This is a genomic window from Hahella sp. KA22 (genome assembly GCF_004135205.1).
Lineage (GTDB): Bacteria > Pseudomonadota > Gammaproteobacteria > Pseudomonadales > Oleiphilaceae > Hahella.
In genome coordinates this window covers 2835849-2893519 of sequence record NZ_CP035490.1, presented here as the reverse complement: position 1 = coordinate 2893519, position 57671 = coordinate 2835849, and the positions used below count along the sequence as shown (strand labels likewise).

Annotated in this window: 50 protein-coding genes and 5 tRNA genes (2 of these 55 cut by a window edge); 19 read left to right on the top strand and 36 right to left on the bottom strand. The window is 52.5% G+C overall.

Annotated elements, in window-relative coordinates; all coding sequences use genetic code 11:
- Nucleotides 1-392, bottom strand: the 5' portion of a protein-coding gene (locus EUZ85_RS12965; protein WP_127969683.1) for an elongation factor P hydroxylase. It extends 151 nt beyond the left edge of the window; the window shows 392 of its 543 coding nt (coding positions 1-392); it begins with the start codon at nt 390-392; its stop codon lies off the left edge, out of view.
- Between the two features lie 410 nt (nt 393-802).
- On the opposite strand from EUZ85_RS12965, the gene dsbD reads away from it, so the two are divergent.
- Entirely contained in the window at nt 803-2722 is a 1920-nt protein-coding gene (gene dsbD / locus EUZ85_RS12960; protein WP_127969682.1) for a protein-disulfide reductase DsbD, read from the top strand.
- 44 nt (nt 2723-2766) lie between these two features.
- Entirely contained in the window at nt 2767-3654 is an 888-nt protein-coding gene (locus EUZ85_RS12955) for a DMT family transporter (RefSeq protein WP_127969681.1), read from the top strand.
- Between the two features lie 4 nt (nt 3655-3658).
- On the opposite strand, the gene tusA is transcribed toward EUZ85_RS12955, so the two are convergent.
- Nucleotides 3659-3922, bottom strand: a complete 264-nt coding sequence (gene tusA, locus EUZ85_RS12950) for a sulfurtransferase TusA (protein WP_127969680.1) — start codon at nt 3920-3922, stop codon at nt 3659-3661.
- Nucleotides 3923-4041: 119 nt separating this feature from the next.
- Between tusA and EUZ85_RS12945 the strand changes: the two genes are divergently transcribed.
- Complete coding sequence (locus EUZ85_RS12945; RefSeq protein WP_127969679.1) at nt 4042-4326, top strand: antibiotic biosynthesis monooxygenase; 285 nt, start codon at nt 4042-4044, stop codon at nt 4324-4326.
- A gap of 82 nt (nt 4327-4408) precedes the next feature.
- Here EUZ85_RS12945 and rlmM read toward each other — a convergent pair whose 3' ends face one another.
- Nucleotides 4409-5560 (bottom strand): 23S rRNA (cytidine(2498)-2'-O)-methyltransferase RlmM, encoded by a 1152-nt coding sequence (gene rlmM, locus EUZ85_RS12940; protein WP_241567023.1) that lies wholly within the window; start codon nt 5558-5560, stop codon nt 4409-4411.
- Nucleotides 5561-5650: 90 nt separating this feature from the next.
- Nucleotides 5651-6277, bottom strand: coding sequence for an alpha/beta family hydrolase (locus EUZ85_RS12935; protein WP_127969677.1), 627 nt, complete (start codon nt 6275-6277; stop codon nt 5651-5653).
- Between the two features lie 556 nt (nt 6278-6833).
- Here EUZ85_RS12935 and ccoN point away from each other — a divergent pair.
- The 10 genes from ccoN to hemN all read left to right on the top strand — a co-directional run bounded on the left by ccoN (nt 6834) and on the right by hemN (nt 16905).
- Complete coding sequence (ccoN, locus tag EUZ85_RS12930) at nt 6834-8279, top strand: cytochrome-c oxidase, cbb3-type subunit I (protein ID WP_127969676.1); 1446 nt, start codon at nt 6834-6836, stop codon at nt 8277-8279.
- 19 nt (nt 8280-8298) lie between these two features.
- Entirely contained in the window at nt 8299-8901 is a 603-nt protein-coding gene (gene ccoO, locus EUZ85_RS12925) for a cytochrome-c oxidase, cbb3-type subunit II (RefSeq protein WP_127969675.1), read from the top strand.
- Between the two features lie 5 nt (nt 8902-8906).
- The gene (locus EUZ85_RS12920; protein ID WP_127969674.1) at nt 8907-9092 is read left to right on the top strand and encodes a cbb3-type cytochrome c oxidase subunit 3; all 186 of its coding nucleotides are present in this window, start codon (nt 8907-8909) and stop codon (nt 9090-9092) included.
- Nucleotides 9085-9978: a cytochrome-c oxidase, cbb3-type subunit III gene (gene ccoP / locus EUZ85_RS12915; protein WP_127969673.1), complete on the top strand. Its 894-nt coding sequence runs from the start codon at nt 9085-9087 to the stop codon at nt 9976-9978. Before EUZ85_RS12920 ends, ccoP begins: the two co-directional genes overlap by 8 nt.
- A 109-nt stretch (nt 9979-10087) precedes the next feature.
- Entirely contained in the window at nt 10088-11521 is a 1434-nt protein-coding gene (gene ccoG, locus EUZ85_RS12910) for a cytochrome c oxidase accessory protein CcoG (RefSeq protein WP_127969672.1), read from the top strand.
- A gap of 14 nt (nt 11522-11535) precedes the next feature.
- A complete protein-coding gene (locus EUZ85_RS12905) occupies nt 11536-12051 on the top strand; it encodes a FixH family protein (protein ID WP_241567022.1) in 516 nt (171 codons plus the stop codon).
- Nucleotides 12044-14485: a heavy metal translocating P-type ATPase gene (locus tag EUZ85_RS12900; protein ID WP_127969670.1), complete on the top strand. Its 2442-nt coding sequence runs from the start codon at nt 12044-12046 to the stop codon at nt 14483-14485. Before EUZ85_RS12905 ends, EUZ85_RS12900 begins: the two co-directional genes overlap by 8 nt.
- 9 nt (nt 14486-14494) lie before the next feature.
- Nucleotides 14495-14728, top strand: a complete 234-nt coding sequence (gene ccoS, locus EUZ85_RS12895; protein WP_127969669.1) for a cbb3-type cytochrome oxidase assembly protein CcoS — start codon at nt 14495-14497, stop codon at nt 14726-14728.
- Nucleotides 14721-15452 carry a sulfite exporter TauE/SafE family protein gene (locus EUZ85_RS12890; protein WP_127969668.1) on the top strand — a complete coding sequence of 244 codons (732 nt, stop codon included), beginning with the start codon at nt 14721-14723 and terminating at the stop codon, nt 15450-15452. Before ccoS ends, EUZ85_RS12890 begins: the two co-directional genes overlap by 8 nt.
- 76 nt (nt 15453-15528) lie before the next feature.
- Nucleotides 15529-16905, top strand: a complete 1377-nt coding sequence (gene hemN, locus EUZ85_RS12885) for an oxygen-independent coproporphyrinogen III oxidase (protein ID WP_127969667.1) — start codon at nt 15529-15531, stop codon at nt 16903-16905.
- Between the two features lie 26 nt (nt 16906-16931).
- Here hemN and EUZ85_RS12880 read toward each other — a convergent pair whose 3' ends face one another.
- From EUZ85_RS12880 to EUZ85_RS12850, 7 genes are all read right to left on the bottom strand, one after another.
- On the bottom strand, nt 16932-18311 hold the full coding sequence (locus EUZ85_RS12880) for a hypothetical protein (protein WP_127969666.1): 1380 nt from the start codon (nt 18309-18311) through the stop codon (nt 16932-16934).
- Nucleotides 18312-18495: 184 nt separating this feature from the next.
- Nucleotides 18496-21210 (bottom strand): CHASE domain-containing protein, encoded by a 2715-nt coding sequence (locus EUZ85_RS12875; RefSeq protein WP_127969665.1) that lies wholly within the window; start codon nt 21208-21210, stop codon nt 18496-18498.
- 137 nt (nt 21211-21347) lie between these two features.
- Entirely contained in the window at nt 21348-23015 is a 1668-nt protein-coding gene (locus tag EUZ85_RS12870) for an acetolactate synthase large subunit (RefSeq protein WP_127969664.1), read from the bottom strand.
- Between the two features lie 75 nt (nt 23016-23090).
- Nucleotides 23091-24524: an aldehyde dehydrogenase family protein gene (locus EUZ85_RS12865; RefSeq protein WP_127969663.1), complete on the bottom strand. Its 1434-nt coding sequence runs from the start codon at nt 24522-24524 to the stop codon at nt 23091-23093.
- Between the two features lie 452 nt (nt 24525-24976).
- Nucleotides 24977-25234 carry a hypothetical protein gene (locus tag EUZ85_RS12860; RefSeq protein WP_127969662.1) on the bottom strand — a complete coding sequence of 86 codons (258 nt, stop codon included), beginning with the start codon at nt 25232-25234 and terminating at the stop codon, nt 24977-24979.
- A gap of 80 nt (nt 25235-25314) precedes the next feature.
- The gene (gene ttcA, locus EUZ85_RS12855) at nt 25315-26172 is read right to left on the bottom strand and encodes a tRNA 2-thiocytidine(32) synthetase TtcA (RefSeq protein ID WP_127969661.1); all 858 of its coding nucleotides are present in this window, start codon (nt 26170-26172) and stop codon (nt 25315-25317) included.
- A 122-nt stretch (nt 26173-26294) separates the two neighbouring features.
- Nucleotides 26295-27107, bottom strand: a complete 813-nt coding sequence (locus tag EUZ85_RS12850; protein WP_127969660.1) for a DUF547 domain-containing protein — start codon at nt 27105-27107, stop codon at nt 26295-26297.
- Between EUZ85_RS12850 and EUZ85_RS12845 the strand changes: the two genes are divergently transcribed.
- Together EUZ85_RS12845 and EUZ85_RS12840 are read left to right on the top strand one after the other, a co-directional pair.
- Nucleotides 27106-27774: a DNA-J related domain-containing protein gene (locus EUZ85_RS12845; RefSeq protein WP_127969659.1), complete on the top strand. Its 669-nt coding sequence runs from the start codon at nt 27106-27108 to the stop codon at nt 27772-27774. The genes EUZ85_RS12850 and EUZ85_RS12845 overlap by 2 nt on opposite strands.
- The gene (locus EUZ85_RS12840; RefSeq protein ID WP_127969658.1) at nt 27771-28847 is read left to right on the top strand and encodes a polysaccharide deacetylase family protein; all 1077 of its coding nucleotides are present in this window, start codon (nt 27771-27773) and stop codon (nt 28845-28847) included. Before EUZ85_RS12845 ends, EUZ85_RS12840 begins: the two co-directional genes overlap by 4 nt.
- 16 nt (nt 28848-28863) lie before the next feature.
- Here EUZ85_RS12840 and EUZ85_RS12835 read toward each other — a convergent pair whose 3' ends face one another.
- The 15 genes from EUZ85_RS12835 to EUZ85_RS12765 form a co-directional block, all read right to left on the bottom strand.
- Nucleotides 28864-30003, bottom strand: a complete 1140-nt coding sequence (locus EUZ85_RS12835; protein WP_127969657.1) for a MalM family protein — start codon at nt 30001-30003, stop codon at nt 28864-28866.
- Nucleotides 30004-30005: 2 nt separating this feature from the next.
- Entirely contained in the window at nt 30006-31628 is a 1623-nt protein-coding gene (locus tag EUZ85_RS12830) for an OmpP1/FadL family transporter (protein ID WP_127969656.1), read from the bottom strand.
- 30 nt (nt 31629-31658) lie between these two features.
- On the bottom strand, nt 31659-32675 hold the full coding sequence (locus EUZ85_RS12825) for a transporter (protein WP_127969655.1): 1017 nt from the start codon (nt 32673-32675) through the stop codon (nt 31659-31661).
- Nucleotides 32676-32739: 64 nt separating this feature from the next.
- The gene (locus EUZ85_RS12820; RefSeq protein ID WP_011396064.1) at nt 32740-33549 is read right to left on the bottom strand and encodes a C39 family peptidase; all 810 of its coding nucleotides are present in this window, start codon (nt 33547-33549) and stop codon (nt 32740-32742) included.
- A gap of 326 nt (nt 33550-33875) precedes the next feature.
- Nucleotides 33876-35762 (bottom strand): SurA N-terminal domain-containing protein, encoded by a 1887-nt coding sequence (locus tag EUZ85_RS12815; RefSeq protein ID WP_127969654.1) that lies wholly within the window; start codon nt 35760-35762, stop codon nt 33876-33878.
- Nucleotides 35763-35842: 80 nt separating this feature from the next.
- Nucleotides 35843-35919 (bottom strand) — tRNA-Asp (locus EUZ85_RS12810).
- A gap of 42 nt (nt 35920-35961) precedes the next feature.
- On the bottom strand, nt 35962-36234 hold the full coding sequence (gene hupB, locus EUZ85_RS12805; RefSeq protein ID WP_011396062.1) for a nucleoid-associated protein HU-beta: 273 nt from the start codon (nt 36232-36234) through the stop codon (nt 35962-35964).
- 198 nt (nt 36235-36432) lie between these two features.
- Nucleotides 36433-38865: an endopeptidase La gene (lon, locus tag EUZ85_RS12800; RefSeq protein WP_127969653.1), complete on the bottom strand. Its 2433-nt coding sequence runs from the start codon at nt 38863-38865 to the stop codon at nt 36433-36435.
- A gap of 211 nt (nt 38866-39076) precedes the next feature.
- Complete coding sequence (clpX, locus tag EUZ85_RS12795; protein ID WP_127969652.1) at nt 39077-40360, bottom strand: ATP-dependent Clp protease ATP-binding subunit ClpX; 1284 nt, start codon at nt 40358-40360, stop codon at nt 39077-39079.
- A 77-nt stretch (nt 40361-40437) separates the two neighbouring features.
- Nucleotides 40438-41079, bottom strand: coding sequence for an ATP-dependent Clp endopeptidase proteolytic subunit ClpP (clpP, locus tag EUZ85_RS12790; protein ID WP_011396058.1), 642 nt, complete (start codon nt 41077-41079; stop codon nt 40438-40440).
- Nucleotides 41080-41187: 108 nt separating this feature from the next.
- Entirely contained in the window at nt 41188-42537 is a 1350-nt protein-coding gene (tig, locus tag EUZ85_RS12785; RefSeq protein ID WP_127969651.1) for a trigger factor, read from the bottom strand.
- Nucleotides 42538-42655: 118 nt separating this feature from the next.
- A tRNA-Leu gene (locus tag EUZ85_RS12780) sits at nt 42656-42740 on the bottom strand.
- A gap of 68 nt (nt 42741-42808) precedes the next feature.
- A tRNA-His gene (locus tag EUZ85_RS12775) sits at nt 42809-42884 on the bottom strand.
- Nucleotides 42885-42923: 39 nt separating this feature from the next.
- Nucleotides 42924-43000, bottom strand: a tRNA-Arg gene (locus EUZ85_RS12770).
- Between the two features lie 60 nt (nt 43001-43060).
- Nucleotides 43061-43137 (bottom strand) — tRNA-Pro (locus tag EUZ85_RS12765).
- Between the two features lie 364 nt (nt 43138-43501).
- Here EUZ85_RS12765 and folD point away from each other — a divergent pair.
- The gene (gene folD, locus EUZ85_RS12760; protein WP_127969650.1) at nt 43502-44386 is read left to right on the top strand and encodes a bifunctional methylenetetrahydrofolate dehydrogenase/methenyltetrahydrofolate cyclohydrolase FolD; all 885 of its coding nucleotides are present in this window, start codon (nt 43502-43504) and stop codon (nt 44384-44386) included.
- Nucleotides 44387-44485: 99 nt separating this feature from the next.
- On the opposite strand, the gene cysS is transcribed toward folD, so the two are convergent.
- Complete coding sequence (cysS, locus tag EUZ85_RS12755) at nt 44486-45889, bottom strand: cysteine--tRNA ligase (RefSeq protein ID WP_127969649.1); 1404 nt, start codon at nt 45887-45889, stop codon at nt 44486-44488.
- Between the two features lie 53 nt (nt 45890-45942).
- On the bottom strand, nt 45943-47631 hold the full coding sequence (locus tag EUZ85_RS12750) for a glutamine--tRNA ligase/YqeY domain fusion protein (RefSeq protein ID WP_127969648.1): 1689 nt from the start codon (nt 47629-47631) through the stop codon (nt 45943-45945).
- A gap of 219 nt (nt 47632-47850) precedes the next feature.
- Here EUZ85_RS12750 and EUZ85_RS12745 point away from each other — a divergent pair, with 219 nt between their 5' ends.
- Both EUZ85_RS12745 and EUZ85_RS12740 read left to right on the top strand, forming a co-directional pair.
- Nucleotides 47851-48345, top strand: coding sequence for a peptidylprolyl isomerase (locus EUZ85_RS12745; RefSeq protein ID WP_127969647.1), 495 nt, complete (start codon nt 47851-47853; stop codon nt 48343-48345).
- Nucleotides 48346-48348: 3 nt separating this feature from the next.
- Entirely contained in the window at nt 48349-49083 is a 735-nt protein-coding gene (locus EUZ85_RS12740; protein WP_127969646.1) for a UDP-2,3-diacylglucosamine diphosphatase, read from the top strand.
- Nucleotides 49084-49110: 27 nt separating this feature from the next.
- Here EUZ85_RS12740 and EUZ85_RS12735 read toward each other — a convergent pair whose 3' ends face one another.
- The gene (locus EUZ85_RS12735; protein ID WP_127974463.1) at nt 49111-49719 is read right to left on the bottom strand and encodes a tRNA-(ms[2]io[6]A)-hydroxylase; all 609 of its coding nucleotides are present in this window, start codon (nt 49717-49719) and stop codon (nt 49111-49113) included.
- Nucleotides 49720-50058: 339 nt separating this feature from the next.
- Between EUZ85_RS12735 and acnB the strand changes: the two genes are divergently transcribed.
- Entirely contained in the window at nt 50059-52629 is a 2571-nt protein-coding gene (gene acnB, locus EUZ85_RS12730) for a bifunctional aconitate hydratase 2/2-methylisocitrate dehydratase (protein ID WP_127969645.1), read from the top strand.
- Nucleotides 52630-52693: 64 nt separating this feature from the next.
- Here the strand turns inward: acnB and tmk are convergent, their stop codons facing one another.
- The 7 genes from tmk to plsX all read right to left on the bottom strand — a co-directional run.
- Nucleotides 52694-53320 (bottom strand): dTMP kinase, encoded by a 627-nt coding sequence (gene tmk / locus EUZ85_RS12725; RefSeq protein ID WP_127969644.1) that lies wholly within the window; start codon nt 53318-53320, stop codon nt 52694-52696.
- 62 nt (nt 53321-53382) lie between these two features.
- Nucleotides 53383-54462, bottom strand: a complete 1080-nt coding sequence (gene mltG, locus EUZ85_RS12720; protein ID WP_241567021.1) for an endolytic transglycosylase MltG — start codon at nt 54460-54462, stop codon at nt 53383-53385.
- Nucleotides 54413-55237, bottom strand: coding sequence for an aminodeoxychorismate lyase (pabC, locus tag EUZ85_RS12715; protein ID WP_127969643.1), 825 nt, complete (start codon nt 55235-55237; stop codon nt 54413-54415). Before pabC ends, mltG begins: the two co-directional genes overlap by 50 nt.
- Before the next feature lie 97 nt (nt 55238-55334).
- Nucleotides 55335-55568, bottom strand: coding sequence for an acyl carrier protein (gene acpP / locus EUZ85_RS12710; RefSeq protein ID WP_011396045.1), 234 nt, complete (start codon nt 55566-55568; stop codon nt 55335-55337).
- 113 nt (nt 55569-55681) lie between these two features.
- The gene (fabG, locus tag EUZ85_RS12705; RefSeq protein WP_127969642.1) at nt 55682-56413 is read right to left on the bottom strand and encodes a 3-oxoacyl-ACP reductase FabG; all 732 of its coding nucleotides are present in this window, start codon (nt 56411-56413) and stop codon (nt 55682-55684) included.
- A 13-nt stretch (nt 56414-56426) separates the two neighbouring features.
- Complete coding sequence (gene fabD, locus EUZ85_RS12700; RefSeq protein ID WP_127969641.1) at nt 56427-57344, bottom strand: ACP S-malonyltransferase; 918 nt, start codon at nt 57342-57344, stop codon at nt 56427-56429.
- Between the two features lie 72 nt (nt 57345-57416).
- A protein-coding gene (plsX, locus tag EUZ85_RS12695; protein WP_127969640.1) for a phosphate acyltransferase PlsX crosses the window boundary here: on the bottom strand, nt 57417-57671 show its 3' end. Its footprint extends 753 nt past the window's final position; the window shows 255 of its 1008 coding nt (coding positions 754-1008); its start codon lies off the right edge, out of view — the gene reads right to left on this strand; the stop codon is at nt 57417-57419.

Sequence of the window (57671 nt, the reverse complement as noted above, 5' to 3'; positions counted from 1 at the left end):
TCTTCCCCGGCGGCGCCTTGACCGTCGAGATTGTCGAAACTAATAAAAAACTTTACGCCGCAGGCTTCCGCCAGAATCCACTCCAACGCCTGCGGCTTCACTTCAACCCGCTCAAACTCCGCCTGACGTTGGGCGCTGCGGCCATCCGGCTCGTACCAGTACCCGTAGTCGGTCAGTTGGCGGCGCGCTTCGCCCGCGATGCACCAGTGAGAAATCTCATGCAACGCGCTGTTCACAAAGCCATGAGCAAAATGGATTTCATTGCAACCGCCTGTGGCGGAAGCGGGTAAGTAAATAGGCTCGCCTTCTCCCCGCACCAGCACTGTATTCAATGTTTCCCGGAACAAACCGTCGAATAAATGCTGTAAGTCATGCGCCGTAGCGGCCGGCATGGAGAAGTCTAATCTGGAATAACTCGACAACGCGTAAAAAACCCCGATGCGTGACAGCTCCGTGTCGCTACAATCAAGCCGGGCGGCATGCCCGTCTTATGGACGCCCCATCGCCCGTGCGAAGCACTTAGAGTATAGGCGTTGCGACACATTCAGGCGGATCTTAAAAATAGTTTAACTTAACCGCAGAAAGTCGCGCAGACAGGGACCTTGGATTATGATGGCCGATTATCGATTTTATGGATAAGGTAATCAATTGTAATTTCAACGAGAAGTTCAAGTTTTTTGAACCTTCAACCCAGTAAATTGTCATATTGAACCAGTCCATACCCGCGCAACCGAAGGGACGCCCGGGGAACAGGCGCGCTGGATAGCGCCAATTTAAATTTTAAGCACCTGTAGCGAGAAACATGCCCCAACTACTCAGAGTCCTATTCATACTGACGCTGTTTTGCTGCGCCACGGTCAGAGCAGAAAATAACCTGTTCGGCGACAACAGCGGTTTTCTGGCCGAACCGGAATTCCTCCCCGTAGAGGAAGCCTACCGGTTCACGTCATCGGTGGAAGGGGACGAACTAGTCCTGCATTGGGCGATTGCTGACGGCTATTATCTGTACAAAGACCGCACCTCGGTGACGACAGACGCAGAGGGTGTAACGCAAGGGCGCTGGACCTATTCCTCCCCTGGCGAGGAGAAAGAAGACCCCTACTTCGGCATGGTCTATGTCTACCACGATGAGCTTACAATCCGCGTGCCAGTGGCGGCGGAGGAAGGCGCTGAAGTTGAGTTCAAAGTGCGCTATCAGGGATGCGCGGAAGCCGGTTTGTGTTATCCGCCGCAGACAGAAACAGCGCTGTTTATCGGAACGGAGTCGGTTAGTCCTGCGCCAGCTGCAACGACAAACGACACCTCCTCATCCACTCCTCCCTCTACAGGTCAAAACAGCTCAGGCGCCGCGATCACTTCCAGCACGCCATCCCCAAGCAAGGCTGCTGACGTTGATTTCACTTCATCCAACTCGATTACGGACTACCTCATCGCCCAGGGTCTGTTATTCAGCTTTTTCATCCTGATGGCCGTGGGTATTGGTTTGGCGTTTACACCTTGCGTATTCCCCATGGTGCCCATTTTATCCAGCATCATCGTCGGGCAAAAAGAAGTCACCATGCTGCGTTCCTTTATCCTGTCCTTTAGCTACATCATGGGCATGGCCGCGGTCTATACAGCGCTGGGCGCCGCCGCAGGCCACTTCGGTGAACTGGGTCAGGAGGCCAACATTCAGGCGCAGGTGCAAAAACCCTGGATATTGATCATTTTCAGCGGATTATTCGTACTTCTCGCCCTATCCATGTTCGGCTTCTATGAGCTTCAGATGCCTTCGTTTTTGCGTGACAAGCTCAGCGGTATGAACAGCAAGCAGCAGGGTGGCGAAATCATCAGCGTGTTTATTATGGGCTTGCTTTCCGCACTGGTGGTGTCTCCCTGCGTATCAGCGCCCCTAATCGCGGCACTGGGCTATGCCGCCTACCTGGGTTCAGCGTTCAAAGGCGGCGTCGCATTGTTCGGACTCAGCCTGGGCATCGGTTTGCCATTACTCATTCTTGGTACAGGCGGCACCAAACTATTGCCCCGCGCCGGCGCCTGGATGGAGCATGTGAAACATGTGTTCGGCGTCGCCCTGCTAGGTGTCGCCATATGGATGCTGGAGCGTATCCTGCCGCCGGAAGCCACTCTGACTTTATGGGCAGTATTGATCGGCGTTTCTGCGGTTTACATGGGAGCATTCACCAATGTCGAATCCGGCTGGAGCGGCTGGCAGAAGCTCAGCAAAGGTCTGGGACTGGTGTTCTTCGTCTACGCAGTCACTCTGATGCTGGGCGCAGCGGCGGGCGCTAACGACCCGCTGCAACCTCTAGCGCCCTATGCGATCAAATCCGCAGCGGCGGCTACAGGCGGCTCCTCCATGCAACCGCTATCTTTCGTTAAAGTCACTTCACCAGAGCAGTTAGACCAGGAAGTCGCCAAAGCTTCCGCCAGCGGAAAACCCGTTATGGTGGACTTCTACGCCGACTGGTGCATCAGCTGCAAGATCATGGAGCGGGAAACCTTCGTTCTACCCGAAGTGCAAGCCGGACTCAGCCGCTTTCACCTTATCAAGGCGGACGTCACTGACAACGACCAAGGCAATCAGGCGCTGCTCAAGCGCTACGGCATATTCGGACCTCCCGCGTTCATCTTTTTTGACGCCAAGGGCGCGGAATTGGCGTCCAAACGCTTCCTGGGCGAAATCTCCAAAAACGCGCTTCTTAATCACGTTAAAGATATATAAACTGCCCGGCGTCGCAATCATCCATCGTTAAGGGTTGTCAGCGCATGCCGCAAGATCGTTTTCTGCGGGGAGTGACGTTCATCATTCTCGGCGAATGCTTTTTCGTGCTTACCGGCATGGTGGTGAAACATATCAGCCTGGAAGCCCATGTCTGGCAGATGGTGTTTTTCCGCAATCTCTTCGGCTTGGCGTTTCTTACCCCCCTGCTGCTCCGCTCTGGCCGTAGCGCTTTCAAAACCCAGCGATTGTCGCTTCATTTTCTCCGCGCCGCCCTCGGCGTCGCCGCTTTTTCCTGCCTGATCTACACTTTCGCGTCCATTCGTCTGGCGGAAGCCACCATGCTGAAACTGATGCTGCCGCTATTTATTCCAGTCATCGCCTGGGTCTGGCTACGCGAGCGTCCGACGCCGATTTTGGCGTTTTCCCTGGGTTTGGGGTTTCTCGGCGTCCTGATAATCCTGCAACCAGACAGCCTTGCCGCCGCAGGGAGACTCGCCATTCTCACAGGATTGTGCGGCGCCCTGTTCGCCGCCGGCGCCAAAGTGGTCATTGGTCGCTTAGGCGCTACCGAACCCAGCGTCCGCATTGTTTTCTATTTCAATCTGTTCAGCACGCTACTGTCCTGCATTCCCATGTTCTGGTACTGGCGGGCGCTGGAGCCGGTCACCCTGCTATGGCTGTTTCTATTCGCCATACTGGCGACAATCGGTCAGTTATCAACCACCCACGCCTATACACTGGCGTCGCCGGGCAAAATAGGCCTGTACAGCTACGCGTCGTTACCGATTGCCGGCCTGTTGGGATGGTTAATCTGGAGTGAGGAGATCTATTTGGAACTCTGGATCGGAAGCGGTCTGATTATCCTGGCTGGCGCACTAACCTTCTTCTATAGTCGACCCAGAAAACCGGAGATCGCGACCGCCAAGGGCTGAAGTCTTAGCCGCCGACTTTACGGATATGATAAAAAAACTGCTTGTCCCGCTCGCCTGACGCCAGCAATTCATGGCCCAGGAATTGACAGAACTTGGGGATATCTCTCTGAGTCGAAGGGTCAGTCGCCAAAACCTCGATAACGCTCCCCACTTCCACATCATTAATGCGGTTATGTAGCATCATGACCGGCTCGGGACAAAACAGACCGCACACATCCATGACGCTGTCGATCGAGTATTCTACGTTTTCGTTCTTGCTGTCGTTCATTGCAACCTCTCCATTTCGTGGCGGCGATTATACACCTTCAACGCCGCATCGGCCTCAACTGCATGGGATTGCTTGTTATACTCATAACAACAAGCGTTGCTAAACCGGAGGTGAGCCACATGATCCGCGTGCTGATCGAACGCCATATCGCCAAGACCCTGGAAACCAATTACGAATACACCGCGAAAAAGATCCTGCAAGCGGCTGTGCAGGCGCCTGGATTTTTATCCGGCGAATCCCTGCGTAACGCCAACGAACCCAACTACCGGGTAATCTGGTCGACTTGGCGCTCCGTGCAGGACTGGCAGTCCTGGCAGACATCGGATGAGCGTAAGGCGCTGATGGCGGAGCTGATTCCGATGATGGACCGGGAAGAGAAAGTCACCATCCTGGAACACTCCTAAAGAGAGACCAGCTGAGCAACAACCAGAGACTCAGGGCCTTATGCCCCGAATGCCTCTGATTTAGGTCTTCGCGGGTAACGCGTTAATGCTTCTGGAAAGCGGTCAGAAAATGCCCTGTGAGCGCCAATACAGTGACTTCTTCGCGATCATGGTATAACTGCTTCACACGCACTTCCGACTCAATGTCGGCGCCGAGAAGGCGTTCCTGCAGCCGTTGCAAGCAGGCTTCCACTTCATCCATGCGCGTTTTCATTGGCAGCTTGAGATTGAACAGCGCATAGGTGGTCCAGTCATAACACAACCAGTCCGCCATACGCTCCATGGTCCGCTTCGGCTTATCCACGATATCGCATACGACCCAATCGACTTTCTTCTGCGGCTTATAAACATATCCATCGTCGCTGACGTAGGTCACCGCCGGGTCTTCCAGAAGCTCCTGCTGCAAGGCGCCATGATCGACCGCCGTCATCTTCACGCCCTGGGTCACCATGTACCAGGTCCAACCGCCCGGCGCCGCGCCCAGGTCCACGCCCCGCTGTCCGCGTTTCAATACGAACTCGCGCTCCGCGGGGGTCAACATGGTCAGAAACGCTTCCTCTATTTTTAAAGCGGAGCGGCTCGGCGCTTCATTACGAAACCGCAGGCGGGGAATGCCCAGCGGTAAGGCGCTGCTGTTGGGGTAGATCGCCAAGCCGGCGATGATGTGTTGACCAGACAGACATACCAGATGCAACTGAGGCAGTTCCTCCGACTTGGCCTTGCTCAATATGCCCGCGTTGCGCAAGGCAGCGCTCATAGGCGCCGTCAGCTTCTTGGCCAGCTTCTGCAGAGAGCCAGCTTCATCTTCCAGCGGCGTTTCAATATGCAGGAACCCAAATGCGCCGCCGGCGCGCAGCGCTTCGACTACCGGCGAGACGCGATCAGTAGGGTCTTCAATTTCGAGGTCATGCAGCGCGCAAAACACCTGCCGCGCAAAAATACAGCGACTCACCTCTATCTCTTTATAAACATCCAGCGCATTGCCTTGGGAGCAGCGCCAAAATACAACGCCCGATCCCTTTTCTATTTTTGAGTATCCGTACACAAACTGCAGCGAGGCGATATTTTGCAGCTCCTGTGCGCACTCCGCTTCAAATCCAGGCCGGCAGTAGGCGAGTAGTCCGATGGCGGAGTATTTGCCGGAGCTTAAAGGGGAACGTTTACGGGAAGAACTGGTAGGGTATTTTTGCGACATCCGGGCATTTCCAATCATCAATTCATCGACGCGCCAATGCGCGGCTGGGTAAAGGCCGCTATTGTCGTCGATCCTATCGCCCCGGGCAAATCAGCGTAGTATAAAGGCCAGCGCCGCCTGAGCCGCCGTGCGCCAGTTTTGCTCTTTGGTCAGGCCGGAAGCCTTGCGCGGGGCCAGATCATGATTACCGTCGGGGAGCCATACCATAGCGCTTTGCTGGTTCAGATACTGCTCCATATTCTCAGAACGGCCGCCAAAAGGGTCCCGCTCGCCCTGCAGCACCAGTCCGGGAAGAGGAATATTCGCCAGGTGCTCAGTCCTGAGTTTTTCCGGTTTGCCAGGGGGATGAAAGGGATAGCCGAACGCCAGCCATCCTCGCACCCGGGAGTCGCCCTCCGGCAAATCCGCCGCCAGCATACTGGCCATGCGTCCGCCCATAGATTTGCCAGCCAGAAATACCTTCGCATCAGAAGGACAGTTTTCCAACGCCTCCGCAAAGCAAGTCAGCAACTTCTCCTGACGGTCCGGCGGACGCTTCTTTCCGTTATCGCGACGCTCTTGCATATAAGGGAATTCAAAGCGCACAACTTTAACGCCGCCGGCGCTGACCTCCTGTGCGATAAAAGACATGAAATCGGAGTCCATCGGCGCACCGGCGCCATGAGCGAATAAGAGAACCTTCCCGGCCTGCTCCGGGCCGTCGAACATAAAGCGCATACGCCCTCCATCAACCAAAAACCAATGCGAAAACTACGATCTGAAAAAATATTCATCTTTACACGAAGGCCGTCATTATCAGGATCTCGCCTCCTTTATTAAAGGAAGGAGTCATCTCATATAAAATCGACCAGAAATCATCCAAAAATCATCTATTATTTCTAGTAGTTATTTAGGCATTGGGTGAGAGGGATTTCCTGTCCTTTGGTCATTGCTTCACATGCCCTGAGACTTCCCTTGCAGTAAAGTCTAAGACAGACGCTCCCCTTCTGAACTAACGCATCCGCCCTCCGGTTTATAACGCGTTTGATGCATATCAAGCAGGGGAAAAAATATGTGGAGATAATGACTTGGCCAAGCATATTAAGTTGACAGCCCTATTGCGCAACTCTTATGCTTCGGCCCGCTGTCGAGGGGGAGGAAAAAGAGGCCCCTGGTTTCTGGATCCTGAAAGCCTGACATTCGAACTGGGCGACAACTCAAAATTGCAAAAGCATAAAGAACTCGCCAGCAGGTTTGCGCCGTATTAATCAACTCAGGGTAGGAATAGTCACTAATGAATACAGTAAGTGCTAACGAAACCTACAACTACAAGGTGGTGCGTCAGTTCGCCATCATGACAGTTGTTTGGGGTATAGTGGGCATGGCTGTCGGCGTGCTTATCGCAGCACAGCTGGTATGGCCGGAACTAAATACTCACTATCCATGGTTCCACTTCGGTCGCTTGAGACCACTGCACACTAACGCCGTTATCTTCGCTTTCGGCGGATGCGCACTTTTCGCAACTTCCTACTATGTCGTCCAACGCACCAGTCAGGCTTCTCTGTTTTCCAACGGTCTGGCCAGCTTCACCTTCTGGGGCTGGCAGGCAGTTATCGTCCTGGCCGCTATTACGCTTCCTCTTGGTTACACCACTTCCAAAGAATACGCCGAGCTGGAATGGCCGATCGACATCCTGATCGCGGTTGTTTGGGTCGCGTACGCCATCGTATTTTTCGGCACGGTCGCCAAGCGTAAAAGCAAGCATATATATGTCGCCAACTGGTTTTTCGGCGCGTTCATTATTACTGTCGCCGTTTTGCACATCGGCAACAGCATGGCGATCCCTGTCTCCGCCATGAAGTCTTACTCTGTTTACGCAGGCGCGATTGACGCAATGGTGCAGTGGTGGTGGGGGCACAACGCGGTAGGCTTCTTCCTGACCGCCGGCTTCCTGGGCATCATGTACTACTTCGTACCCAAGCAGGCGGAACGTCCGGTTTACTCCTACCGTCTGTCCATCGTTCACTTCTGGGCGCTGATCAGCATTTACGTATGGGCCGGCGCGCACCACTTGCATTACAGCGCACTGCCTGACTGGGCGCAAAGCGCGGGTATGGTCATGTCTCTGATTCTGCTGGCTCCTTCCTGGGGCGGTATGATCAACGGCATGATGACCCTGTCCGGCGCATGGCATAAGCTGCGCACCGATCCGGTTCTGCGCTTCTTGGTTGTATCTCTGTCTTTCTATGGTATGTCCACTTTCGAAGGCCCGATGATGTCTATCAAGACCGTCAACGCGCTGTCTCACAATACTGACTGGACTATCGGCCACGTTCACTCCGGCGCTCTGGGCTGGGTAGCGATGATTTCCATCGGCGCGCTCTACCACCTGATTCCTCGTCTGTACGGTCTGAAAGAAATGTTCAGCGTCAAGCTGGTCAACGTTCACTTCTGGCTGGCGACGATCGGCACCGTACTGTACATCGCCGCAATGTGGGTCAACGGCATCATGCAAGGTCTGATGTGGCGTGCAGTTAACGAAGACGGCACCCTGACCTACAGCTTCGTACAGGCGCTGAACGCCAGCTACCCTGGCTACGCTGTCCGCGTCTTGGGCGGAGCAGTATTCCTGTCCGGCATGCTGGTCATGGCGTACAACACCTGGAAAACCGTCAGACAAAGCGACGCCAAAGCAATTGATGCGCTGGCGCAAGCTGACTCTGTTCCACACGCTGTTTAACTGAGAGGGAGAAAATTCGATGAATCATGAAGTCGTCGAGAAAAACCTTGGCTTGATGATCCCTCTGATCGTGGTCGCAATCAGCTTCGGTGTACTCGTAGAAGTCGTACCTTTGTTCTTCACCAAAGAAGTGACGACACCGGTTGAAGGCCTCAAGCCGCTCAACGCCCTGCAATTGGAAGGACGCGACATCTACATCCGTGAAGGCTGCACCGTATGCCACACACAGATGGTGCGTCCGTTCCGCGCAGAAACCGAGCGCTATGGCCACTACTCTGTCGCCGGCGAGTCTGTTTATGAGCACCCATTCCTGTGGGGCTCCAAGCGTACTGGTCCGGACTTGGCCCGTGTAGGGACCAAGTACAGTGACGCCTGGCATAGGGCTCACCTGTACAACCCCCGCGACGTGGTTCCGGAATCCAACATGCCTGCTTTCCCATGGTTGTTCACCACCAAGGTGGATCCGTCGAAAACGGCAGCCAAACTGAACGCTCTCAGCAAAGTCGGCGTACCTTATACCCAAGAGGACATCGAAGGCGCAGCGGAAGTGGTTGAAGGCAAGTATGAGATTGAAGCCCTGGTTGCTTACTTGCAGCAACTGGGTACGGCAATCAAACGGTAAGTTCAATGGATATTAATACTGTCCGCGGGTTAGCCACCCTGTTCATCATGGCGGCGTTCATCGGTTTAGTGGTATGGGCCTTCAGTTCCAAACAAAAGAAAACGTTTGACGAAGCTGCGAACCTGCCCTTTGAAGATGACGAAGCGGACGCTAAGTCAGTACGCGAAGCGGAGACTAAAAAACATGACTAGTTTCTGGACCGGATGGATATCTTTTATCGTCCTGGGATCAATATTTGGTTGCGCCTGGTTGCTGTGGGTCACCCGCAAAAGCCAGAAGTTCGATACCGAAACCGAGCAGACCATGGGTCACTCGTTCGACGGCATCGAAGAGTATGACAATCCCCTGCCCCGCTGGTGGCTGGTTCTGTTCATGGGAACCATTGTCTTCGGGCTCGGTTATCTGGTTTTTTATCCTGGATTGGGCAGTTACAAGGGTATTTTCGGCTGGACCTCCGTAAACCAGTGGGAAGCGGAAGTTAAAAAGGCGGAAGAAACCTACGCCCCGATTTTCGCCAAGCTGGCGGCTACGCCAATCGAGGAACTGGCCAAAGACGACAAGGCCATGAAAATCGGCCAGCGTCTGTTCGCCAACAACTGCGCAGTTTGTCACGGCAGCACCGCGCACGGCGCTACCGGCTTCCCTAACCTGACTGATAATGACTGGTTGTACGGCGGCGCGCCGGAGAAAATCAAAGAGACCATCACTGACGGTCGTAACGGCTCAGCCATGCGCGCCTGGAAGGACGAGATCGGCGAAGAAGGCGTTAAACAAGTCGCTAACTACGTTCGCTCTTTGAGCAACCAGGAAGACGTTGACGAAGCCATGGCTGCGAAAGGCGCTGAAATATTCGCCGCCAACTGCTTCGTTTGCCACGGCAAAGACGGTAAAGGCAGCCATGACATGGGCGCACCCAACCTGACTGACGGCATCTGGCTGTACGGCGGCACTCAAGCGATCGTTGAGGCGACAGTCCGCAACGGCCGCGGCGGCGTTATGCCATCCTTCAAGGACAAGCTGGGTGAAGAGCGTATTCACCTGCTGGCTGCATACATCTACTCTTTGTCTCATCGCTAAGCATTGCGATGCCGGAGCCCTCTTAGCGGGGCTCCGGCGGCTTAGTCTCCTTAGCTTTGGTCATTCGCTGTTTGGACAAAGCTAAAGTGATTAAACCTTGGACAGCATCATGAGTAATAAGATCCCGGTCCAAAATATCGACCCGCAAGACGCCTCCACTCCGAAAGTCAAAACGGTCGAACTTTACGAAGCCCGCAAGAAAATTTACGTCAAGGAAATTACTGGCGTATTCCAAAAGGTCCGCTCCTTTTCGCTCTGGTTCCTGATGGGAATGTACTTCCTGTTCTGTTGGATCAGCGTCGATGGACAGCAACTGGTGCTGTTCGATTTGCCAAACCGCAAGTTCCACATATTCGGCGCCACGTTCTGGCCGCAGGACTTTGTGCTGCTGTCCTGGCTGCTGATTATCTGCGCCTTTGGCCTATTCTTTATCACCACTCTGTTTGGAAGAGTCTGGTGCGGCTACACCTGCCCGCAAACCGTCTGGACGTTCATCTTTATGTGGCTGGAAGAACGCATTGAAGGCAGCCGAAACCAGCGCATGAAGCTGGATCAGGCCTCCATGAACAAGCAGAAGGCGCTGAAAAAGGCGGCCAAGCATGCTTCCTGGTTATTCGTAGCCTTCGCCACCGGTCTGACTTTCGTGGGATATTTCTACCCTGTCCGCGAGTTGGTCCCTGACTTCTTCACCTTTGATATCAGTTCCGGCTGGGCGTATTTCTGGATCGCCTTTTTTACCCTGGCCACCTATATCAACGCAGGCTGGATGCGCGAGCAGGTATGTCTGTACATGTGTCCTTACGCTCGCTTTCAGTCAGTCATGTTCGACAAAGACACACTGGTGGTGTCCTATGACCTTAACCGGGGCGAACCCAGAGGCAGCCGCAAACGCTCCGCCGACCCAAAAGAAGTTGGCTTGGGGGATTGTGTGGACTGCGGTATGTGCGTGCAGGTCTGCCCAACCGGCATCGATATTCGCGACGGTCTGCAGTACGAGTGCATAGGTTGCGCGCTCTGTATCGACGCCTGCGACTCGGTCATGGAGAAAATGGAATACCCGAAAGGGCTGATCAGCTATACCACAGAGCAGAAACTGGAGGGCAAGGACTCCAAACTGCTGCGCCCACGCACCATTGGCTATGGTCTGGCGCTGGCTATCATGATGTCGGCCTTCGCCTTCAAACTGGGAACGCGCCTTCCTGTTGAGCTGGATGTCATTCGTGACCGAGGCGCTCTGTTCCAGACCAACGCCAAAGGCTACATTGAGAACGCCTACACCCTGCAGCTGATGAATATGTCCGACCAGGTGCGCACCTTTGTCATCACGGTGGAAGGGATGGATGGCGTCAGCATCTCCGGCAAGAGCGAATTCACCCTGGAGCCCTCTGAAGTGCGCTCCATTCCGATGGCGGTGGAGGCTAAACCCAGTGCGCTGACAGAGCGTAATCATGATATCGTGTTTAAAGCGCAGGCGGTTGACGACGCTTCCGTGAAAATTGACTCCGAAAGCCGTTTCCTTGGTCCTGCGCCGGTTAAATTCTAATGAGTAATTCTGCTATGTCGGCTGGAACTGTTCTGCCTTGGTACAAAGAAAAATGGGTGTGGCTGCTGATAGGTCTGCCCGCCTCTTCCGTGTTGTTCAGCATCCTGATGGTCACTCTCGCCGTACGCGGGAAGGATACGCTGGTTAAAGACGACTATTACAAAGACGGCCTGGCGATCAACCAGGAGTTGGCCAAAGACCGCACTGCGCAAGACTATGCTCTGTCGGCGCAGGCGAGTATTGATGAAGACGGACGCATCAAACTGGTGCTGACCTCAGGCATTCCCATCAAGAAGGCGGAGCGCTTGAACATTCAGTTCATTCACCCTACTTTGGCGGAGCATGATTACAACATTGCCCTGGTCGCCCAGGATGACGGCTACCACGGCATTTTGCCCAGCCCAATCGAAGGCAGACGTTACATCCACCTGTCCGACGCCGACGGGACCTGGCGCCTGAAAGGCGAAAGCTGGTTTCCCACCGACGCCAAAATCACTTTGAGCCCAGCTGTCCCGACTGAGAATGAGTGAAGCCGAAAAGTGCTATCACTGCAGTAATCCCGTTCCCGCCGCCATCAACCTTCAAGTCACCGTAAGCGGCGAGGATTACGCAGTATGCTGTCGCGGCTGCCAGGCAGTCGCCAATCTGATCCATAACGATGGATTACAGCAGTTTTACCGCTTCCGGGACAAGCGCCTGGAAGCCCCCGAGCCGATCTCCAGTCTGGATCGTTCCAAGTACGCGCTGTACGACAGAGACGATGTGCTCTCTTCTATCGCCACACAACCTGGCTCCGACGGTAAACGCACACTGTCCCTGTCTCTGGAAGGCATTACCTGCGCCGCCTGCGTCTGGCTGGTTGAGCAGTTCGTGCGCAAGTTACCCGGCGTTGTTGAGTTCTGGGTGAACCTGAGTAACCACCGCGCCACCCTGACCTGGAAACAGGACGCCACACCTCTCAGCGACGTATTATTACAACTGCAGTCCATCGGCTTTCGCGGCTATCCCTTTTCCGCCACGGAAGAGGAAAAGCGCCTCGCCGATGAGCAGAAAAGCATGCTGGTGCGCCTGGGTATCGCCGGCATCGGCATGATGCAGAACATGATGCTGGCGGTGCCGATGTACTTCGGCCTGTTGCAGGATACGCCGGAATACGTCGATCTATTCCGCTTCATAAGCCTGATTGTCGCCATGCCGGTGATCCTGTATTCAGCTCGGCCATTTTTCAATGCAGCGCTACGGGACATCCGATTACGTCACCTGACCATGGACGTTCCGGTGTCCCTTGCGATTGGCGGCGCCTTTGCGGCCAGCGTCTGGATCACCTTCCGCGGAGGGCCGGAAGTCTACTTCGACTCTGTCTGCATGTTTACCTTCTTCCTGCTGCTGGGCCGCTATCTGGAGAGCCGCGCGCGCATGTCCGCCGCCCAATCCAATGCCCGCCTGAAACAAAAAGCCCCTCAGTTTGTGGACTTACTGACCAGTCAGAGAGAACAAAATGGCCAAATCGACCTGGCTAAGGCGCAACTAACGCCATTACGGGATATTCGCGTAGGCGACCTCATCTTGTTTAAGGCCGGCGACCTGATTCCAGTTGATGGGGAAATCGTGCAAGGCGAGTCTTCCGTCAACGAAGCCGCCTTGACTGGCGAATTCATGCCGCGTCCCCGGTGCGCCGGAGACACCGTGCTTAGCGGCAGCGTCAATATCGATAACGTATTAGTAGTGCGCGTCACCGCTCTGGATCAAGACTCCCATCTGTCCACCATCAATCGACTGGTGGATCGAGCCTTGCAGGAGCGTCCGCAGCTCAGCGCCATGGCGGACCGAGTCGCCAGCTATTTCGTCGCTGGAGTGCTGCTGACCGCCGCTATTGTTGGCTTGATCTGGTGGCGTATTGATCCCACCCATGCCTTCGCCATTACGCTTTCCGTACTGGTGGTGACCTGTCCCTGCGCACTGTCGCTGGCGACTCCCACGGCCCTGACCACCGCCACCACCGCATTACGACAGTCCGGATTAATCATTACCCGGGGGCACGCGCTGGAAACCCTCGCCCGAGCCTCCCGCGTGGTCTTCGATAAGACCGGCACCCTGACCCAGGGCGAGCTGAGTCTGGTGAAAATCGACAATCGCTCCAACTATTCCGACGCAGACCTGCTGGCCCTGGCCGGATCTTTGGAGTGGGATAACCCCCACCCTATCGCCAAAACGTTCCAGGGTTACGCCCTGGGACCCGCAGAGCAAATTCGCAACCATACCGGGCGAGGCGTCGAAGGAACGCGCGGCGCAACCGCATACCGTCTCGGCAATCTGAAGTTTGCGACGGAAAAGCTGCCGGAATCGCAAATGGTGACGCCAGAGAACTATCAAACCATCGCCCTGGCGGATGACAAGCAGCTTCTGGCGTTGTTCTATCTGACCGACAGTCTGCGTCCGTCCGCAAAAGAAGCCCTGCGACAATTGCAACAGGAGCAGGGTTTACGCACCGCAATTCTATCCGGCGACAGTTCCGCCGCCGTCGAAACTATCGCATCCGAGCTGGCGGTGACCGATATTGAAAAATCCTGCTCGCCGGAAGGCAAACTGGAGCGAGTGAAGCAATGGCAGAAAGAAGGCGACACTGTCGTCATGGTGGGGGACGGCGTCAATGACGTTCCGGTTATGGCGGGGGCGCATCTGGCGGTGGCGATGAACAATGCGACAGACCTGACCCAGGTGCGCGCAGACGCGGTTATCCTTAACGGCGATTTGCGTACTTTCGCATTCGGCGTCAAGAAAGCGCGGGACGCCTATCGCATTATTCGCCAGAACCTGTCCTGGGCCGTCTGTTATAACCTGCTCGCCCTGCCGCTGGCCGCCGCCGGTTATGTGCCGCCCTACGCCGCCGCCATCGGCATGTCGGTCAGTTCATTGATTGTTGTGCTTAACGCTCTTAGACTGTCCGGCGTCCAAAAGCCATAAGGCCCCGCTATGCAGATACTGTTCGTCCTGATCCCTCTCTCCATCGCACTCATCACCGTCGCCGTCATTATTTTTCGTTGGGCGGTGCGCTCCGGTCAGTATGACGACCTGGAAGGTCCTGCGCACAGCATCCTGTTCGATGACGATGACAAAATGATTCCCGGCAACGAGACAGACCAGAAAGACAAACAGGAATCTTCCACCCAGTCATCCGAGGACGCTCCCCGCAACCACGATGCATGAGCTTCTGCTGATCGCTAACGCGTTTCTGATCGGCCTGTTCGGCAGCGGTCATTGCATCGCCATGTGCGGCGGCATCGCTGGCGCGCAGTCCTTCGCCCAGGGCGGAGACGGCTCGCCAAGAACCTCATGGTTATTTCTGTTCAACTTCGGCCGCCTCAGTAGTTATGCATTGATCGGACTGCTCGCCGGTTTCCTGGGTGAAGCGCTGGCGCTGAACGAAACACTGCTGGTCGCGTTACGCACCATCGCAGCCATCATGATCATCCTGATGGGACTTTACGTGGGCCAGTGGTGGATGGGCCTGACTCATATCGAGCGCCTCGGAGGCAGACTCTGGAGTCGAATCTCCCCGCTTAGCAAATCCCTTGGCGAACGTCAGGGGCCACACATCAGCTTCGCTTTGGGTCTGCTCTGGGGCTGGCTGCCCTGCGGACTGGTTTACAGCGCTCTCGCCTGGTCGATGTCGAATGCGGACGCTTCCCTATCCGCTCTGCTCATGTTCTGCTTTGGTCTCGGCACACTCCCCAGCATGTTGGCCGCCGGGCTTTTCGCCTACCATCTGAGACGCTGGTTGAGCAATTTATCTGTGCGCCGCGTGTTCGGCGTTCTACTCATTCTGTTTGGCGTCTGGACGCTGCCCGTGCATTTCGCCGGACTCTTTGGAGGACAGAACATGAACCATCAGCACGACGGAACCTCCTCCCCACACCACGGCGGGCATTGACCCATATCAAGCCCGACTGTTTGGCTCGGATATACAATGGCCACTTCTTATCCATGGTAGAAGTGCGAGCGCCGTAGTGAAAAATATTTACTGGAACGAGAACCTTATCCGCAAATACGATTTGCAGGGTCCCCGATATACCTCCTACCCCACCGCCGTCGAATTCCAGAACGATTTCCCTATCGGCGCCGTGCGTGAGGCCGCGGACGCCAGTCGCGCCGCGAACCGCTCGCTATCGCTGTATCTGCATATTCCGTTCTGTGCGCGCCTTTGTTACTACTGCGCCTGCAACAAAATCATCACCAAACGTCGGGAAAAAGCGATCCCCTACCTCGACGCGCTGTACCGCGAAATCGCCCTGCAAAGTGAGCTTTTCGGCGCGGACCGTCTGGTGGAGCAACTGCATTGGGGCGGCGGCACGCCCACCTTTCTCGCGCCGCAGCAAATGCGTGATCTGATGAATGCATTACGCACGCATTTTCGCTTTATGGAAAATGACCAGGGCGATTACTCCATCGAAATAGATCCTCGCGAAGCTGACGACGAGACGCTGACCACATTGCGTGAAATTGGCTTTAACCGCATCAGCCTGGGCGTGCAGGATTTCAATCCCGCCGTCCAGAAGGCGGTGAACCGGATTCAAAGCGAAGAACTCACTTTGGGCGTGCTGCGCAAGGCGCGCGAGCTGGGCTTCCGCTCCATCAATATCGATCTGATCTACGGCCTGCCCCTGCAAACGCCGGACTCTTTCCGCAAAACCGTAGACACCATCATCGACTTCGCCCCGGACCGGCTATCGGTGTTTAATTACGCGCATATGCCGCAACGCTTCATGCCGCAACGCCGCATCCGCGATGAAGACCTGCCGCGCCCGGAAGATAAGCTGACCATCCTGCAGCAATCCGTCGACCAATTGATCGCGGCGGATTATCGTTTTATCGGCATGGACCACTTCGCCAAACCCGGCGATGAGCTATCCGTCGCCCAAGAGAAAGGAGAGCTGCATCGTAACTTTCAGGGCTATACCACTCATGGCGACTGCGACCTAATCGCCATGGGCGCGTCCAGCATCAGCATGCTGGATCGTTGCTATTACCAGAACTGTTACGACCAGGAAAGCTACGAAGCAGCCATGGCGGAAAACCGACTCCCGGTCATCAAAGGCGTGCAACTGAATGATGACGACGTCATCCGCCGTAAAGTCATCGTCGAACTGATCTGCAACTTCAAAATTGAGTACCGCCGCATCGAAGCCCTGTTCAATATCGACTTCGCCCATTATTTCCGGGGAGAACTCAGTATTTTGCAGGACATGGCGGAAGACGGGCTGATCACCTTCACCCGCGACGGCATGCACGTCAATCCAACCGGAAGACTACTGATCCGCGGCGTCTGCAAAGTATTCGACCGCTACCGGACACAGGCGCAACAGGGGTTTTCCAGGATAATTTAATATCCTATTGCATAATCGCGGCTTTCTCAGCCGCGCTCTTTCTGGCTGCCCAAGTCGATCGAACCCGTGCGATCAAACTTATATCTGAAGAAATCGCCCAGATTGACCATTGATGTCGACTTGTTGAGATAAACAGAAGCGGACATTTCTTTCAGCTTGGCCTGCAGAAGCGTCATCTCCGCGATGAAACGGTCCGCCAAGGATTCGGCGTCGCCCTCTTTTTCGAGCAGTTTGCTTGTCGGCATGCTCAAAAAGTAATTGATGTATTCCGGCAACCAGGAAAACACCAGTTTCTGGAAGTCGTGCTTATCATCCTGAAAGCCAGATTGGCGGCTGATATAGGGCAGCAGATAATCGATAAGATGGTCTATCTCTCCAACTAACGCTCTGGTTTCGTCGAGTCCCATTTCACCCAAGCGCGTCATCAGACGCTGCTTGGCGGCTTTCCAATCAAGCATGCCCTTTGACTTGATAAGAGAACGATAGTTATCCGCCTCAAGGCCCAATTGGTTGATCCACTGAATATCTTCCTCGCCCAGTCCTGCTTCCTTCCATTTACGCCTGGTTTTGAGCAGATCTGCATAGACGTCGTAAATACATGCGCATGTCAGGTGGATAAGCTTGGCGTTGTCGCGGTTATTAAAGTGATGCTGCTGGAGATCAAAGGTCGCCGGATCGTGTTCTTCGGCCGAGGTCGATAGCGCCAGGACAAGCTCCGTCAATATCGGGTTTTCCACATACTCCACCCCGCTTTCACTGAACTCCTTTAACAGTTTCGCTCGCGCCAGCTCAACCTCTTTCTCAGCGTTCAACGCATTGAGTTTCTTGCCTGCGCTGTTCAGCCCGTATTTAGCCAGAGTGGGCAACAAGGCGTGCCCGGCGATGGCGGCCGCCGTCACGGGATTGATCATCGCCACCAGCCCTCCCACCAGCAGCAGGCCGCCTGTCACTTTGTTTTCTACCCGGTCGATATTGTTAGCGACTTCTTTCAGATATTGGCCAAACGCACTGCCATCCTCAGGTGGAGGCGTTTCTGCGAGCATGGGCTCTACAATCAAATGCTGAATCATTTCTCTGGAACAGTTCGACGGCGCGTGGAAAATGCGCTTTTTAGGAAGACTGTTGAGCGGCGGAACGCCCGGCGGCAGCACGCGCATGGTGTGCAATACATAACCCTGCTCAGCAAGACGGAAAGGAACTATAAAGTAGTGCTTCTCATCTACATCCTCGTACAAGGACGGCGCGGTCTGGCTTGAGGAAAATAGCTGCAGCTTACCGACGCTCTCCTTCACACGCTGATATTGCCCATCCACCGATGACATCAGGTTGGACAGCGCTTCCTTGGAAGACTGCACAGCGCCTTTCACGCCGTTCGCAATTGTCGAGGTAGTAAATTTGATAGCCATAGCGTCCGCATTTCCCAACTGAATAACAGCGCGCCCTTTGCCTGCTATAACTGGCGGCGCGCCCAACAAACTGGTTGCATGTTATCGGTTATCAAGGGCGAATTCAGCTACCTTGATTCCCTTCATTTCCAGATGACAAGCCGATCTGGCGGCGCCGTATGTATTGGACGACTCGCCGTTTAGATCAAGTTAGCACCGGCATCTCAAAATAGAACGTACAGCCCCCACTTGGATTATTGTGGAAGCCGATCTTGCCGCCATGCCGCTCAATGATGGCTTTGGAAATGTTAAGCCCGAGGCCGGTTCCGCTTTTGTTGCGGGTATTAGAAGAATCGGCCTGTGCGAAGCGGCCGAATATGCGATTTTGGAACTCTGGCGGTACGCCAGGCCCTTTATCAGTGACGGAAACCCGCGCATCGCCATTTTCCAACGTAACTGCAACCGCGATTTCCGAATGCGGTGGCGAAAATTTGGCGGCGTTGGAAATCAGATTCGTCAGCACCTGAGTAAGACGCTCTTCATCCGCCTCTACCACGACCGCACGATCAGGAGGAATCTGCAGCGTAAAACTGACGTCAGCATTATGAGTCAGACCCTGGTTGAGCGCCAATACATCACTGACAAGCTGCGCCAGATTGAAGTGACTGAGCTGCAACGTCATCTCTCCAGAGGCCATTTTCTTCAGGTCCAAAATCGCATTAACCAAATTGAGCAGGCGATCTGTATTGCGTCGCGCGATATCAATCATATGCGCATGCTTATCTGGCGCCGCCATAGCGACCTTCGCGTCAAGCAGCGTCAGCGAACCGTTAATGGCGGTTAATGGGGTACGCAACTCATGACTGATAGTGGAGATAAACTCATCTTTGATGCGCTCCGCCTCCGCTCTTTCGGTCACATCGCGCACAATGCAAAGATAAGAGGCCGGCGGAGTCTGAGACAAACACACCGTTTGCAGTTCCAGAGGGAAGTCCTGTCCATCGCGGCGAATGCCCTGCAAATATCCTGGCCCCGCATCCAGAATGGAGGATTCTTGACTCATCTCAGTGGTAGGCGCATGAAAATCCGGAATCAGAACCCGAATATTCAGACCGGAGAAATCGGAGCAGGCATATCCAAACAGGTTCTCCACCGCCGGATTCACCGCTGTAATGCCGCCATCCTCCGTTACCGTCAGCAGACCATCCGGCGTATGTTCATAAATGGCGCGCAGGCGCTGCTCGCTATGCTTCAATTCCGCCGTCCGCTCGTCAACCAAGGTTTCCAAAGCCAGCGTTCGGCCACTGAAGAACAACGACACCATGCCACTGACGCCAGTGAACAACAGCCCCAGTACATAAACAATCCAGGCGTTGATGGAAGTGTTCGCAACAATATTGTTCTTGGTGGGTGCAATATCCAGATCCCATTTTCTGTTGAGAACGGCGAATTTATGCTCCCAACGATAGGGGCGGCTATTGACCTCTTCTTCAGAAATGTCCGGGGACATGCTGACCTTGCCGTTATCGATCGTCATCTCATGCATCAGGTAGCGCTGCTCTGTAATGTCGGCAAGCGTAATGTGGTAGCCGTCCATATTCAGTCGCTCTGTAAAGTGATTCAGCAACGAGTGAATGCGAAATACCGCCACAAAAAAACCTTCGGGATAATCAACGTCCTCTCCCTCTTCGTCCCCCTGATTCGACGATGTTGATTCGATATGTCGCCCGTCGCTGAGGAAATGCGGGTAAAACACCAAGACGCCCACATTGTCCAGTGGATGCTGCACTAAATGAATAGGGCCGGTCATCACCGGTTTTCTTGATTCCCTTGCGTCAGCGATAGCGGTCAGCCGGGAAGGATTGGAAGACACATCAAACCCAAGCGCGCCTCGATTACTCTCTAAAGGGAAGATAAAGCGCACAGGAAGATAAATCGGCTTTTCCGGCGAGCGATGCAACTGACCATCCCGCCGGGTCACAATTCCCATATCGACGCCGTAATCCTCTTGCAGACCGGCTTCAAACTCCTCCCGTTCATAGCTGCGTATGTAGGGATTCCAGGACATGGCCTGAAACCCCGGATAACGCTCCAGCGCCCAAAACACCGCCTTCTCAAAACCGCTTCGATCGATTGTCGCATTGGCGGGAAGATTTCTTTCTATCGCCCGGGCGACATCCAGGTGGGCCTCCAGGCTCTGATTGAGGGCGGCGGAATACCCCTGGGCCTCACTGAAAAAGCGCAGTCGTAAGCTGCTCTCCTCCCAGGATTTCGCATACAAAAACGCGACCGTGGCGAGAAAAAAGGTTCCGAGCAAAGAGAAAGTCACCGCCCAGCGGCGTTTTCTCCATGACTCGCGAGGCTGCAGTCCCCACACCAATATCAGCGGGGTAAAAACAACCACTCCGATGGTGTCGCCAATCCACCAGACACCGAGGGAGCGGGCGTAATTTTCCACAGGAATAAATCCGGCCATCAACAGACTGCTACAGCCAATTAAGGCGTTGGACAGACAGCTCGCCGGGCCGGCGAAAAACAAGAAGCGGATGATCTCAGGAAGCTCCGCCAGACGGCCGGGATAGTTAGCAAAGCGAATAACTAAATAGCGCCCCAAACAGGCCTGCAGGGCGGCACCAGCTCCAATGGCGACAAAAGTGAACAGCTGCCAGGGCCAGATTTCCGCATCGGGGAAACCCTGAGTGACGCTCAGGTTATTGATCAGAGAACCAAGAAAAACCCCCGCGCATAGGCGATAACCGCCCAGCAGCACCACAGCAAGCGCGATGCCGGAGGGTATCCAGATAGCGGTGACATAAGTGCTGTCCGTGGTCAGCCATAAACCCACTCTACCCGTGACAAAATAGGCCAGCGCGGTAAGCAGGTTATAGAACAGGGTCCCGACGGCATGGGATTTGGCCATAATGTTGGACGGAGTCCTTCCACATAAGGTATTCGCCTGAATATTTTATAGGCTATAGATGGCGTAGCTTCAAACCTGTGGAAGCAGGTCCCGGCCATGGCGGCTCGGGACCGAAGTGGGAAAATAATGGCTAGCGGTCAGACCAGACAGACTCTACGGGCCAGCTCCTCCGTCAACACGCGACGGTTCTCCGAATAGTCCACCGGCACGTCAATCAAGTGTACGCCACCCTCAGCGAAAGCCTGTCTAATGGTGGGCGACAGGTCTTCCGCGCGTTGCACGCGGTGTCCAGAAGCGCCATAGGCTTGCGCGTATTTAACGAAGTCAGGATTGCCGTAGCTCAGTCCCCAATCATGGAAACCGCCCTGCTCCTGCTTCCAGCGAATCATACCGTAGGCGCTGTCATTCACGATCAACACCACCAGATTCAATCCCAGACGCACCGCCGTTTCCATTTCCTGGCTATTCATCATGAATCCGCCATCGCCGCAGATCGCCATCACCTGCAATTCGGGGTGCAGCATCGCCGCCGCGATTGCACTGGGCAATCCCGCCCCCATAGTGGCGAGGGCGTTGTCCAGCAACACGGTATTGTTCATATGCGCCTTGTAGTTACGGGCGAACCAGATCTTGTACATGCCGTTATCCAGAGCGATAACGCCATCATCAGGCATCACCTTGCGAACATCCGCCACCAGCCGCTGAGGAATAATCGGAAAGCGGTTGTCCTCAGAGCCTTCGCATAGCTGTTTCTCAACTTCTTCTTTGACCCGCTGGAAATACTCAAAGTCGTGAGTGTTTACCGGCTCCAGCAACTGCGTCAATCGGGAAACAGAATTGGCGATATCCCCCACCACCTCCAACTGCGGGAAGTACACCCTGTCCACATTGGCGGAATTGAAGTTGATGTGAATGACTTTCTTACCGCCGGGCTCCATAAAGAAAGGCGGCTTTTCTATGACGTCATGACCGACATTAATGATCAAGTCAGCAAAATCGATGGCGCAATGCAAATAGTCGCCGTCTGACAATGCCGCCGTTCCCATAAACAGAGGATGGCGCTCATCCACCACGCCTTTGCCCATCTGGGTGTTGAAGAACGGAATGCCGGTCTTCTCAATAAAACCCAGCAACGCTTCGGACACTCGTTTGCGATTCGCTCCGGCGCCAATCAACACCAGCGGATGCCTTGCGTTCTGGATCATCTCCAGCGCCTGTTGAATACTCAGATCATTGGCGTCCGGACGACGACTATGGCTGGATTCAAACAACATGACGTCGGAGTCGGATATTTCTTCTGCGATATCTTCCGGCAGCTCCAGATGCGCAGGCCCCGGTCTTTCCTCCTCCGCCAGGCGAAACGCCTCACGGATCTTCGAAGGAATGGTGTTCACGTTGATGATCTGATGAGTGAACTTGGTCAATGGACGCATCATGTCCACGACATCGACAATCTGAAACAAGCCCTGCTTGGACTTCTTCACTGGCTTCTGCCCCGTCACCATCAGCAACGGCATGGCGCCCAGTTTCGCGTAGGCGGCGCCGGTCACCAAATTGGTGGCGCCCGGTCCCAAAGTCGATAGACACACGCCGGTTTTTCCCGTTAACCGACCATAGGTGGCCGCCATAAAGGCCGCCGCCTGTTCATGCCGGGTCAGCACCAGCTTGATGGAAGAACCCCGCAGCGACTCGAGTAAGTCCAGGTTTTCTTCTCCGGGCACGCCGAAGATATATTTGACGCCTTCATTTTCCAGCGCTTTGACAAATAGGTCTGAGGCTTTCTCGCCCCCGTGCTCTGTTTTCATTCAGTTCTCCACAGGGTTTTCACACGTACTCCGTATCCAGGCGCAATGGCTGCGCCTGAATCCCTCGCAACACAATCAGCTTTGACGCTTGATCGCCAGCAAGCGCGGTTCACTCATGTCCTGCATGGCGTAACGCACCCCTTCCCGGCCAATGCCGCTGTCTTTCACGCCGCCATAAGGCATGTGATCCACACGCCAGGACGGCACATCGCCGATAATGACGCCGCCCACTTCCAGTTCTTCCCAGGCTTTCTGCATATTCTCCACGTCACGAGTGAATACGCCGGTTTGCAGGCCAAACTTACTGTTATTGACGGCTTGCAACGCGTCGTCGAAAGTCTTGTAGGATTCCAGGACAGTCACCGGCCCAAAGATTTCTTCGTTGTAAGCGCTGCAATGTCGTGGAGTATTAGCCAGCACCGTGGGCGTAATAACGTTACCGCTGCGCTCGCCGCCGATCAGCAGTTCAGCGCCCGCCTCTACCGCTTCATTAATCCAGGACGCCACCCGATCCGCCTCTTTGCGACTGATCAGCGGACCTACAAATGTATTTTCATCTTTAGGGTCGCCCGTTTTCAGCGTTTCCACTTCCGCCACCAGACGACGTTTGAAGTCTTCATATAAAGACTCCTGCACCAGAACGCGCTGCACACTCACGCAACTTTGTCCAGACTGGTAATAACCGCCGAAAAGGACACGCGGAATCGCCTTATCCAGATCGGTTTCCGGCTCCACGATACAGGCCGCGTTGCCGCCCAGCTCCAGCACGACTTTTTTCTTGCCCGCCTTCGCTTTCATGGGCCACCCCGCCGCCGGCGAACCCGTGAAGCTCAGCAGCTTGATGCGCTCATCGGAAATCAGCGCCATGGCGTCGTCCTTTTTACAGGGCACGACGGAGAAAGCGCCTTTGGGAAGGTCTGTTTCCGCCAGAATTTCCGCCAGAATCAAGGCGCCGATGGGCGTGAGGCTGGCGGGCTTGAGCACAAACGGACAACCGGCGGCGATGGCCGGGGCCACTTTATGCGCCACCAGATTCAAAGGAAAGTTAAAGGGGGTGATAAACGAGCAGACGCCAATCGGAAACTGGCGCACTATTCCCTGATAGCCCTCGCTGCGTTCGGAATAAGCCAGATCCAGCCATTCTCCGTTATTGCGCACGGCTTCTTCCGCAGCGATCTGAAAGGTCTCGATCAAACGTCCCACTTCACCACGGCTGTCCTTGAGCGGCTTGCCCGCTTCCCGCACCAGCGCCTGAGCCAACTCTTCCGAGCGTTCTTTAAGGCGCGCAACGGTATGCAGCAACACATCGCGACGTTTGTATCCAGGCATTCTGCGCATAGGAGCCACGGCTTTTTCCGCAGCGGCGATCGCCTTCTCAATATCATCGTGATCGGCCAGACCGACTTTAGTGAATTCTTCTCCGGTGTACTTGTCTTCGACCGGCAACCAGCCGCGAGGATCTGCGACAGGCTCGTTGGCGAGATAGAAGGGATAGGATTTGGCTAACATAAGCAGGTCCTTTTTCTGTCAGGCAGTTGGCGGATAAGCGAAAGGCGGAGCCTGATACTGCTCGCTTAATTCGAGCGCACGAGTATGACACATTCGCAAAATGTTTTGCCTAAAGGAAAAGACTATGGACCTGATAAGTCGAAGCAATAAAAAAAGGCGAAAAAAAGCCGACTCGCAAAACCGCGGTCGGCGCAGGAGCGTATGTCGAGATACGCCTATAGGATAAGAAAACTAACCGATTGGGCCGCTTCTCAGCGGGGAAAAACATTCCAGCGCGAACGCTGAATAAAAGCTGTTTTTCATGACAACCCTAAGCGCCAAGCAGACATAAATGCCGTCAATTAAATCAAAGAATTACGATATATTAATTTAGGTCTGCGCAGATATTGGAAACAGGACTGGGCAGCGGCGCCAGGAAAAAAAATAGGCAGATGAAGTTATCAGCGGAAGGATTAGCTCAACAGAGCCCAGGCAATAGCGCCCATGACGCCGAGCATGCCCAAACCAAGCGTAAACATACTCAACCAGGCGAAGACGAACATTCTGTAGAGAATCGGACTGATGTCTCTTCCGAACAACATACAACTCTCACAATCCGCCTCGCTCAGAGAACCACCCAGAGATCTCGCTATCGCCTTCGCCAGACTGGCGACCAACAATGGAAAGATACCCACAACAATGCTGAGAATAGCTAACGATAAAGGCGTCATGACGCTTGATTCTCCGGCGGATGATAGCTGCAAACAGACGAAAAGGGCCGGTGAACCCGGCCCGTCTGACTTATGTCTGTTTAGAGGTTAAGCACGCTGATTTGATTAAACTCTTCCGGCTCCATGCTGTAGCGCTCCAATTTGTCGAAGTCATACAGTCTGGTGTCGCACAAGTGTGAAGGCAGTACGTTTTGCACAGCGCGGAACATGTTTTCCAGACGACCGGGGAAACGCTTATCCCAGTCCTGCAGCATCATTTTGATGTTTTGTCTCTGCAGATTTTCCTGAGAGCCGCACAGGTTGCAGGGAATAATTGGAAACTCACGCAGGCCGGCGTAACGCTCGATGTCTTTTTCACGACAGTAAGCCAGAGGACGGATAACGATGTTGCGGCCGTCATCGCTTTTCAGTTTGGGAGGCATTGCGCGCATTTTGCCGCCATAGAACATATTCAGGAACAGTGTTTCCATGATGTCGTCGCGATGGTGTCCCAACGCGATCTTGGTGCACTTATGTTCAACGGCGAAATCGTACAGAATCCCACGACGCAAACGCGAGCAGAGACCACAAGTGGTTTTCCCTTCAGGAATCTTATCTTTTACGATGCTGTAGGTATCGCGCTCAATGACGTGATACTCAACGCCCAAGGAGCTCAGATATTCAGGCAGGACATGCTCGGGAAAACCGGGCTGTTTCTGGTCCAGGTTAACCGCGATAACCTCGAAGCTGATAGGCGCGTGCTTTTTCAGATTCAACAGGATGTCCAGCATGGCGTATGAGTCTTTACCGCCACTGAGGCAGCACATCACTTTGTCGCCATCCTCAATCATATTGAAATCAGCAATCGCCCTGCCGACTTCACGCCGCAGCAGTTTTCTCAGTTTGTTCAACTCCAAGCGATCGCGCTGCGCCATCTCTGCCTTAAAAGCCGCCGTCATATCTCACTACCTCCGGTTAACGGGTGCGCATTATAGCCTAAATCCCCCCGTCTAACGCCAGTGCAGTTTTTGTTCAGTCTGTAAACAGCGAGAGTTGAGCTTACGGGCAATTGAAGACTCCGCTAGCGCGCATCATTCAACTTCCAGTCATAGGCGTACTCGATACCGCCCTTATAGTTGTCCAAGCGACTTTTTTCCGGCTCCGCGGAATACTTGGCGAGATGATCAAGGAGTTCTTGTTTAGAGCCGAAGTCGCTTTGATACCAGTCGTAGATGGAGGACAGTCGCAGGCCGTCTTTGACGAAGGCCACGCCTTTGGGGTGACGGATGAAGTTTTGTGCGGCGTTGTTTAACTGCTCTTCCAGGCGATTGGGATCGAAGGCTTCCGGGTAGAGATTCGGGCAGCCGAGGCTGGCGCAGTTGACCGCATAATGGATGCGTTTGTCTTTCCAGATGGGGCGCAGAATTCGGTGCTCGATATCGTTCAATGTCAGCGCCTGCCCTTGCACGTGGGTGATCGCATCGTCCCAGGGTCCAAAACGAAACCAGCCGCCGCCAATCTCCTTAATGCTATCTACCGGATAGTGTTGCAGCACCAACTGCACAGTCAGGGCGTTGTATAAGTTAATCCAGTACGCCATTTGCGTATTTTTAGAATACTCGCGGGGATCAACCGCCGTCAGTGACGCAATGTAGTCATCTAACTGGCGTTTTTCTTCCGTCGTAAACCTGCCGTACGACAATCTGGCGAAACCATCCCCGTCATGACTAAGGTGGGTCTGCAGAAGACGGGTCCAAGTGCTATGATCTAGCAAAGCAGGGTTTCGCTCATTGGCCTTGTCCCACAGGCTCCAATACTCGGCCTTCGGCGCCGCAATAGCTTCGCCCGAGAACCAGCCCATAAAAATCAGGATTAAAAATAGTCTTACGCTCATGAGTTTTGATCATCCAGAGATACCAGAGGATTTGACCCTTGCAGGTACGGAAGGTTCCCGCGAACCGACCAGTTGGCGCTACCTCACGCAAAAACTGGAACAGGCCGTCGCAGAGATTCTACTCCCCGGCCCGGCCATGATTTCCGAACACGATCTAATCAAACAACTGACCCTGCCGCCACATAGCATTTTTTCAGAGAACTGCCTGCAATCTCCACTGGATCTTTTTCAGACCCATTTCTTGACGTTTCATACGCTTTATCGCTTGAAAAACAAATGGTTACAAGAACATAATCTCGTCCTCGCCATGACCTCCGTACGTATCACCCTATATCACTACGATGCGGAGGCTCACAGCAGCCACAACGCGCCGGTGGCGGCGGACCCCTTGGCGGAATACTACCTCAATCCGAAAAACTTATTCGATACCAGCGCCGCAGATGTGGAGAAGCTGATCAGGGATTTTTGGCTGATGTATGTACACCCCCATCAAAAGCAGTCCGCGTTGGACACCCTGGGATGCGCTCCAGATAGCGACGCAGGACAGATTAAGGCCCGCTACCGCCGCCTCGCCATGGAACATCACCCGGACCGTGGCGGAAACACCGCGTTGTTTCAAGCCATCACGGAAGCATATGAAGTATTGAAGGTTTATTACTCACTATGAATAACGGACGCTATTCTCTCACCGCAACGTCACTCACTCGTCGGATTCAGGCGCTTGGAATCGCCGCCGGCGTCTTGTTTTGCGCAACGGCTCAGGCTCAAGAAAGTCCCGCCCGCGCATACATACTGCAATATCATCACATTAGCGACGATACCCCGCGCAGCACCTCCACCACCCCGGAGCTCTTCCGCCAGCACATGCAGTTTATCGCCGATAATGGCTATCAAGTGCTGCCGTTGGCGGAGATCATTCGCACACTTCAGGAAGGCGACAGCCTTCCCGAGAAAACGGTCGCACTGACGTTTGATGATGGCTACAAAAGCATCTACGAAACCGCATACCCGCTATTGAAGGAACGCGGATATCCATTCACGATTTTCCTGAATCCAGATGCGCTTGATAATCACCGCAGCACGCACATTACCTGGGAGCAGGCCCGAGAAATGGGGAAACACGGCGGCGTGGTGGCGAACCATGGCGTGGGCCACATCCATATGGTGGAAGTCAAAACCAATGAAGACGCCAGCGCCTGGCGTGCGCGCATCACGCAAAATATCGAGCAAGCGGAAAAAAGAATCGAGGAAGAGACTGGCGCCTCACTCAAACTACTCGCCTACCCTTACGGCGAATACGATGCGTCACTGCAAAAATTGGTGAGTTCATTGGGTTACGTCGGATTGGGGCAACACTCCGGCCCTATTGGACCTGATAGCGACTGGACCTCTCTGCCCCGTTTTCCCGCCTCCAACGCTTACAGCTCCGTTCCGCAGTTAAAAGAAAAGCTGAGCACATTGCCGCTGCCTGCACAGATGCTATCGCCACAGAACATCCTGATTGCGGATAACAATCCTCCGCAATTGCGCTTCAGCACGGAGTTGAACGCAAAGGTCACATGCTACGGCAGCGGACAGGGCCTTCTCGATAGCGCAGTCGATAACAATGAAGTGACCGTCGTCGGAGCAGCGCCGTTCAAAGGTCGTCGCTTCCGTTACAATTGCACAGCGCCGGCTGGCGGTGGACTGTTCTATTGGCGCTCGTTCCCATGGATCAATCCCGCCGTCCCTGAGGATTAACCCTCATCCCTCTCGCCTACTCAGGCGGCAAAATCGCCAGATGCAGTATGCCGCTGGCGGAGTGGCTGATAACAACCGGTTTGTCAGCCACGCCTTCAGCAACAGTGCGTTTTTTGAGGTCCGCCCCCGTCGTCATTAAGACAAGATACTTCTCATCCTTCGTTTTTACCCTGAGAAAACCTTCCAGATAGCCATAGCGGAACCAGTTTTCCGGCTCGTAGATATAGAGCAAATCCTGCAGGAAGCGCACCGGTTTCCAATCGCTATCCAATACCAACACTGATGGGTAAAACGCGTCAGGTTGCGCATATGCCCGCAACTGCAACAATCGATTGACGCTGCCTTCGGGGATCTCCACAACGCGATACAAACTGTAGCCTACACCGAAGTTATAGCCCTGCTCGTCCTTGCGAATTTCCAGCAGCTCCCCATCATCAAACTCAAGCTCAACCCGCTCGTCATTCACCAGGTTTTCACAGCAGCGATCGTAAATGAGGTCAATCTCCTGCTCCGCCCCCGGCGCGTTCAGTCCAAGCAGATCGGCGGCAAAGGGGTCCGCGCCATCAGGAAGACGCGCCTTCTTGATTCGTTGTTCATCCGCCACGACCTGAGCGGGTTGCAAAGGCTGCATGTGCGCCTTGGACTTGGCATCAGCGGGATTATATTCCTCAGTATGCATGACCCCGTTAGTGTCGACCCAAGTGTAAAAGCGACTATCGCCCTCTCGCACGAAACCTCTTTTTTCCAGTTCCGCTGCATCAATGTAGGTAGACTCGTCGATGATCTCGCGATGACTTGATTCAGGCTGGCTCATTTGAGGCGCAGGCTGAGATAAGCTCTCTTTAGATACCTCCTGAGCGTCATTGGCGACAGGGGCTTCTGGCGCCGGGCTGGGAACCGTCGCCTCTGCATTAATTTCCTGCTCAACATGAGTTGCCGTCGTCTCAGCGGAGGCGGGGCTTTGTCCTGGCGTCGGTTGAAGCGCTTCTGGCTGTGTTTGTTGCGGCGCCTGTGGCGAAGGAGCTGGTGGCTGCCCATCACGAATCAGCGTATGGCGCACCTGGCCGTTTTCATCCACCCAGGTGTAGTACCTGTCCGCCAGCGCCGCGCCGCTACTGAATAGCGTCAACGAAAGAAGTAATGCACTCGTCTTCATGCTCAAAACGCCGTCCGGAAGGTCATACCCGCCATGATCAGTTTCAGATTGGTCTCCACATCCACGCCTGCATAGGGGTTGTAGACAATATTCTGAATGCCATCGTCGTTCAGGTTCAAACTGGAGCCTGCGGGAATATACTGCCAACTGCGCATGTAGCTGAGATTGAAGTCTACCGTCGTGTCTCTGTCCCACTTGTACCCCATGCCAACGCTGTACAACACAGTGTCATTGAGGGGAGCCAGGATATCGCGGCGGTTATGGGGGATCGGCGAGTTACGCATCTCCACCCCGAAACGAAGATCCAGGCGGTTGGAAAGGTGCTGCTCGACGCCAACGCCCACATTCCAGACATCTTGATACTCCAACGGCAAACGCATGGTGTTCGCCGTGGCGTTAGGCGACAACAGACGCGCCGCCCCCAGGAATTCCAGGTTGCGATCAAACTTGAGCAGGAAGGCGTCCCAGGAACTGTAATCCGTCCACCCCACATCCACATTCACAGTGAACTGATGATTCAACTTCACGCTCACGCCGGTTTGAAAGTGCTGAGGGTGTGTCAGATCGATAGATAACTGCCCAGCCTCTCTGGGAGTCCCGGATGGCAGAGAGAATATCCCGGCGGTGATAGCGCCAACGATCGAGCCGTTGAAGGAACGCCAGAAGCCGGACCAGTCATCGGTGTACGCCAGCTCATAAGTGCCTTTCAACTTCATGTCGGACTCGCTCTGATAGCTGGCCCCCCATGCGAACCAATCCGTCGGCTCCCACAGCACGCCAACGTGATACTTTGGAGACAATGTCTCCTGTACCTGGATACTCATGCCTCCAATGTCGTCCCAGGGGCCCACATTACCGCCACATAAGCCCAGAAACGGCGCCAGAGGTTCTTCTCCGGTCTCACAGTTGAAAGCGTCCTGTAGCACTTCCAATACGCCGATCATCAAGTTGGGCGCGCGAGTATAAGTATCCAGCGCCAATGACTGAGACGACATGCTGACGCCAAACCCTACCGACCACTCATCGTTGATTTCATAGCCAAATGAGGGCGACAGATACGTAAAACGCTGCAATGACAGCGCCTTACCCAGATATCTGGCGGGATCGTCCTTCTTCCGGTAATAACCCAGAATTTCCGGGCCGTAGGTGAGGTTTGCAAATGTGAATTTGGAGCCTGGCGGGTTCAAACTGAATCCAACGGAAGGAGCCAGAGCCGGCGGGCCTTTCGGCAAACGCTGAATGCCAAAGCCAGGCACATAGAGGGCGATGGTATTTGTGCGGCTTCTGGCGACCGTATCGCCATCGAAGATAGGGTCGTTTTCTACCCCATCGATACCGAATACGTTGTAGCCTTCGGGAGCGTAGAAGTCCGACTGTATATTGGCGTGCACCCCCATCAGGGTCACCGCCAGTTGACGCCCTTTTAACTTGGTCAGGCCGGCGGGATTATAGTGAATGGACGCCACGCCAGGAGGCGCAGCCGTCACGGCGTTGCCCAGCGACAAAGCATAGGGGTCCACCATCAGATTCGTCGCCAGCTGGGCGGAAGCAATTCCACTCCAGCAGGCTGCGCATAGTCCCGCCGTAGCCAGGAGCTTTGTATTCTTATTAATATTTAAGCTCATCTTACAACTCTGCCTGATTGTTGTTCCCGCTTATTGTTCTTTAAGTCCCGCAATATTGATGGGGATAGACACCCCGATCGTTACATCAGGCGAGTCCTCGGTGAGGCCAAACCCCACTGAGGTGTTAATGATTTTGGTTTCACTGACGCGAATACCCATAGCGAAACTCATCAGACTGCTGACCTGATCCTGTGCGACAGCTTTGTTGCCAGTATTAAAAGTCAGAACAGTTTCATCCGAGTAGCTCAACTGAGAAGAAACGCTAAGCGACACATCGTACGACAGGGCATAAGAAAAACCCGCCGATAACGACAGGGAGTTGGCGGGCTCTACAGAAACCAGCCTCTGCCCCCCGCGCACTTGGTTCAGATCCGTCTCTTTCAGAGGAAAGGTGTAGCTGACGGAACTGAATATGACGACAGGATCAAGCACCTTCGAGAAGCTGCCCCCAACAGAAAACGAGTAGTAGCCGCTCCCGGAAGATAACTGTCTTTTGACGTCAATCTCATATGGACTGACCCCGGTTTTGGACTTGAAAGTACTGAACAGGGTATAGGACGGCTTCCCCGGTACATAGGCGAAAGGCTGCCAACGGGCGGTCAGCGAGACATCTCCTACATCAGAGTTGTTCAGCTCTGTCTCGGTATCGTACTTGGTGGACAGCGGCACGCGTGTGGACAGGGTCAGGTTATCCAATACGCCATAGTCAAAGGTGAAAGTGTTGGTGAAGGTATGTTGCGCCGCAGGCGTGACGTCAAAATTCCGGAATGAGCCGTTAACGATATCAATATCCAGGCGCTGGTCGCCGAAGTAGCTGTAGTCAAAGGCATAGGTCAATGACATCTTGCTCTTCTTCAACAAGGAGTAGTTTTTCTCCGCCGCCTGGAACACTTCCTCCAGTTGCTTAGCGGAATCGGCATCGTCCTCCTGTTTGGTCAACGCCTCTCTCGCCTTCTCCACGCTGTTTTGCCCTTCATCGGCTAAGACAGGCGAAGCAGCCGTAAAAGTAAGCGCACAGTAAACACAGGATACTACCCAATGCTTCATTAGCTTTCCCTTAATGTTATTGTATTTATTAGCTTTTCCAGACGGTTACGTTTTCAGGACTTTTTTAATTGCGTTTGTAATGCAAATACTTGTTGGTGTTGTTAACTGAACCGTCTTCGTTGTTTTTAAGTCTTTCCAGTTCGTTACGTATGCGAAACTCCGTCGCCTCATGAAACTGGGGAAATTCCCGGTATGCATTTAAGGTAAAGGTCTGCTCATCCACATAGCGCATGTCCTCTTCTCTTAACTCCAGTCCGTCCACAGGTTTGGTATTGCCGGGAAAGACGATAAAGAGAACATTCTGATCCCAGTGTTCTTTGAACAGCTCTACCGTAAAAGTGATGTTGCCTAACGAGGGGTCCGCCACAAAAACGCGATTATCACGAACAGCGCGAACAACAATGAAATGTTTGAAGCCGCCATAGCGGATCGGCACGATGGCGGGATGATCCAGCTCAGCCAAGTCTTCAATTTCCGCCTTGAAGCCACCGGAGGGATATCCCAGCGCCGTCACCAGTCGTTTGAAGTCGAGCATGGAAAAACCACGGCGTTCTACAATACGCGCTGCATCGCCATAATGAAGCAGCCCCTCCATTATCTGACGCTCTTCGAAAGTACGTCCCAGATAATGCTCCAACACTGTAGTCAGAGCGGCGGAACCGCAGCTGTAGTCATAGGCTTGCTTGGTGATATTGCGAAACTTCTGTTCTTTCGCCGGTTCGACCATCGTGTCGTAGCGCAAAAATGCTACGTCATTGCCCGCAGTGCTGATTGCCTGTTGATACACCACAACCCCTTTAGGCTGCGGCTCAACAATAGCCGCCTCATTGGCGATATTGAAAGCGAGCACCGAACCGGCGAGCACTAGAAGCATTCATTTCCACTCGTTTTTATTCTGCGAAATTACGGGTTTACAACGTAACTGTTTGTAAAGTAAAGATACCGCAATTGCTTTTCTGGTAAAGATAACCAGTACACAATTCTCAGTTAGACGGGAGCGCAAGATCGGTAAAATCCCTTATGCGGCAAGCACTAGGGGGAGCAAGATTTAGCAGAGGGCCAATTGCGACACGACCCCACTTGCCGTCACCCCAAAAACAAAGCCTCTTACAAGCTCTCTATGTTTAGGGTGGACGCTTTTTAAGGACAATAAAAAAGACGGCTCACGGCCGTCTTTTTTATTAGCTTGAAATCGAAAGCTTACAGACGCTCAATTTCCGCCGCGTCCTGAACTTTCTCATTGTAATCGTTGTATTCACGCTGACCGTTGCGGCTCGCCATAAAGGTTCTATAGGTCTTTTGCTCCGCTTCGCTCAGGTCTTCGGTATTATCCTTCACCTCATTCAGAACGATGACAGCATAACCAAAGTTTGTCTCAAACTTCTCTATTACGGGCTTACCTTCCGCCGGCTTTGGCAACTTAAAGGCCAAGCGGGAAATATCCGCTGCGCCAGCCTGAGAACGGCGAGCGTCATTCAGCTCCACCCATCCAGTCTGCTCGCCATCAGCGCCTTTAGAAACTGGAGCCAAATCACCGCTCTTCAGCTGAGCGACCATCTCATCTGACTTCGCAGCCAGAGAGTCTTTCGCTTTTTGAACGGCCAGCTTCTGCTTAATCGCCTCTTTCACCTCAGCAAATTGTTGCGGCACGCTAGGCAACAGTTCTTTCTTTCTCAACACCAGGCTGCCTTCCTTGCCCAAATCGATAACCTGACTGTTATGGCCGTCTTCAATTACGTCCGCAGAGAAGGCTTCTTGAATAACCTGAGGACCACTGAAAATGCCTTGCCCGCCTTCTCTGGAAAAAGGCTCGGAAGTCTGTACTGTCAGGCCAAGCTCCTCGGCCGGTCCCGCCAAATCATCCGCGGTATAAGTGATGTCTTTCAGCTTAGCGTTGATTTCAACGAACAGACTATCCGCTTTCTGCTCCTGCAACTCTTTGACTATGCGGTCTTTGGACTCTTCCAGGCTTGGCATTTCAACCGCTTTAACGTCATTTAATTTGATGATGTGGTAACCGTATTCAGTCTTAACCGGTTCGGAAATATCGCCCACATTCATAGAAAACAGTTTTTCTTCGAAAGGCTTAACAAAAGCGCCTTTCTGAGCGTAACCCAGGTCGCCGCCGTCGTTCGCTGAGCCTAGATCGCTTGAAAACTCTTTCGCCAGCGCAGCGAAGTCGCCACCATCTTTCAGCTTCTGCTCAACTTCTTGAGCTTTAGCCAACGCCTGCTCTTCAGAGACGTCATCAGAGGTTTCAATCAGGATATGGGAAGCACGGCGTTGTTCAGATGGATGAAACTCTTTCTTTTCTTCCTCATAACGCTTGCTGATTTCGTCATCGCTAACTTCTGCACGATCCGCCAATACATCTCGCGTCAGCTCAATGTAGTTGACGATGATACGCTCAGGCAAAGTAAATTCGTCTTTATTAGAGTTGTAGTATTCCTCGGCCTCTGCGTCGCTAATTTCAATATCTTTCGCAACGTCTTCAGCGTTAAGACGATAGTAGCTAAAACTGCGAGTCTGACGTTCCATTCTCAGCAGTTCATTCAGCTCTTCCCCAATAACAAAAGAAGTTTGAGCAATCCCGGACTGCAATTGTCCTACCAGCAACTCATCAGATAACTCTTTACGGAACTCCATAGGACGCATGCCAATTCTGCGCAGTGCTTCCATAAACTGGTTGTTGTCGTATTTACCGTCTTTCTGGGCCATTGGCCACTGAGTGATAAAGTTGTTGATGGTTGCATCAGAAACAGTGAAACCAGCCTCCCGCGCAGCCTGTAGCTGAACTTCGCGAGTAATAAATTCGTCAAGGGTGGTTTTACGCAGTTTGTTTTCATCGATTTTGCTGGGATCGTAATTCTCTCCCATGCTGGCGATAGCCTGAAGGCGGTTTCGCTCGAACTTGCGTTCGAACTGAGACTTAGTGATAGGTTCGCCATTAACTGACGCAACTTCGGGCTCGCCGCTGAGCCCTCCAACGATAGACTCAATGCCGAAGAAGGCAAACGTCATGACGATTAGGCCGACAATTACCTTGGCGATCACGCCCTGGGCGTTATCCCGAATATTTTGAAGCATGCGCCCCTCTTAGAATTCTAACTTCCAAATCTGGTTGTACTGTTCTAATGAAAAAAGGCGCTCTTAGGCGCCTTGGATCTTGGCGGAGCGGACGGGACTCGAACCCGCGACCCCCGGCGTGACAGGCCGGTATTCTAACCGACTGAACTACCGCTCCTTCGATTGCATTGCGTCCCTATTTTACTAGGGACACAAGATGCTAGTTGACTGCGTCTTTCAGAGCTTTACCGGCTTTAAAGCTGGGAACTTTGGCTGCGTCGATTTTAATCGTAGCGCCAGTTTGCGGGTTGCGACCAGTGCGTGCAGCGCGCTCTTTAACAGAGAACGTACCAAAACCGATCAAAGTAACCTGCTCACCCTTTTTTAATGCTTCAGTAACTGACTCAACGACAGCATCAAGAGCACGACCAGCAGCCGCTTTTGAGATGTCTGCAGATGCAGCAACAGCATCAATCAATTCTGACTTATTCACACTAAACCCCTTAGATCTTTTTGAATTGATTAATTGACTGGTGATGAAGGAATTCAGGTATACATCACACTTAAAACTTTAGAGCGTGAGTACATCCTTTTTCTTCTTTTAATTGGCCGGCAGCCCTTGTGGGACGCTGCCTGACAACGCGATCATTTATACCAACACGGATAAAAGCGTGTCAAGCAGCTTCTTCCACTAGTGCGTATTTATACGGTCCGCCCCATCAGAAGTTTCATCACCTTTATTTATGGAGCTTTTATCTTTTTCCGATACGCCCCCTTCAGCACTAGACAACCTATTTGCAAAGTCATCCCCCAGTGCAATATTCCAAACTTCATCTATCCATGTAACTGGAATAATTTCCAATTCATTTTTGATGTTATCCGGAATCTCCTTTAAGTCACGAACATTTTCCTGTGGTATCACCACCGTTTTAATACCGCCACGGTGCGCGGCCAACAACTTCTCCTTAAGCCCGCCGATAGCCAGGACTTCACCACGAAGGGTAATCTCTCCCGTCATCGCCACGTTAGCCTTAACCGGCGCGTTGGTCAAACTCGACACCAACGCGGTGCACATTCCAATCCCTGCGCTAGGGCCATCCTTCGGCGTCGCGCCTTCGGGAACGTGTACGTGAATATCATTCTTCTCGTGGAAATCAGGAGCTATGCCCAGCACGTGAGAACGCCCTCTCACCACCGTCAAAGCCGCCTGAATAGACTCCTGCATGACATCACCAAGCGAGCCTGTTTTCACCACCTTGCCCTTACCAGGCACCGAGGTGCATTCAATTGTCAGCAGTTCGCCGCCGACCTGAGTCCAGGCCAAACCAGTAACCTGCCCGACACGATCTTGAGACGACGCTTTGCCGTAGTTGAACTTGCGCACTCCCAGATAATCTTCAAGATTCTCTTCAGTAACGCGACGAGCTTCGCCTTTCTTACCTTTCAGCAATACATTCTCTTTTACCACTTTGCGGCAAATCTTTGCGATCTCGCGCTCAAGTCCACGAACGCCAGCCTCTTTCGTATAGTATCGAATGACTGTACGAATGGCCTGCTCATCCGTCTCCATCTCGCCTTCCTGCAAGCCGTTGTTCACCATCTGCTTGGGCAGCAAGTACTTCTGAGCAATATTCACCTTTTCGTCTTCCGTATATCCCGGAATTCGAATAATTTCCATACGGTCCAGCAAAGCAGGCGGAATATTCATTGTATTGGAAGTACAAACGAACATAACCTCAGACAAATCGTAATCCACTTCCAAATAGTGGTCGTTGAAAGTGTGGTTCTGTTCCGGGTCCAACACCTCCAATAAAGCAGACGCTGGGTCACCGCGATGATCCATGCCCATTTTGTCGATCTCATCGAACAAGAACAAAGGATTCTTCACGTTAACTTTCGCAAGCTTCTGCAACAGCTTCCCAGGCAAAGAGCCGATATAAGTCCGACGGTGACCGCGAATCTCAGCCTCGTCACGTACGCCGCCGAGAGCCATACGAACATACTTACGGTTCGTAGCTTTTGCAACCGACTGCCCCAGCGAAGTCTTACCTACACCTGGAGGACCAACCAGGCAAAGCACAGGCCCCTTCATCTTCTTGACCCGGCTTTGTACTGCCAAATACTCAAGAATACGCTCTTTAACCTCTTCCAGGCCGTAGTGGTCTTCATTCAGGATCTTACGCGCCGCATCTAAGTCATGCTTAACACGACTGCGCTTTTTCCATGGAATATTCACCATCCAATCGATATAGCTACGCACAACGGTCGCTTCAGCTGACATTGGCGACATCATTTTGAGCTTGCTTAACTCAGATTCCGCCTTCTTGCGCGCCTCCTCAGGCATGCCTGCGGATAGAATACGTTTTTCAAGCTGCTCCAGCTCATTACCGCCATCACCCAGATCACCCATTTCCTTTTGGATGGCTTTCATCTGTTCGTTGAGGTAATACTCGCGCTGGCTCTTTTCCATCTGCTTCTTAACGCGGCCGCGAATACGCTGCTCCACTTGCAGAATGTCAATCTCATTCTCTAGTCGCTGCATCAGCGCTTCAACTCGCGCCTTAACATCCACCACTTCAAGTAACTCTTGCTTGGACTCAAGCTTAAGCTCCAAATGCGCCGCGATGGTATCGGCCAAACGTCCGGGCTCAGCAATATTACTTAATGAGTCAGATAGTTCATTCGGAATTTTCTTACTCAGCTTCACGTATTGTTCGAACTGAGAAAGTAAAGAACGAGTAAGGACATCGGCGGAACGTTCAGACAGAATCGGCTCAGGCAATTCACTAACTTTCGCGCTGAGATAGTCATCGTTTTCTACGCGATCAATATGGGCGCGATAGTTGCCTTCAACCAGCACTTTTACAGTACCGTCAGGCAGTTTGAGCATCTGCAGGATAGTTGATACGGTGCCGATTCCATATATTTCAGACTGCCCCGGATCTTCGTCAGCAGGGTCACGCTGAGCTACCAGCAGGATTTCCTTATTGCCTTCCGTTGCTTCTTCGAGAGCTTTAATAGATTTGGCTCTGCCAACAAACAAAGGGATCACCATGTGCGGGAAAACAACAACATCACGCAATGGCAGTAAAGGGATTACGATAGGTGATGAACCCTCAACCATATAACACCTCAGAACTTGATGGCGCTTCTAACACGCGCCGTATGCTGGTCACTATCTTTCACTTGCTATAGATGATGGGGACAATGGCCGCAAAATACAAATGTAGGATGATTACAAGATAGGAATATTTTAGAAAAAAGGGGCTGAACGCCCCATTTTTTACAAAAACCTTCAAAAACAGGCGGTAATTTAACCATTACCGCAATAGAAGCTATTCGTCAGCAGCCAATTTGGCCTGTTCGCTGTTCTTGTAGATTTTGATTGGCTCGGACTCGCCGGCGATAACGCCTTCGTCGATGACGACTTTGCAAACATCCTGCTCTGAAGGAATGTCATACATAGTCTTCAGGAGAACCTGCTCAAGTATAGAGCGTAGCCCCCTCGCGCCGGTTTTGCGCTCCATGGCTTTCTTGGCGATAGAGTGCAGCGCGTCCTCACGAAAGTCCACTTCAACGCTTTCCATTTCAAACAGCTTGGAATATTGCTTGGTCAAGGCGTTACGCGGCTGAGTCAGAATCTGAATCAACGCCGCCTCATCCAACTCGTCCAAAGTAGCGATGACAGGCAATCGGCCCACAAACTCGGGAATCAAACCAAATTTGATTAAGTCCTCGGTCTCTACGTCCTTTAACGTCTCGCCAACAGATTTAGAGCTTATCTGACTCTTCACTACGGCCGAAAATCCGATACTGCCCTTCTCTGCGCGATCTCGAATAATCTTCTCAAGACCAGCAAAGGCGCCACCGCATATAAACAGAATATTCGAAGTATCCACTTGCAGAAATTCTTGCTGCGGATGCTTACGGCCACCCTGAGGCGGCACGGAGGCGACAGTGCCCTCAATCAGCTTCAACAACGCCTGCTGAACACCTTCGCCAGACACGTCACGCGTTATAGAAGGATTATCGGATTTACGCGAAATTTTATCGATTTCGTCAATGTATACGATACCCTTCTGCGCCTTCTCGACGTCATAGTCACACTTCTGCAACAGTTTCTGAATAATGTTCTCAACGTCTTCGCCGACATAACCGGCTTCCGTCAATGTCGTGGCGTCAGCAATGGTAAACGGTACGTTCAGCAATCTCGCCAGCGTTTCAGCCAACAAAGTCTTACCGCTACCGGTGGGCCCAATCAGCAAAATATTACTCTTGCCTAACTCGACTTCACCTTTTTTGTCTTCGTAACGTAGGCGCTTGTAATGGTTGTAAACCGCAACAGCCAACGCAAGTTTGGCTCGGGTCTGACCGATTACATAGTCATCCAGCGTTTCCTTGATTTCGTGAGGTGTGGGCAACCTGTCGCTGCTGTCACTGGTGGTCGCTTCCTGAATCTCTTCGCGGATAATGTCGTTGCACAGATCAACGCACTCATCGCAAATAAACACAGACGGACCGGCGATCAGCTTGCGAACCTCATGTTGGCTTTTCCCGCAAAAGGAGCAATACAGCAACTTGCCGCTGTCTTCGCCCTTTCCGCTTCTTTCATCAGCCATCAAACTACCCCTAAATTAATTCAATATATGCAAGACGGGTTTAGTTAGTCTTACGTATTTACCATACACCAAGTATGCTAACCAACTACCCGTTTATCAAGCACAGAGTCTATCAAGCCATAATTTTTAGCCATCTCAGCGTCCATGAATTTATCGCGGTCAGTGTCACGAGCGATGGTCTCAATGTCTTGCCCTGTGTGCTTGGAGAGAATGTTGTTCAGCTTCTCGCGCAACAACAGAATTTCCTTCGCATGTATCTCTATATCAGAAGCCTGCCCCTGCAGACCGCCCAATAATGGCTGGTGAATCATCACGCGAGAGTGCGGCAGACAGTAGCGCTTTCCAGCGGCGCCGCCGCTTAATAGTAACGCACCCATACTAGCCGCCTGCCCGATACACATTGTAGAAACGTCAGGCTTGATAAATTGCATGGTGTCGTAAATTGACAGCCCCGCGGTCACGGAACCACCAGGAGAATTGATGTAGAGATGAATATCTTTGTCCGGGTTCTCTGACTCCAGGAACAACAACTGCGCCACCACCAGATTAGCCATATGGTCTTCAACCTGGCCGACCAGAAAAATGATCCGCTCTTTCAACAGCCTTGAGTATATATCGTAGGATCTTTCGCCACGCGCGGTTTGCTCAACCACCATGGGCACCAGAGCATTGGCTATTTCTAATTTATTCATCATCGTTGCGTTGTCGTCGCGAGCCATTTTTATCAGAACTCCATTGCTATCTATAAAAGACAAACAGCCGGACGTTACCGGCTGTTTGTCATTCTAGCTTAATTTGCTGGCTTTTTTAGCGCAAGACCGCGTTTTTTATTCCGCGCTTTGCTCAGCTTCTTCCGCTTGATCAGCTTCCGCAGCTGGAGCAGTTCTTGGCTTGACTGCGTCCTCATATGATACGGACTTAGTCTCAATCTTCGCTTTATCAGCCACGAAATCCACCACTACATCTTCCAGAACTACGGACTGCATCTGAGCCTTCTGCTCAGGATTGCTCATATACCAGCTAACCACTTGCTCAGGCTCTTGATAACTGGACGCCAGCTCACGAATTTTCGCTTCAATCTGCGCTTCAGACGCCTCAAGGCCGTTATCTTTAACCACTTGAGCAAAAATCAAGCCGGTCTTAACACGTTTGACCGCTTGGTCCTTAAACAGTTCCGCAGGCAATTGCGAAGCCTTCATTTGACCACCGCCAAAACGCTGGGCGGCATCTTCACGCATTCTGTTAACCTCAGAGTCAACCAAAGCGGAAGGTACTTCGAATTCGCTCAAGCCCAACAACTGATCAACCACTTGTTGCTTCACTTTATTTGCGATTGCAAATTTCGCTTCGCGCTCCATGTTCTTGCGAATTTCGACTTTGAAAGCCTCTTCTCCGCCTTCCTGCACTCCGTACTGCGCGAAGAACTCATCATTGATTTCAGGCAGCTCAGAACGCTCAACCTTGCTCACTTTTACTTCAAACTGAGCGGGTTTACCTTTCAGGTTTTCAGCGTGATAGTCTTCAGGAAAAGTCAGATCCAGCGTTTTTTCATCGCCAGCCTTTAAACCTACCAAACCGTCTTCAAAGCCAGGAATCATGCGCTTGGAGCCGATAACGATCTGTGCATTTTCCGCAGAACCGCCTTCAAACGCTTCACCATCAATCATGCCTTTGAAGTCGATAGTCAGACGGTCGCCTTCAGCTGCCGCGTCTTCGCTATCTTTCCATAAAGAAGATTGCTGACGCAGCTTTTCGATCATGCTGTCTACGTCAGCATCAACGATTTCAAAGTCTTCTTTTTCAACGCTAATGGAGGAGAGGTCGCCAATGGACACTTCAGGATAGATTTCGAAAGTAGCAATAAATTCCAGATCTTCGCCATCTTCGATTTTCTTGGGCTCAAATTTGGGGTAGCCGGCGGGGTTCAGGTCTTCTTTCTGAAGCGCCTCAACATAAGCGTCGCGCATCATTTCGCCGATAACTTCCTGGCGCACGCCTTCTCCGTAGCGCTTTTTGACTACGCTCATCGGTACTTTGCCGGGACGGAAACCATTCATGCGGACAGTACGAGCAGTTTTCTGCAAACGCTTCTCTACTTCCGAGTTAACTTGAGTTGCCGGCACACCAATTGTCATTCGACGCTCGATAGAAGAGGTCGACTCTAGCGAAACTTGCATGATAATCCTCGATTCTGATACGCAACTTAAAAAAGTGGAGGCAAATATTACGGAGCCCCGACTGCTTTAGCAAGTAGAGAATATAAACAAGGAGCTTCGCAATTATTAAAAATCAACATGGTGCGAAAGGAGAGACTCGAACTCTCACATCTTTCGATACTGGAACCTAAATCCAGCGCGTCTACCAGTTCCGCCACTTTCGCACTATAAGAGGTAGTTTTTCTGCAAAACACATCAAAACTTTTTAACAAGCCCTAAAGCTTGAGAGGAATGGGGTGGACGAAGGGGATCGAACCCTCGACCGCAGGAATCACAATCCTGAGCTCTACCGACTGAGCTACGTCCACCACAAATGCTTCGCTACCTAAGGCCACCACTTTAAGGCATGGCGCGCCCGGCAGGACTCGAACCTGCAACCCTCGGCTTAGAAGGCCGATGCTCTATCCGGTTGAGCTACGGGCGCTCTATATTCGCGACTCCTTGCGAACTACCACCTTAAACTGTGATTACTCACCGAGTAAAGTGGTCGGGGTAGAGAGATTCGAACTCCCGACATCCTGCTCCCAAAGCAGGCGCGCTACCAGACTGCGCTATACCCCGCTCTTAGTGAGACAAGGCGCCTCAGCGAAAGCTGGCGCGAATAATACTCGCGGCGCCCACCATCGTCAACCATCAATTTGAAAATACTTAAAATATTTTCCAGCACGAGCCATTTAAGCGGTGAGCGCGCCACATAATACATGTAAATGAGAGGAGCATCCCAAAACACTCCCGAACCACCCCCCCCCCATCAACAGGATACTACCACCAACCACTTAACTTTTATTCTCCCAATAGAGAGACGCCTAGCCACCAGACTCAAACAATCAACCAAGCCCCCTACCAGCCCTGATGCATTACATTAAACAATTGAGCTATAGCGCCATTTCAGTAAAATGTGGGCCCCTATTCCCATCAGTTGGCCATGACTATGACTCACGCCCAGAACAACCATCACGCTAGGCTGATCGACGGCAAGCAGGTCGCCGCGGACGTTCGCAAAAATGTTGCAGAAGGCGTAAAAGCCCGCCTCGACAGCGGCTTGCGCCCACCCGGTCTCGCCGTTGTATTGGTGGGAGAGGATCCCGCCTCCCAAGTTTATGTGAAGAACAAAACCAAGGCTTGCGAAGAAGTCGGCTTTCTCTCTCAAAAATACACCCTGGAAGAGAGCACGACGGAGCAGGAGCTCCTCAAACTAATTGACACCCTTAACGAAGACAACGCTATAGATGGCATACTCGTCCAATTGCCCCTCCCCGCGCATATGGATGCAGACAATATATTAGAGCGCATAAAGCCAGACAAAGACGTCGATGGCTTCCACCCCTACAACCTTGGCCGACTGGCGCAGCGTATGCCCGTGCTACGCCCCTGCACCCCTAAAGGCATCATGACTCTGTTAGCCCGCACTGGCGTTGAACTACGAGGTAAAGATGCTTTGGTGGTCGGAGCTTCCAATATTGTCGGACGCCCCATGGGGCTGGAGTTATTGCTGGCGGGCTGCACCGTCACCATTACTCATCGCTTTACGGTCAATCTTCCAGCCAAAGTGAGCCAGTCCGATATCGTCGTTGTCGCAGTAGGACGCCCAGGCATTGTAAAAGGCGAATGGATAAAGCCCGGAGCCATCGTGATTGACGTAGGCATCAATCGCAAAGATGACGGCGCGCTAGTTGGAGACGTCGAGTTTGATGAAGCAGCGGAACGCGCCAGCTGGATTACGCCAGTACCCGGAGGCGTTGGCCCCATGACCGTCGCCACCCTCATGGAGAACACGCTTTACGCCGCCAACCATCTACACAAAGGTTAGCTCCCACTTCATAGCAGTCATTCACTTAGCTAGCACCACATAGAAAAGCCCCGGCCACTCACATAAATGACCGGGGCTTTTTAAAATTAAATGGCCGAGCTACGCTCTCTGCCAGGTCGTACCCTCACGTGAGTCGTTAAGCAATACGCCTTTATCCTTGAGCAAATCTCTAATGCGGTCAGATTCGGCAAAATCCTTATTGGCGCGAGCCGCATTACGCCGGGCAATATAGCCTTCAATTTCATCCACACTCAGACCCCCAACTTCCTCACCCTCCCCCTGCATCAGCGATTCAGGGTTCGCCTGAAGCAGGCCAAGCACCTCAGCCAGATCAATCATGCCTTTCGCCAACGACAACGCCGTGGCGCGATCTTCCTTTTTCGACACATTTACTGCTTTCGCCATATCAAACAGCACTGCCACGGCGGAGGAGGTATTGAAGTCATCATCCATTGCCTGATGGAAGCGTTCTCGATACCCCCCAATCAGAGATTCATCTACTGAAACCGCACTCAATTCTCCATAGAGTTCACGGATGGAGTTGTATAGACGCTCCAACCCGCTCCGCGCTTCTTCCAAGGCAAGATCAGAATAATCAATCGCGCTACGATAATGACTAGAGGCGAGGAAATAACGCACCACTTCAGCCGGATACTTATCCAGAATTTCACGAATTGTGAAGAAGTTACCCAGTGATTTAGACATCTTTTCCTTGTTAACCCTTACAGCTCCGGCATGCATCCAGTAATTGACATACTTACACCCCGTAGCGGCTTCCGACTGCGCTATTTCGTTTTCATGGTGCGGGAACTTAAGATCTGGTCCGCCGCCATGAATATCAAAGGTATCGCCCAAGCATTGCGTAGACATCGCAGAGCACTCAATATGCCAACCAGGACGCCCCTCACCCCATGGAGAATTCCATGACAACTCGCCCGGCTTAGCCGCCTTCCAGAGCACGAAATCTGCAGGACTACGTTTTTCTGCATCCACCTCGATCCGGGCTCCCGCACGAATTTCATCCAGCTTTTGCTTGCTGAGCTTACCGTAATCCGCAAACTGCTCAACGGCATAGTAAACATCGCCATTGGACGCATGGTAGGCATACCCTTTATCCATGAGACGCTGAATCATAGCGATGATTTCGTCGATATGGCCGGTTGCACGCGGCTCTGAAGTTGGAGACAACACACCCAACGCCCGCTCATCCTCGTGCATCGCATCAATAAAGCGAGCCGTCAACGCATCAACAGACTCCCCGTTATCACGCGCCCGATTCAGAATCTTGTCATCGACGTCAGTAATGTTGCGCACATAATTGACGTCGTAGCCTTTCGCGCGCAGATAACGGGTAATTATGTCAAAACACACCAGGACCCGGGCATGCCCGAGGTGACAGTAGTCATATACAGTCATTCCGCAAACGTAGATACCGACCTTACCGGCCTGAATGGGTTTAAACTCTTCTTTTTGCTGAGAAAGGCTACTGTATATCTTCAACACGACCTATTAGTCCTAATGTTACCGTTAACGTTGCTTCCGGCGTAAAGGCGAAATTATTCGCCCTTCGCCTCAATTTTCGCCCAGGTGTCACGAAGTGTGACTGTGCGATTAAACACCAACTCACCCTGAGCCGCCTTGATTGGGTCAAGGTAAAAATACCCTTCCCGCTCAAACTGATATGGAACTTCAGAACCCGCCTGACGCAGACTCGCCTCCGCCTTGGCTCCGCTCAAGACAACCAGAGACTCGGGATTCAGGAATTCGGTAAATTCCACTTCTTTTTGGGCGTCCGGGCTTTCATGATTAAAAAGGCGATCATAAAGCCGCACTTCCACATCTACCGCCTGATCCGCGGCGACCCAGTGAATAACGCCCTTAACTTTGCGCCCTTCCGGATCTTTACCCAGCGTATCGGGATCATAGACACAGCGTAACTCAATAGGTTCACCCGCCTCATTTTTGATCACTTCATCGCAACGAATCACATAGGCGTTACGTAAGCGCACTTCCTTCCCTAACACTAAACGTTTGAAGTGCTTATTGGCGGACTCCCGGAAATCCTCCTGATCAATATAAATCTCTTTCGCAAAGGGTACTGTACGGGTCCCCATGGATTCATTTTGAGGATGCGCCGGCGCAACCAACTCCTCAACCTGCCCTTCGGGATAGTTGGTAATCACCACTTTCAATGGGTGCAACACGCACATTGCTCTTGGCGCACGCTCATTCAGATCTTCACGGATCGCGAACTCCAGCATGGCCACGTCCACCACGCCTTCGCTACGCGTCACGCCGATTGCGTTACAAAAGCTACGAATTGAGCGAGGCGTATAGCCGCGACGACGCAACCCAGCCAGAGTCGGCATGCGTGGATCATCCCAGCCTTCAACATACTTTTCGTCTACCAGCTTCTTCAGCTTACGCTTACTGGTGACGGTATAGTTGAGATTTAAGCGCGCAAACTCAATTTGCTGTGGATGGCAATCGATACTGATGTTATCCAACACCCAGTCATACAAGGGACGGTGGTCTTCAAACTCCAGCGTACACAGAGAATGCGTTATCCCTTCCAATGCGTCTGAAATCGGATGGGTATAGTCGTACATCGGGTACACGCACCACTTATCACCAGTCTGATGATGGTGAGCGCGACGAATGCGATACAAAATCGGATCGCGCATATTGATATTGGGCGACGCCATATCGATCTTAGCGCGCAGCACATGAACGCCATCCGCAAACTCACCTTTCGCCATACGATGAAACAGGTCCAGGTTTTCCTCAACGCTCCTGTCGCGATAGGGACTGGGTTTGCCCGGCTCTTTCAGTGAGCCGCGATACGCTGTCATTTCGTCTGGAGTCAGGCTGCACACATAGGCTTTGCCTTTGTTTATCAGCTCGATAGCGTACTCAAACAACTGATCAAAGTATGAGGAAGCATGTCTGACAGGCTCTTCCCACTCGCATCCCAACCACTTAACGTCAGTGGCGATCGAATCGATGTATTCCTGGCTTTCTTTTTCAGGATTGGTATCGTCGAAGCGTAGATTGCAGCGGCCGTTGGCGTAGGTTTCAGCAACGCCAAAGTTTAGACAAATGGACTTCGCATGACCGATATGGAGATATCCATTCGGTTCCGGTGGAAAACGGGTATGCACTTTGCCGCCATGCTTGTTCGCCGCCAGATCTTTATCAATGATCTGGGTAATAAAGTTGGGCTTTATGGCCTCGCCTTCACTCATAAAAATGCTTTCTCTACCATCAATGTTTATTGCGCTTAAGGCTGATTCCCAGCCTTGCAAAAGAATTCGCTTTTAATATTCCCTAGATTATACGTACAGGGGATAAACCGGCAATTATAGGGAAACTTTACCTTCGTCGCAGCGCAAATTACTGAAATGGTCACTGCTTTTTGGCTAAAATGACGTTTTAACCGTTCAAAAGCCTTAAAAGGTAACTACATGATTCTTTTGCAGACAAACTTCGGTGACATCAAAATCGAGCTCGACTACGAAAACGCGCCTATTACAGCGAAAAACTTCGAGCAATATGTCCGCGACGGCTTTTATGACGGCACCATCTTTCACCGCGTCATCTCTAACTTTATGATTCAGGGCGGCGGATTTGAACCAGGCCTTACCCCCAAAAAAGCCCGCGCGCCGATTAAAAACGAGGCGAACAATGGGCTCAGCAACATGACAGGCTCCGTCGCCATGGCCCGCACAATGGACCCCCATTCCGCCAGCGCCCAATTTTTTATTAACGTCGCAGACAACGGATTCCTGGATTTCACATCGGAAACCACTGAAGGCTGGGGTTACGCAGTGTTCGGTAAAGTCACCGAGGGCATGGACGTCGTCAATCAAATTAAATCCGTCGCCACCACTTACAAGGGCGCACACGAAGACGTTCCAGCCGAAGACGTGATTATCACTTCCGCCACCATCATCGAATAGATCATGCCAACGCTGTTTATTTCCGATCTACATCTGGAAGTGGAAAAACCGGAACTCACCCGGTTTTTCTTTAACTTTCTGGACAAAATAGCCCCGAACGCGGAAGCCCTGTATATACTCGGAGACTTCTTCGAGGTCTGGGTTGGCGATGATGAGCAGACTCCTCTGCAAGTAGAGGTGGCGCAACGGCTTCACAGACTGGCGGATGCCGGAACCCGCATCTATCTCATGCATGGCAATCGCGACTTCCTCATCGGCGAAGCCTACGCCAAGCAATGTGGAGCGACCTTGCTGAAAGAGCCTCATGCCCTTGACCTGTATAGCGCCTCGTCACTACTCATGCATGGCGACTCACTTTGCACTTTGGACGCCGCCTACCAAAAGGCTCGCGCCACATTTCGCAATCCAGCTTTTCAGACACAGTTTCTCTCGCGCCCCCTGGATCAACGCCAATTAACGGCTCGCCAAATGCGGCAGATCAGCATGGCGAAGAATCAAGGAAAAGCGGAGGAAATTATGGATGTCGCTCCGGACGAGGTAATAAGCACCTTCAACACCTATAAAATTGAGCTGTTGATTCACGGCCACACACATCGTCCCGACACACATTGTTATAACCTACCCCAGGGTAAGGTAAAGCGCATTGTTCTGGGAGATTGGGGAGACGAAACCTGGTACGGCAGAGCGGACGCAGACGGCTTCCAATTACTGAACCTGAAAGCTGAGGATATAGCCTGACGCAAGCAGCGTCAGGTCCTCAACGCTTTAAGCGGGAACACCGCTATGGAAGCGAAACTCCGAGTCAGGCGAACGAATCAAATCCGCCTCCACCTCACGGACATACGCAATCCTGTCCGTTATATCGGCTGGAGAACGCTCTTTGGCCAATTTCAGATAGTTTCTGTAATGACGCCCTTCCGACTCAAGCAAGCCTCGATAGAAAGCAGCCAATTCTTCATCCAAATATGGAATTAATCGAGCGAATCGCTCACAGGAACGCGCCTCTATAAACGCCCCTATGATTAGCATATCCACCAATCTGTGCGGCTCACCTTTACGAACACAATCGCGCAACGCAGAAGCATAACGAGACGCCGTCTGCTTACGATCAGACACTTCTCGCCCCTGCATGATCTTCACCACCTGCTCGTAGTGGCGCAACTCTTCACGCGCAAGCTTCGACATCCGCGTCGACAACTCGATATCCTCAGGGTACCTGAACATCAATTGCAATGCTGAAGAGGCCGCCTTCTTCTCACACTGCGCATGATCCACCAACAATAGCGGCAGTTCCGCTGCAGCTTTACGCAACCATGCCTCCGGCGTTTCACACCCTAAAAAGCTAACGATATCTTCAGGAGCCGACACAGACATATCCACTATAATTTCCGCACTAAAAGTCAAAATTGATCATCAAAATTTAAGCCGCGCAGTATATCAGAAATACCCATATCTCCGCCCACCCCGGCCCACCAATAACACCATTTTGAATAAGCCGCTCACCCTCCTACATTCACGAAAGTTTATTACGACCAATGGCTACATTTTTCAAATTTATATCGACTATCAACAGGGCTGATAGGGCGTTTGCTTAACTTTGCACTATCATTGGCATAGAATATTGCGTCTTTATATATGGAGCGAAGTAACCTCTCGCCCAATCAAAAACACCGCCCCATAAGGGCGGATACAGGAAATGATGAGGGTTCTACCGTGCTAGAAGCATATCGTAAACACGTTGAAGAACGAGCCGAACTAGGCGTCCCACCCAAGCCACTTAACGCAGAGCAAATGGCAGGGTTGGTGGAGCTATTGAAAGCCCCCCCAGCCGGTGAGGAAGAAACGCTAGTAGACTTGTTGGAAAATCGCGTGCCCCCCGGCGTAGATGAAGCGGCATACGTTAAAGCCGGCTTCCTCACCGCCATCGTTAAAGGCGAAGCCCAATCCCCCCTGATCTCCAAGGAAAAAGCCGTTCAATTATTAGGCATGATGCAGGGTGGCTACAACATCTCCACACTGGTTGAACTGCTTGACGACGCCTCTCTAGGCCAGCTTGTCGCAGAACAACTGAAGTCTACGCTCCTGGTTTTCGATACTTTCCACGACATCAAAGAAAAAGCGGACGCAGGCAACGCCAACGCAAAAGCAGTCATGGACTCCTGGGCCAACGCTGAATGGTTCCTGCAAAAGCCTGAAGTGCCTAAGAGCATTGTTGCAACTGTTTTCAAAGTAACGGGCGAAACCAACACCGACGACCTTTCTCCTGCGCCTGACGCCTGGTCGCGCCCAGACATCCCTCTGCATGCCAAAGCGATGTACAAAATGCCTCGCGAAGGCATCACCAATGCCGAGCAGCAGATCGAAGAACTGAAGAAGAAAGGCCACGAAGTTGCTTTCGTCGGCGACGTAGTGGGCACAGGATCTTCTAGAAAGTCCGCCACCAACTCCGTACTTTGGTACATTGGCCGCGACATGCCGGGCGTACCCAACAAGCGTACTGGCGGCATCTGTATTGGCGGAAAAATCGCCCCCATCTTCTTCAACACTATGGAAGATGCCGGCGCTCTGCCTTTTGAATGCGACGTATCCCAAATGAACATGGGCGACGTAATCGAAATCCTGCCCTTCGAAGGCAAGGTCAAAAATCACGAAACCGGCGAAGTCATCGGCGAATTCGAATTGAAATCTGACGTTCTGCTGGACGAAGTTCGCGCAGGCGGACGCATCCCTCTGATTATCGGCCGCGGCCTGACCGACAAAGCTCGCGAAGCAATGGGCCTGGAGCCATCCAACGTATTCCGCCGCCCACAAGCCGCTAACGATTCTGGCAAAGGCTTCACTCTGGCCCAGAAAATGGTCGGAAAAGCCTGTGGCGTTGAAGGCGTACGCCCTGGTCAATACTGCGAACCTCGCATGACCACTGTCGGCTCTCAGGACACCACCGGCCCAATGACTCGCGATGAGCTGAAAGACTTGGCGTGCCTGGGCTTTTCCGCCGACTTGGTTATGCAGTCATTCTGTCACACCGCCGCTTATCCCAAGCCGGTTGACGTAGAAATGCAGCATTCTCTGCCAGACTTCATCATGAACCGCGGCGGCGTGGCGTTGCGTCCTGGCGACGGCATCATTCACAGCTGGCTGAACCGCATGCTACTGCCTGACACTGTCGGTACCGGCGGCGACTCTCACACCCGCTTCCCTATGGGCATCTCTTTCCCTGCTGGCTCAGGTCTGGTCGCTTTCGCCGCAGCTACTGGCGTTATGCCTTTGGATATGCCTGAATCAGTACTGGTTCGCTTCAAGGGCAAAATGCAGTCCGGCATTACCCTGCGCGACCTGGTTCACGCCATCCCTTATTACGCGATTCAGCAAGGCCTGCTGACCGTTGAAAAGAAAGGGAAGAAAAACATCTTCTCCGGTCGCGTACTGGAAATCGAAGGCCTGGAAAGTCTGACTGTCGAGCAAGCGTTTGAGCTTTCCGACGCGTCGGCGGAGCGCTCCGCTGCGGGCTGCACCATCACCCTGTCTGAAGATTCTGTCGCCGAATACCTGCGCTCTAACATTGTTATGCTGCGCTGGATGATCGCTGAAGGCTACGGAGACGTCCGCACCATCGAGCGCCGCGCCAAAGCCATGGAAGAATGGCTGGCCAACCCAAGCCTGATGCGCGGCGACTCCGACGCCGAATACGCAGCAGTTATCGAAATCGACATGGATGAAATCAAAGAGCCTATCGTTTGCTGCCCGAACGATCCAGACGACGCCAAGAAGCTGTCGGAAGTGGCGGGTGATAAAGTTGATGAAGTCTTCATCGGCTCTTGTATGACCAACATTGGCCATTTCCGCGCCGCCGGCAAACTGCTGGAGCAAAACAAAGACGCGCTGAAAACCCGATTCTGGATGTCTCCGCCCACCAAAATGGATCAGGCGCAGCTGATGGAAGAAGGTTACTACAACATTTACGGACGCAATGGCGTACGCACAGAAATGCCAGGCTGCTCACTCTGCATGGGCAACCAGGCTCGTGTAGCTCCCGGCGTAACCGTACTGTCTACATCCACTCGTAACTTCCCCAACCGTTTGGGCGACGGCGCCAATGTCTACCTGACCTCCGCAGAACTGGCGGCGGTCGGGGCAGTATTGGGCCGCCTCCCTTCCGTTGAAGAGTACATGGACTATGCGAAAAATATCGACAGCATGGCTGGCGACATTTACCGCTACCTGAACTTCGACAAGATGGATGCATACACCGAGAAAGCAGCTAACGCGAAAGCGGAAGCCTAAAACAAAACGCCCCGCAAATGCGGGGCGTTTTTTATTACTTACCATTCAAAGCTCAAGCATAGGGCTAACCAGCTAGCTTCGCCGTCAATCCCTGAGCAATTGCAGCCTGCACATCTTCCAACGACTGCTGCGCATCCACAACCAGAAAGCGCCCAGGGTCTTCAGTCACCCTCTTCATATAACCTTCCTGAACACGGGAATAAAACTCCAACTTCTCCTGCTCAAAACGATCCAAGGCTCCACGCTTTCTCGCCCTTGCCATCCCTGCCTCAGGATCAATACGCAATAGCAGAGTAAGATCCGGCTTGAAGTTCGCTTGAACAAGCTTTTCGAGATCGTGAATCATTTCCCAGGACAAACCACGCCCCCCACCCTGATAGGCATAGGTTGCATCGGTAAATCGGTCGCTCAACACATGCACACCCCGATCGATAGCAGGCCGAATCTTCTGTTCTAAGTGCTGAGCTCGCGCAGCAAACATGAGCAGTAGCTCAGCCGTAGACGAGACTGTTTCTTCACGAGGGCGCAACAGCAATTCTCTGACCTCCTCAGCCATCGGCGTACCGCCAGGCTCTCGAGTCATAATCACCTCCTCACCGCTTCCCTCCAATATAGAACGAATGAAGTTGAGGTTTGTGGTCTTACCCGCCCCCTCAATACCTTCAACGGTAATAAACAGCCCTTTCTTCAACGTTTACCCCATAAATTGTTTGAACTTAAACCAAATTTAGCACGCCCCGCATCAACTCTCGATTACTGCGTTGAGCGATAATCTTCTCTGCGACGCAGTTGGTACTTCCTAACTGCTTTTACATGCGCATCATGTGTTTTAGAAAACTCGTGCGTGCCGTCACCACGCGCCACAAAATAAAGATCCCCCGTCTTCTCGGGATGCAACGCTGCATGAATGGAGGCGCGCCCAGGCATAGCGATCGGCGTCGGCGGCAACCCCTTTATGACATAGGTATTGTAGGACGTCGCCTCGCGCAAATCCTTGCGACGCAGATTGCCTCCGTATTTATCGCCCATGCCGTAGATCACCGTGGGGTCTGTCTGCAGACGCATCCCTTTCTCCAGCCGCAAAGTAAACACCCCAGAGATACGTCCTCGCTCACTATCGACACTAGTTTCTTTTTCGACAATCGAAGCCAGTATCAGCGCTTCGTAGGGAGTCGCCGCCGCACTCCAGGCGCTCTTGCGAGACCATTCATCCTCCAGAATACGCACCATCCGACGATGAGCTGTAGTCAACAAATCGATATCGCGGGTCCCTTTCTTATAAAAATAGGTATCAGGAAACAGAAGACCTTCCGCATGCGGATAGTTCATACCCAACAACTTGGCGAGCTGAGCCGGATCTTGCGTATCGATGGTTTTTTCCAGTTTTGGATGATTTCCTAGCTCACGCAGCACATCCTTCAGATTCCAACCTTCAATAATGGTGAGCGCATAATTCAGAGTATTCCCGGAAGTCAGCAAAGCGAACAGCTCAATGGTATTTTTACCAGGCTCAAGCAGATACTCACCAGCCACTAGTTGCTTATCTTTTCGGCTAAGCCGACCGTACCAATAAAACCATTCCGCGCTTTCCAGCACACCCTGCTCAGCCATCCTGTCGGCGACTTTCCGCAAAGAATCGCCACGCTTGACTTCAATCGTGGTGGTGGCAACCACCGGCAGGGGCTGCAATAACAAATAACGCCCGTAATAGTATGCGCCGGCGACAACTGCTGATGAGAGAAGAAATACAGCAAGAAGGGTCTTGAGAACGAACTTTCTCAAGCTAAAACGGGATTTTTTGGTGGACTTTTTCTTGGAGTTCTTTGATGACACAGTCGATATTCAGTAATTTACCATCTAATTGATTAACCGGAATAACTCCCATCACACTATTGACCAAAGCCATCCCCTTGATTTTTTTCAATTCTGCCCGAGTAATATCCACCTCATCAATATGCAAACCCCACTCAGGAGCGCTATTAAGGATATATTGTCTCAGTACGCCCTTCACCCCCGATCGCGCCAATGTCGGCGTGAAGATTCGCCCCTCATCCCAGAGAAAGATATTCGTCCGAGTCCCTTCAACTAAACACCCAGAAGCATCAAACATCAATCCCTCGAACGCACGCCCATCCAGTTCAATAGACGCCAGCACTTGTTCAAGTCGATTAAGGTGCTTAAGCCCTGCGCATTCGCCATATTCCACAGCCTGCGACTTTAGAGTCCGCACACTGCCGCCAAGCGCTTGAATAGAAACCACATCCGGTGCAGCAAACAAGCCCAGTATCTCCACCGGACACTGCTTCTCGGGCAGCGCATACCCTCTACCGCCACCCCCTCGGGTCACGATAATCTTCAATATACACTTGCAGCTCATATCTTTATTCTCGGCAAGCAGCTCGTCCAATCGCGCCAGCAAAGAATTGCCGTTCACGACATAGGGTATTCGCAATAGCTCACACCCCATCCGCAAACGCGCCAAGTGCTCATTCCATAAAACGGGACGACCATCTACCACAAGAATAGTCTCAAAGAGACCATCCCCGTAGGCCAACCCTCGATCGGCGATCGATATATGATCCGCTTTTTCGCCGTTTAACAGATACATGCATCAACCCAAAAAAATCGCAAACCCTAAAAGCAAAAAACCGCCCGCAAGGTGTACCTGCGAGCGGTTCTTCGGCTTGGTCTGAGAAGGTTACTTCTTATTGATTAGCCAAGATGTAGTCGATGGCGTCTTGAACAGTTGTGATCTTCTCTGCTTCTTCGTCTGGGATTTCGGTCTCGAATTCTTCTTCAAGCGCCATTACCAGCTCTACAGTATCCAGAGAGTCAGCACCGAGATCTTCAACGAACTTGGAAGTCAGTTGAACGTCGCCTTCTTTAACTCCCAACTGCTCACAAACAATCTTCTTAACGCGCTCTTCGACAGTACTCATAATTTCCTCACTCTTATTTCATAACCAAGCACTTAATCGCGTGCTAGTCTAGTTGAACCCTATTTAATTAATCAAGCTAAAGTTCACGCACCGCATAGCGCGGCGGCACAAACTTAACCCATATACATGCCGCCATTTACATGGATGGTCTCACCGGTAATATAGCCGGCGGCGTCAGAAACCAAAAATGAAGCCACTTCAGCAATTTCAGATGGCTTACCAAGGCGCTGTAAAGGAATAGCGCTCAGCAAGGCCTCTTTCTGGGCTTCAGGCAATTCGCTGGTCATATCCGTCTCGATAAAACCAGGCGCAATCGCATTAACCGTTATCCCTCTGGCGCCAATTTCTTTTGCAAGAGAGCGAGTAAATCCTTCAATCCCCGCTTTGGCGGCGGCATAGTTAACCTGTCCCGCATTCCCCATTGAGGCGACCACGGAGCTAATGTTAATAATTCTCCCCCAACGCGCCTTCATCATGCTTTTCACTACCAGCTTGCTCATGCGAAAGACTGAACCCAAGTTGGTCTGAACCACCTGATCCCAGTCCTCATCTTTCATGCGCATGATCAAGGTATCCCGGGTAATGCCTGCATTATTAATCAACACAGCCGGAGCGCCAAATTCTTCCTCAATTGACTTGAGGCACTGAGCAATAGATTCATCTGAAGCCACGTCCAGCACTTTGCCCGCACCTTTTCCAATAGCGCTCAAGCGTTCTGTTATCGCCGCCGCGCCAGATTCAGAGGTGGCCGTACCAATTGTGATATAACCCGCTTTCGCCAACGAGTCCGCGATGGCGCTGCCGATACCTCTGGAAGCACCAGTCACCAAAGCTACTTTATCCATTATGGGAGTCCTTCTATAACGCGTTCCAGACTTCTGGGTCTGATAGCGATTGAATGGAAGCGGCGCGATCAATTTTCTTAACCAGGCCCGCCAAGACTTTGCCTGGACCGCACTCTACGTAGCTGTCCACGCCTTTCTCACTCATATGCTGAACGCTCTGCGTCCACAAAACAGGAGAAAATAATTGTTTAATCAGATTGTCTTTGAGTTCAGCAAGATCATCGACCGACCTCGCTCCTACATTCTGGACAATAGGTATAGACGGCTTGTTAAATACCATAGAGCCAATATGCTCCGCCAATTGCTCCGCCGCCGGCTTCATCAACGCACAATGGGACGGCACGCTTACAGCCAACTTCAAAGCACGCTTCGCACCTTTCTCCTTAAGCGCCACAATAGCCCTTTCCACAGCAGACTCCGCTCCTGCTATAACCACTTGCCCTGGGCAGTTGAAATTCACAGCCTCAACACACTCTCCAGCCGCCGCTTCGCGACAACCGTCAATCACGGCTTGGTCATCCAACCCCAAAATAGCCGCCATCGCCGTCGCCTGCCCTTCGACAGACTTCTGCATAAGCCGTCCACGCAATTGAACCAGCTTCACACCCTCTTGCAGCCCGATGGCGCCAGAGGCGACCAAGGCGCTATACTCACCAAGACTGTGACCCGCCATAAAAGCAACAGAAGGATTCACTTTCCGCTGATATAGTCGCCATAGAGCTACACTAGCGGCCAGGATAGCCGGTTGCGTAATTTCGGTTTTATTGAGTTGATCTTCGGGTCCGTTTTGAGTCAAAGACCAGAGGTCATAACCCAAGACGTCGGACGCCTCCTGAAATGTTTCGGCAATTGATGGAAACGCTTGATTGAGATCAGATAACATCCCAATGCTTTGCGACCCTTGCCCTGGAAATAAGATAGCAGTGTTCATCGGCTTAGAATACTCAAATACAGTTAAACGGGGTAATTAGATCAAAGTTGTATTACAACTTGCATCAGAGCGTCATATAAGCTCGTCAAGACGGGCGTTTATCATCTCGGGCACACCTTTCTGCGCCTCAAAAATAGCCTGCTCCAGCGCACTAAGGAACCCTATCTCCCGCGCATTGCCATGACTTTTAATCACAGTCGCCTGAAGCCCAATTAGACTTGCACCGTTATGACGAGAGGGATCCACTAAATCGCGAAGTTTGCGCAACATTGGCAACGCCGCATACCCAATCAAACGACTGTACCAGTTACGACTAAATACGCTTTT

Bases quoted from the DNA above. Each gene is read 5' to 3' on its own strand.
- pabC (WP_127969643.1), bottom strand. From the start codon at position 55,237: ATGTATCTGTTAAACGGCGAAAAAGCGGATCATATATCGATCGCCGAT.
- EUZ85_RS12745 (WP_127969647.1), top strand. From the start codon at position 47,851: ATGATTCTTTTGCAGACAAACTTCGGTGACATCAAAATCGAGCTCGAC.
- EUZ85_RS12835 (WP_127969657.1), bottom strand. From the start codon at position 30,003: ATGAAGACGAGTGCATTACTTCTTTCGTTGACGCTATTCAGTAGCGGC.
- EUZ85_RS12830 (WP_127969656.1), bottom strand. From the start codon at position 31,628: ATGAGCTTAAATATTAATAAGAATACAAAGCTCCTGGCTACGGCGGGA.
- EUZ85_RS12875 (WP_127969665.1), bottom strand. From the start codon at position 21,210: ATGGCCAAATCCCATGCCGTCGGGACCCTGTTCTATAACCTGCTTACC.
- EUZ85_RS12845 (WP_127969659.1), top strand. From the start codon at position 27,106: ATGAGTTTTGATCATCCAGAGATACCAGAGGATTTGACCCTTGCAGGT.
- acpP (WP_011396045.1), bottom strand. From the start codon at position 55,568: ATGAGTACTGTCGAAGAGCGCGTTAAGAAGATTGTTTGTGAGCAGTTG.
- EUZ85_RS12920 (WP_127969674.1), top strand. From the start codon at position 8,907: ATGGATATTAATACTGTCCGCGGGTTAGCCACCCTGTTCATCATGGCG.
- EUZ85_RS12750 (WP_127969648.1), bottom strand. From the start codon at position 47,631: ATGAGTGAAGGCGAGGCCATAAAGCCCAACTTTATTACCCAGATCATT.
- EUZ85_RS12840 (WP_127969658.1), top strand. From the start codon at position 27,771: ATGAATAACGGACGCTATTCTCTCACCGCAACGTCACTCACTCGTCGG.
- fabD (WP_127969641.1), bottom strand. From the start codon at position 57,344: ATGAACACTGCTATCTTATTTCCAGGGCAAGGGTCGCAAAGCATTGGG.
- EUZ85_RS12865 (WP_127969663.1), bottom strand. From the start codon at position 24,524: ATGTTAGCCAAATCCTATCCCTTCTATCTCGCCAACGAGCCTGTCGCA.
- ccoP (WP_127969673.1), top strand. From the start codon at position 9,085: ATGACTAGTTTCTGGACCGGATGGATATCTTTTATCGTCCTGGGATCA.
- EUZ85_RS12820 (WP_011396064.1), bottom strand. From the start codon at position 33,549: ATGCTTCTAGTGCTCGCCGGTTCGGTGCTCGCTTTCAATATCGCCAAT.
- EUZ85_RS12825 (WP_127969655.1), bottom strand. From the start codon at position 32,675: ATGAAGCATTGGGTAGTATCCTGTGTTTACTGTGCGCTTACTTTTACG.
- clpP (WP_011396058.1), bottom strand. From the start codon at position 41,079: ATGGCTCGCGACGACAACGCAACGATGATGAATAAATTAGAAATAGCC.
- EUZ85_RS12735 (WP_127974463.1), bottom strand. From the start codon at position 49,719: ATGTCTGTGTCGGCTCCTGAAGATATCGTTAGCTTTTTAGGGTGTGAA.
- EUZ85_RS12850 (WP_127969660.1), bottom strand. From the start codon at position 27,107: ATGAGCGTAAGACTATTTTTAATCCTGATTTTTATGGGCTGGTTCTCG.
- clpX (WP_127969652.1), bottom strand. From the start codon at position 40,360: ATGGCTGATGAAAGAAGCGGAAAGGGCGAAGACAGCGGCAAGTTGCTG.
- EUZ85_RS12935 (WP_127969677.1), bottom strand. From the start codon at position 6,277: ATGCGCTTTATGTTCGACGGCCCGGAGCAGGCCGGGAAGGTTCTCTTA.
- ccoO (WP_127969675.1), top strand. From the start codon at position 8,299: ATGAATCATGAAGTCGTCGAGAAAAACCTTGGCTTGATGATCCCTCTG.
- dsbD (WP_127969682.1), top strand. From the start codon at position 803: ATGCCCCAACTACTCAGAGTCCTATTCATACTGACGCTGTTTTGCTGC.
- EUZ85_RS12890 (WP_127969668.1), top strand. From the start codon at position 14,721: ATGCATGAGCTTCTGCTGATCGCTAACGCGTTTCTGATCGGCCTGTTC.
- EUZ85_RS12900 (WP_127969670.1), top strand. From the start codon at position 12,044: ATGAGTGAAGCCGAAAAGTGCTATCACTGCAGTAATCCCGTTCCCGCC.
- EUZ85_RS12860 (WP_127969662.1), bottom strand. From the start codon at position 25,234: ATGACGCCTTTATCGTTAGCTATTCTCAGCATTGTTGTGGGTATCTTT.
- ccoS (WP_127969669.1), top strand. From the start codon at position 14,495: ATGCAGATACTGTTCGTCCTGATCCCTCTCTCCATCGCACTCATCACC.
- EUZ85_RS12955 (WP_127969681.1), top strand. From the start codon at position 2,767: ATGCCGCAAGATCGTTTTCTGCGGGGAGTGACGTTCATCATTCTCGGC.
- ttcA (WP_127969661.1), bottom strand. From the start codon at position 26,172: ATGACGGCGGCTTTTAAGGCAGAGATGGCGCAGCGCGATCGCTTGGAG.
- EUZ85_RS12945 (WP_127969679.1), top strand. From the start codon at position 4,042: ATGATCCGCGTGCTGATCGAACGCCATATCGCCAAGACCCTGGAAACC.
- fabG (WP_127969642.1), bottom strand. From the start codon at position 56,413: ATGGATAAAGTAGCTTTGGTGACTGGTGCTTCCAGAGGTATCGGCAGC.
- tusA (WP_127969680.1), bottom strand. From the start codon at position 3,922: ATGAACGACAGCAAGAACGAAAACGTAGAATACTCGATCGACAGCGTC.
- ccoG (WP_127969672.1), top strand. From the start codon at position 10,088: ATGAGTAATAAGATCCCGGTCCAAAATATCGACCCGCAAGACGCCTCC.
- EUZ85_RS12870 (WP_127969664.1), bottom strand. From the start codon at position 23,015: ATGAAAACAGAGCACGGGGGCGAGAAAGCCTCAGACCTATTTGTCAAA.
- ccoN (WP_127969676.1), top strand. From the start codon at position 6,834: ATGAATACAGTAAGTGCTAACGAAACCTACAACTACAAGGTGGTGCGT.
- EUZ85_RS12740 (WP_127969646.1), top strand. From the start codon at position 48,349: ATGCCAACGCTGTTTATTTCCGATCTACATCTGGAAGTGGAAAAACCG.
- folD (WP_127969650.1), top strand. From the start codon at position 43,502: ATGACTATGACTCACGCCCAGAACAACCATCACGCTAGGCTGATCGAC.
- EUZ85_RS12815 (WP_127969654.1), bottom strand. From the start codon at position 35,762: ATGCTTCAAAATATTCGGGATAACGCCCAGGGCGTGATCGCCAAGGTA.
- EUZ85_RS12905 (WP_241567022.1), top strand. From the start codon at position 11,536: ATGTCGGCTGGAACTGTTCTGCCTTGGTACAAAGAAAAATGGGTGTGG.
- lon (WP_127969653.1), bottom strand. From the start codon at position 38,865: ATGGTTGAGGGTTCATCACCTATCGTAATCCCTTTACTGCCATTGCGT.
- tig (WP_127969651.1), bottom strand. From the start codon at position 42,537: ATGCAAGTTTCGCTAGAGTCGACCTCTTCTATCGAGCGTCGAATGACA.
- rlmM (WP_241567023.1), bottom strand. From the start codon at position 5,560: ATGTCGCAAAAATACCCTACCAGTTCTTCCCGTAAACGTTCCCCTTTA.
- EUZ85_RS12880 (WP_127969666.1), bottom strand. From the start codon at position 18,311: ATGGCTATCAAATTTACTACCTCGACAATTGCGAACGGCGTGAAAGGC.